This is a genomic window from Xanthomonas sp. NCPPB 901 (assembly GCF_056725085.1).
Genome location: NZ_CM161511.1, coordinates 2119238 through 2176652, shown reverse-complemented (window position 1 = coordinate 2176652; position 57415 = coordinate 2119238). Strand labels below are relative to the sequence as shown.

48 protein-coding genes and 1 other RNA gene (1 of these 49 only partly in view) are annotated in these 57415 nt (G+C 65.7%); 13 read left to right on the top strand and 36 right to left on the bottom strand.

Translation table 11 applies throughout. The features are described from left to right. Window positions 1-111: 111 nt before the first annotated feature. From AC1PME_RS08995 to hrcA, 6 genes are all read right to left on the bottom strand, one after another. Window positions 112-1224, bottom strand: a complete 1113-nt coding sequence (locus AC1PME_RS08995; RefSeq protein WP_481097912.1) for a prephenate dehydrogenase — start codon at window positions 1222-1224, stop codon at window positions 112-114. Next, entirely contained in the window at window positions 1221-2138 is a 918-nt protein-coding gene (gene pdxY, locus AC1PME_RS08990) for a pyridoxal kinase (RefSeq protein ID WP_307550008.1), read from the bottom strand. The genes AC1PME_RS08995 and pdxY overlap by 4 nt, the downstream gene beginning before the upstream one ends. A 384-nt stretch (window positions 2139-2522) precedes the next feature. After that, window positions 2523-3653, bottom strand: a complete 1131-nt coding sequence (gene dnaJ, locus AC1PME_RS08985; RefSeq protein WP_307550006.1) for a molecular chaperone DnaJ — start codon at window positions 3651-3653, stop codon at window positions 2523-2525. A gap of 150 nt (window positions 3654-3803) precedes the next feature. Further along, window positions 3804-5732 carry a molecular chaperone DnaK gene (gene dnaK, locus AC1PME_RS08980; RefSeq protein ID WP_254461236.1) on the bottom strand — a complete coding sequence of 643 codons (1929 nt, stop codon included), beginning with the start codon at window positions 5730-5732 and terminating at the stop codon, window positions 3804-3806. Window positions 5733-5878: 146 nt separating this feature from the next. Continuing rightward, window positions 5879-6400 carry a nucleotide exchange factor GrpE gene (grpE, locus tag AC1PME_RS08975; RefSeq protein WP_254461235.1) on the bottom strand — a complete coding sequence of 174 codons (522 nt, stop codon included), beginning with the start codon at window positions 6398-6400 and terminating at the stop codon, window positions 5879-5881. Window positions 6401-6569: 169 nt separating this feature from the next. Then, complete coding sequence (gene hrcA, locus AC1PME_RS08970) at window positions 6570-7628, bottom strand: heat-inducible transcriptional repressor HrcA (protein WP_481097911.1); 1059 nt, start codon at window positions 7626-7628, stop codon at window positions 6570-6572. 111 nt (window positions 7629-7739) lie between these two features. Here hrcA and recN point away from each other — a divergent pair, with 111 nt between their 5' ends. Then, entirely contained in the window at window positions 7740-9407 is a 1668-nt protein-coding gene (gene recN, locus AC1PME_RS08965) for a DNA repair protein RecN (protein ID WP_307550001.1), read from the top strand. Window positions 9408-9980: 573 nt separating this feature from the next. Here recN and fur read toward each other — a convergent pair. Beyond that, a complete protein-coding gene (gene fur, locus AC1PME_RS08960; protein ID WP_026143876.1) occupies window positions 9981-10403 on the bottom strand; it encodes a ferric iron uptake transcriptional regulator in 423 nt (140 codons plus the stop codon). Between the two features lie 103 nt (window positions 10404-10506). Between fur and AC1PME_RS08955 the strand changes: the two genes are divergently transcribed. Then, on the top strand, window positions 10507-10905 hold the full coding sequence (locus AC1PME_RS08955; protein WP_254461232.1) for an outer membrane protein assembly factor BamE: 399 nt from the start codon (window positions 10507-10509) through the stop codon (window positions 10903-10905). A 27-nt stretch (window positions 10906-10932) separates the two neighbouring features. On the opposite strand, the gene AC1PME_RS08950 is transcribed toward AC1PME_RS08955, so the two are convergent. Then, entirely contained in the window at window positions 10933-11187 is a 255-nt protein-coding gene (locus AC1PME_RS08950) for an RnfH family protein (protein ID WP_254461231.1), read from the bottom strand. A gap of 5 nt (window positions 11188-11192) precedes the next feature. After that, on the bottom strand, window positions 11193-11624 hold the full coding sequence (locus AC1PME_RS08945; protein WP_254461230.1) for a type II toxin-antitoxin system RatA family toxin: 432 nt from the start codon (window positions 11622-11624) through the stop codon (window positions 11193-11195). A gap of 59 nt (window positions 11625-11683) precedes the next feature. Here AC1PME_RS08945 and smpB point away from each other — a divergent pair, with 59 nt between their 5' ends. After that, entirely contained in the window at window positions 11684-12187 is a 504-nt protein-coding gene (smpB, locus tag AC1PME_RS08940; RefSeq protein WP_160970445.1) for an SsrA-binding protein SmpB, read from the top strand. Between the two features lie 702 nt (window positions 12188-12889). Here the strand turns inward: smpB and AC1PME_RS08935 are convergent. Next, window positions 12890-15133, bottom strand: a complete 2244-nt coding sequence (locus AC1PME_RS08935) for a S8 family peptidase (protein ID WP_481098092.1) — start codon at window positions 15131-15133, stop codon at window positions 12890-12892. A gap of 574 nt (window positions 15134-15707) precedes the next feature. On the opposite strand from AC1PME_RS08935, the gene ssrA reads away from it, so the two are divergent. Further along, window positions 15708-16059: a transfer-messenger RNA gene (gene ssrA / locus AC1PME_RS08930) on the top strand. A 317-nt stretch (window positions 16060-16376) separates the two neighbouring features. Then, window positions 16377-16568 carry a hypothetical protein gene (locus AC1PME_RS08925; protein ID WP_481097910.1) on the top strand — a complete coding sequence of 64 codons (192 nt, stop codon included), beginning with the start codon at window positions 16377-16379 and terminating at the stop codon, window positions 16566-16568. Between the two features lie 331 nt (window positions 16569-16899). Here the strand turns inward: AC1PME_RS08925 and AC1PME_RS08920 are convergent, their stop codons facing one another. From AC1PME_RS08920 to AC1PME_RS08910, 3 genes are read right to left on the bottom strand one after another with little or no spacing between them, the layout of a single operon-like run. Then, window positions 16900-18336, bottom strand: coding sequence for a hypothetical protein (locus AC1PME_RS08920; protein WP_481097909.1), 1437 nt, complete (start codon window positions 18334-18336; stop codon window positions 16900-16902). Window positions 18337-18382: 46 nt separating this feature from the next. Next, the gene (locus tag AC1PME_RS08915; protein WP_481097908.1) at window positions 18383-19687 is read right to left on the bottom strand and encodes a hypothetical protein; all 1305 of its coding nucleotides are present in this window, start codon (window positions 19685-19687) and stop codon (window positions 18383-18385) included. 52 nt (window positions 19688-19739) lie between these two features. Then, complete coding sequence (locus AC1PME_RS08910) at window positions 19740-20396, bottom strand: hypothetical protein (RefSeq protein WP_481097907.1); 657 nt, start codon at window positions 20394-20396, stop codon at window positions 19740-19742. Window positions 20397-20932: 536 nt separating this feature from the next. Here AC1PME_RS08910 and AC1PME_RS08905 point away from each other — a divergent pair. Next, window positions 20933-21673, top strand: a complete 741-nt coding sequence (locus AC1PME_RS08905; RefSeq protein WP_481097906.1) for a DNA/RNA non-specific endonuclease — start codon at window positions 20933-20935, stop codon at window positions 21671-21673. Window positions 21674-21779: 106 nt separating this feature from the next. Here AC1PME_RS08905 and AC1PME_RS08900 read toward each other — a convergent pair whose 3' ends face one another. The 6 genes from AC1PME_RS08900 to AC1PME_RS08875 all read right to left on the bottom strand — a co-directional run bounded on the left by AC1PME_RS08900 (window position 21780) and on the right by AC1PME_RS08875 (window position 29362). Next, window positions 21780-26129, bottom strand: a complete 4350-nt coding sequence (locus AC1PME_RS08900) for a hypothetical protein (RefSeq protein WP_481097905.1) — start codon at window positions 26127-26129, stop codon at window positions 21780-21782. 224 nt (window positions 26130-26353) lie between these two features. Further along, window positions 26354-26755 (bottom strand): H-NS family nucleoid-associated regulatory protein, encoded by a 402-nt coding sequence (locus AC1PME_RS08895; RefSeq protein WP_481097904.1) that lies wholly within the window; start codon window positions 26753-26755, stop codon window positions 26354-26356. 66 nt (window positions 26756-26821) lie between these two features. Next, window positions 26822-27262: an HIT family protein gene (locus AC1PME_RS08890; protein WP_481097903.1), complete on the bottom strand. Its 441-nt coding sequence runs from the start codon at window positions 27260-27262 to the stop codon at window positions 26822-26824. Further along, window positions 27262-28119 (bottom strand): macro domain-containing protein, encoded by an 858-nt coding sequence (locus AC1PME_RS08885; RefSeq protein WP_481097902.1) that lies wholly within the window; start codon window positions 28117-28119, stop codon window positions 27262-27264. Before AC1PME_RS08885 ends, AC1PME_RS08890 begins: the two co-directional genes overlap by 1 nt. A 14-nt stretch (window positions 28120-28133) precedes the next feature. Further along, entirely contained in the window at window positions 28134-28643 is a 510-nt protein-coding gene (locus AC1PME_RS08880) for a TIR domain-containing protein (protein ID WP_481097901.1), read from the bottom strand. A gap of 20 nt (window positions 28644-28663) precedes the next feature. Next, complete coding sequence (locus AC1PME_RS08875; RefSeq protein ID WP_481097900.1) at window positions 28664-29362, bottom strand: hypothetical protein; 699 nt, start codon at window positions 29360-29362, stop codon at window positions 28664-28666. A gap of 599 nt (window positions 29363-29961) precedes the next feature. Here AC1PME_RS08875 and AC1PME_RS08870 point away from each other — a divergent pair. Further along, entirely contained in the window at window positions 29962-30471 is a 510-nt protein-coding gene (locus AC1PME_RS08870; RefSeq protein ID WP_481097899.1) for an SHOCT domain-containing protein, read from the top strand. 211 nt (window positions 30472-30682) lie between these two features. On the opposite strand, the gene AC1PME_RS08865 is transcribed toward AC1PME_RS08870, so the two are convergent. Genes AC1PME_RS08865 through AC1PME_RS08855 form a run of 3 tightly spaced genes read right to left on the bottom strand, consistent with a single transcriptional unit; the run spans window position 30683 to window position 34402 of the window. Then, window positions 30683-31486 (bottom strand): SDR family NAD(P)-dependent oxidoreductase, encoded by an 804-nt coding sequence (locus tag AC1PME_RS08865; RefSeq protein WP_481097898.1) that lies wholly within the window; start codon window positions 31484-31486, stop codon window positions 30683-30685. Between the two features lie 37 nt (window positions 31487-31523). Beyond that, the gene (locus tag AC1PME_RS08860) at window positions 31524-33047 is read right to left on the bottom strand and encodes a GMC family oxidoreductase (RefSeq protein WP_481097897.1); all 1524 of its coding nucleotides are present in this window, start codon (window positions 33045-33047) and stop codon (window positions 31524-31526) included. Further along, window positions 33044-34402 carry an alpha/beta hydrolase gene (locus AC1PME_RS08855; RefSeq protein WP_481097896.1) on the bottom strand — a complete coding sequence of 453 codons (1359 nt, stop codon included), beginning with the start codon at window positions 34400-34402 and terminating at the stop codon, window positions 33044-33046. The genes AC1PME_RS08860 and AC1PME_RS08855 overlap by 4 nt, the downstream gene beginning before the upstream one ends. Before the next feature lie 222 nt (window positions 34403-34624). On the opposite strand from AC1PME_RS08855, the gene AC1PME_RS08850 reads away from it, so the two are divergent. The 4 genes from AC1PME_RS08850 to AC1PME_RS08835 all read left to right on the top strand — a co-directional run bounded on the left by AC1PME_RS08850 (window position 34625) and on the right by AC1PME_RS08835 (window position 39541). Then, window positions 34625-36478: a glycoside hydrolase family 15 protein gene (locus AC1PME_RS08850; RefSeq protein WP_481097895.1), complete on the top strand. Its 1854-nt coding sequence runs from the start codon at window positions 34625-34627 to the stop codon at window positions 36476-36478. Next, a complete protein-coding gene (locus tag AC1PME_RS08845) occupies window positions 36475-37368 on the top strand; it encodes an SDR family oxidoreductase (RefSeq protein ID WP_481097894.1) in 894 nt (297 codons plus the stop codon). Before AC1PME_RS08850 ends, AC1PME_RS08845 begins: the two co-directional genes overlap by 4 nt. Window positions 37369-37948: 580 nt before the next feature. Then, a complete protein-coding gene (locus AC1PME_RS08840) occupies window positions 37949-38122 on the top strand; it encodes a hypothetical protein (protein ID WP_254461222.1) in 174 nt (57 codons plus the stop codon). A 423-nt stretch (window positions 38123-38545) separates the two neighbouring features. Then, window positions 38546-39541, top strand: coding sequence for a GGDEF domain-containing protein (locus AC1PME_RS08835; RefSeq protein ID WP_307549984.1), 996 nt, complete (start codon window positions 38546-38548; stop codon window positions 39539-39541). A 181-nt stretch (window positions 39542-39722) separates the two neighbouring features. Here the strand turns inward: AC1PME_RS08835 and AC1PME_RS08830 are convergent, their stop codons facing one another. From AC1PME_RS08830 to AC1PME_RS08805, 6 genes are all read right to left on the bottom strand, one after another. Next, the gene (locus AC1PME_RS08830) at window positions 39723-41180 is read right to left on the bottom strand and encodes an efflux transporter outer membrane subunit (protein WP_481097893.1); all 1458 of its coding nucleotides are present in this window, start codon (window positions 41178-41180) and stop codon (window positions 39723-39725) included. Next, the gene (locus tag AC1PME_RS08825) at window positions 41174-41908 is read right to left on the bottom strand and encodes an SDR family oxidoreductase (protein ID WP_254461219.1); all 735 of its coding nucleotides are present in this window, start codon (window positions 41906-41908) and stop codon (window positions 41174-41176) included. The genes AC1PME_RS08830 and AC1PME_RS08825 overlap by 7 nt, the downstream gene beginning before the upstream one ends. A gap of 31 nt (window positions 41909-41939) precedes the next feature. Further along, a complete protein-coding gene (locus AC1PME_RS08820; protein WP_481097892.1) occupies window positions 41940-45110 on the bottom strand; it encodes an efflux RND transporter permease subunit in 3171 nt (1056 codons plus the stop codon). A 135-nt stretch (window positions 45111-45245) separates the two neighbouring features. Continuing rightward, complete coding sequence (locus AC1PME_RS08815) at window positions 45246-46436, bottom strand: efflux RND transporter periplasmic adaptor subunit (RefSeq protein ID WP_481098091.1); 1191 nt, start codon at window positions 46434-46436, stop codon at window positions 45246-45248. A gap of 11 nt (window positions 46437-46447) precedes the next feature. After that, window positions 46448-47221, bottom strand: a complete 774-nt coding sequence (locus AC1PME_RS08810; RefSeq protein ID WP_307549975.1) for an SDR family NAD(P)-dependent oxidoreductase — start codon at window positions 47219-47221, stop codon at window positions 46448-46450. Continuing rightward, a complete protein-coding gene (locus AC1PME_RS08805) occupies window positions 47218-47442 on the bottom strand; it encodes a hypothetical protein (protein WP_481097891.1) in 225 nt (74 codons plus the stop codon). Before AC1PME_RS08805 ends, AC1PME_RS08810 begins: the two co-directional genes overlap by 4 nt. A 125-nt stretch (window positions 47443-47567) precedes the next feature. Between AC1PME_RS08805 and AC1PME_RS08800 the strand changes: the two genes are divergently transcribed. Next, window positions 47568-48671, top strand: a complete 1104-nt coding sequence (locus AC1PME_RS08800; protein ID WP_481097890.1) for a LysR family transcriptional regulator — start codon at window positions 47568-47570, stop codon at window positions 48669-48671. A 96-nt stretch (window positions 48672-48767) separates the two neighbouring features. Here AC1PME_RS08800 and AC1PME_RS08795 read toward each other — a convergent pair whose 3' ends face one another. The 3 genes from AC1PME_RS08795 to AC1PME_RS08785 form a co-directional block, all read right to left on the bottom strand. Beyond that, window positions 48768-49472: a YiaD family glycine zipper/OmpA-like lipoprotein gene (locus tag AC1PME_RS08795; protein ID WP_307549970.1), complete on the bottom strand. Its 705-nt coding sequence runs from the start codon at window positions 49470-49472 to the stop codon at window positions 48768-48770. A 95-nt stretch (window positions 49473-49567) separates the two neighbouring features. Next, entirely contained in the window at window positions 49568-51022 is a 1455-nt protein-coding gene (locus AC1PME_RS08790) for a WS/DGAT/MGAT family O-acyltransferase (protein ID WP_481097889.1), read from the bottom strand. A gap of 95 nt (window positions 51023-51117) precedes the next feature. Further along, window positions 51118-52539: a cryptochrome/photolyase family protein gene (locus tag AC1PME_RS08785; RefSeq protein WP_481097888.1), complete on the bottom strand. Its 1422-nt coding sequence runs from the start codon at window positions 52537-52539 to the stop codon at window positions 51118-51120. A 499-nt stretch (window positions 52540-53038) separates the two neighbouring features. On the opposite strand from AC1PME_RS08785, the gene AC1PME_RS08780 reads away from it, so the two are divergent. After that, a complete protein-coding gene (locus AC1PME_RS08780) occupies window positions 53039-53548 on the top strand; it encodes a hypothetical protein (RefSeq protein WP_254461210.1) in 510 nt (169 codons plus the stop codon). An 82-nt stretch (window positions 53549-53630) separates the two neighbouring features. On the opposite strand, the gene AC1PME_RS08775 is transcribed toward AC1PME_RS08780, so the two are convergent. The 5 genes from AC1PME_RS08775 to AC1PME_RS08755 form a co-directional block, all read right to left on the bottom strand. Beyond that, window positions 53631-55049: a replicative DNA helicase gene (locus tag AC1PME_RS08775; RefSeq protein WP_254461209.1), complete on the bottom strand. Its 1419-nt coding sequence runs from the start codon at window positions 55047-55049 to the stop codon at window positions 53631-53633. A 247-nt stretch (window positions 55050-55296) separates the two neighbouring features. Further along, window positions 55297-55851 (bottom strand): NADPH-dependent FMN reductase, encoded by a 555-nt coding sequence (locus tag AC1PME_RS08770; protein WP_254461208.1) that lies wholly within the window; start codon window positions 55849-55851, stop codon window positions 55297-55299. Window positions 55852-55903: 52 nt separating this feature from the next. Beyond that, entirely contained in the window at window positions 55904-56581 is a 678-nt protein-coding gene (locus tag AC1PME_RS08765; protein ID WP_307549963.1) for a glutathione S-transferase family protein, read from the bottom strand. Between the two features lie 37 nt (window positions 56582-56618). Then, a complete protein-coding gene (locus AC1PME_RS08760; protein ID WP_254461206.1) occupies window positions 56619-57158 on the bottom strand; it encodes a GNAT family N-acetyltransferase in 540 nt (179 codons plus the stop codon). A gap of 48 nt (window positions 57159-57206) precedes the next feature. Next, a protein-coding gene (locus AC1PME_RS08755) for an acyl-CoA dehydrogenase family protein (RefSeq protein WP_430543953.1) crosses the window boundary here: on the bottom strand, window positions 57207-57415 show its final stretch. The gene runs 955 nt beyond the window's last position; only the last 209 of its 1164 coding nucleotides appear in the window; its start codon lies beyond the right edge, outside the window; its stop codon occupies window positions 57207-57209.

Here is a 57415-nt window from a genome sequence, read left to right as displayed (position 1 = left end):
GCGTTCCGACGGCGCAATGCGTCGGGACTGAAGTCCCTCCCACAGTACCCCAGCCAACCCGCCGCAAGTCCCTGTAGGCGCGGCTTCAGCCGCGACGGCGTTCTGCGCAATTCACTCCGCCAGCACGCGCCCAATCCCACTGGCATCGATCTCCGCCGCCGCCCTGCGCACGGCCCCGGCATCGCTGGCCGGATCGAAGCCGAGCCGGAAATGCAGCTCCCCCGCCTGGGTACGCGAGGAATGGATCGAGGCCAGGTTGACCCCGTGGCGCTCGAACACGTGCAACAGCGCGCGCAGCGAGCCGGCGCGGTCTTCAGGCAGGTACACGCTGAGCGCGGCCTGCTCGGTCAGATCGGCCAGCAGGTAACCGACGCGCTCGTAGCTGTAGTTGCCTTGCGCGATCGCCGCCTCGCCCAGCGCCTGCCGGTTGGCGTCGAGGAACTCGGCGCGGAACTGCGCGCGCGCCGCGTCGTCGCCGCGGCCGACCTGCGCGCGCAGCCGCGACAGTTGCGCGATCAAGCCGTCCAGCACGTCGCCGACATGCGGATTGCCGAACTGGATGTCCTCGTAGATGGCAGGATTCAGGGCCAGGATGCGCGCGATGATCGCGGTATCCAGCTCGAACGAGGCCGAGCGGTACGGCAGCAAGGCCTGCAACGGCCCCAGCGCCGGCGCATGCGCGCGCAGCACGCCCGCCTGGGCCAGGTGCGTGGCGTGGACCATCGCCTGCACCAACGCCATCACCCGGTCGTGGTGCTCGGGCGTGGTGCGCACGCACTCGCCTTCCAGCGCCGCGCACATCTGCTGCAGCCAGGGCTGCCACTGCGCCACGCGCGCCTCGCACACCACCAGCACGCGGCCCTTGAGCGTGGGCGACTTGGGCGGCGCGGTCATCGGGTGCAGCCCGGCCACTTCCGCCTGCGAGGCCAGCATCGCCGCCACCGGTCCGGCCTTGACCGAGGTGACGTCCAGCCACAGCTGGCCGCGCTCGCGGCCGGCGGCGCGCCGCACGTAGTCGCCGATCAACGTCGGGGTGTGGCGGATCGGAGCGGAGAAGATCAGCACCTGTGCCTGTTGCAGCAGCGCCTCCGGCGCCAGCGACTGCGGGTCGGCCGGATCGTGGCCGACCACCTCCAGCTGCATGCGCTCGCGGAAGAAACGGCCCAGCCAGCGCCCGTAGGCACCGGCGCTGCCGACGATGCCGACGACCGGGCGCAGGCTCACGCCAGGCGCTCGGCGACGAAGCGCAGCGGGGTGGCCAGCGCCGCCGGCGCCGCCGCCAGCACGTCCAGTTCCTCCACGTCCGCGGCCAGGGTCGCCTCCAGCGCCGCATGCACGCCGGCGATGGCGCGGCCGATCGCCGCCTCGAACGCCTCGCCGCGCAACAGGAACGCCACCAGCAGCGCCATCAGCACATCGCCGGTGCCGGCCACGTCCACCGGCAGCAACGGCGAACACCAGCGGTAGACCGCGTCGCGGCTCACCGCCAGCGTCACCAGTTGCCCGGCATCGCCGCCGACGCTGTGCGCGAGCACCCACTGCGGCCCGCGCGCCAGCAACACCCGCGCCGCGGCGATCGCCTCGTCCTGGGCCAGCGCCGGCATGCCGGTCAGGCGGCCGAGTTCGAACGCGTTCGGCGTCACCAGCCATGCATGCGGCAACAGGCGCTCGGCGAAGATCGCTTCCAGGCCCGGCTCCACGTAGGGACCGGTGTGCGTATCGCCGATCACCGGGTCCAGGCAGTAGCGCAGCGTCGGGCACTGCGGCAGCGTGGCGTCGAGCCAGTCGGCGAAGGCCGCGCCATTGCCGACGCTGCCGAAGTAGCCGGAGACCAGCATGCGCGCGCGTTGCGGCAGGCCGCGCTCGCTGGCGCCGAGCAGCAGGTCGGCGAACCAGTCCGACGGCAGCACCTTGCCGCGCAGCGTAGCGTAGAACGGCGCATTGCTCAGCAGCGTGGTCGGGATTTCGGCCACGCGCAGGCCCAGCGCGCGCAACGGCGGCACCGCCGCGCTGTTGCCGGCGTGGCCGTAGACGAGTTGCGACTGCACGGAAATGACATCGACCGGCGTCGGCCCGTCGGGCCGCTGGCGGCGGCCATGGATGAGATGACTGTCTGCGGAGGCGTCGGCTGCGTTCATCGCCGTAGTGTAGCGCCAGCGCAAGCACGCCCAGAGGCGCGCAGGCGCGGTGTTGCGCGGCTTTCAGCAATAACGACCGCATGCGCGCGTCGACAAGAACGCGTCGCGGCTGAAGCCGCTCCTACGTTGCTCCGTCTTCTCCGCCGATTGCGGCTCGGCTGGGCGATGTGGGATTGCAGGTGCGTGGGGTTCCACGCGCATCGCGCCTGCCGTCGTAGGAGCGGCTTCAGCCGCGACGCCTTACCGACAACGCGTCGGGGCTGAAGCCCCTCCCACAAAAAGCCTTGCGGCAACCGGCAACGCCCGGAAAATCCCGAATCCCGGCTTTCTCCAGCCGCAGGCTGGCCATCCCGAACCCCAAATCCCGAATCCCGACTCCCAGCCTTACGACGTCATCCGATCCCAGAACCCCTTCACCCCATCGATGAAAGTCGCCGACTTCGGCGAATGCTTGCGCGCGTCCTCGCCGGTGAAGGTGGATTCGAACTGCTCCAGCAGCTTGCGCTGGTCGGCGGTGAGGTTGATCGGCGTCTCCACCACCACCCGGCAGTACAGGTCGCCTTCGCTGCGGCTGCGCACCGAGCGCACGCCCTTGCCGCGCAGGCGGAACAGCTTGCCGGTCTGGGTCTCGGCGGGAATGCGGATCTCCGCCTCGCCGCCCAGGGTGGCCACGCGCACGGTGTCGCCCAGGGCCGCCTGCGAGATGCGGATCGGCACCTCGCAGTGCAGATCGTCGCCGTCGCGCTGGAAGATCGCATGCTCGCGCACCCGCACTTCCACGTACAGATCGCCCGGCGGGGTACCGGCCGGACCGGCCTCGCCCTCGCCCGACAGGCGGATGCGGTCGCCGTTGTCGACGCCGGCGGGAATCTTCACCGACAGCACCTTGGTCTCTTCCACGCGCCCGGCGCCGCGGCACACGCCGCACGGGTTCTGCACGATCTGGCCGCGACCGGCGCAATGCGGGCAGGTCTGCTGCATGGCGAAGATGCCGCGCTGGATGCGCACCTGGCCGCGCCCGTGGCAGGTGCCGCAGGTCTCGACCTTGCCGTCCTCCGAGCCGCTGCCGTGGCAGTGCTCGCACTCGCTCAGGGTCGGAATCTCGATGCGGCGCTCGGTGCCGGCCACCGCCTCCTCCAGGTCCAGCTCCAGCACGTAGCCGATGTCGGCGCCACGCCGCGGCGCACGCCCGCCACCGCCGGCCCCGCCGAAGATGTTGCCGAAGATGTCGCCGAAGATATCGCCCATGTCCGGGCCGCCGGGACCGCCGCCCATGCCGCCCATCCCGTGCTCGAACGCGGCGTGGCCGTGCGCGTCGTACATGCGCCGGCGGTTGCCGTCGGACAGCACCTCGTAGGCTTCCTTGCATTCCTTGAACGCGGCCTCGGCAGCTTGGTCGCCGGGATTGCGGTCCGGGTGGTACTTCATCGCGCAACGGCGATAGGCCTTCTTCAGCTCGTCGTCGCTGGCGGTGCGGGCCACACCCAGCACTTCGTAATAGTCGCGTTTGCTCATAGCTGGGAATAGGCGGTGGAGAATGGGGAATGGTTCAAAACGGGCATCCTTTGGCGATACGTCATAGCGGCGTTGAAACCGGGAACCTTAAACGGCGAAGGAGCGGAGCCTGAGCACCGCTCCTTCGAAAACCGATTCCCTACAGCTGGGTCACGCCTTCTTGTCGTCCTTGACCTCGGTGAACTCGGCGTCCACCACGTCGTCGGACGGGGCCGAGGCGTGCGCGCCGCCGCCGGCGTTGCCACCCGGCTGCTGCTCGCCGGCGGCCGCGGCCGCGTACAGCGACTGACCGGCCTCTTCCAGCGCCTTGGTCTTGGCCTCGATCTGGCCCTTGTCGTCGCCCTTCATCGCGGTTTCCAGATCCGCCAGCGCCGACTCGACCTTGCCGATCACGTCACCGCCGACCTTGCTGCCGTGCTCGGTGATCGCGCTGCGGGTGGCGTGGATCAGGCCGTCGGCCTGGTTGCGCGCCTGCACCAGCTCGTGGAACTTCTTGTCTTCCTCGCGGTTGGCTTCCGCGTCGGCGACCATCCGCTGGATCTCGTCGTCCGACAGGCCGGAACCGGCCTTGATCTCGACCTTCTGTTCCTTGTTGGTCTTCTTGTCCTTGGCCGACACGTGCAGGATGCCGTTGGCGTCGATGTCGAAGGACACCTCCACCTGCGGCAGGCCGCGCGGCGCCGGCTCGATGCCGGACAGGTCGAACTTGGCCAGCGACTTGTTGAAGCGGGCCTGCTCGCGCTCGCCCTGCAGCACGTGCACGGTCACCGCCGACTGGTTGTCCTCGGCGGTGGAGAACACCTGCGAGGCCTTGGTCGGGATGGTGGTGTTCTTCTCGATGATCTTGGTGAACACGCCGCCCAGGGTCTCGATGCCCAGGCTCAGCGGGGTCACGTCGAGCAGCAGCACGTCCTTGACGTCGCCGGCCAGCACGCCGCCCTGGATCGCGGCGCCCAGCGCCACGGCCTCGTCCGGGTTGACGTCCTTGCGCGGTTCCTTGCCGAAGAACTCGGCCACGGCCTGCTGCACCTTCGGCATGCGGGTCTGGCCACCGACCAGGATCACCTCGGTGATGTCGCTGGCGCGCAGGCCGGCGTCGTTCAGCGCGGTGCGGCACGGGTCGATGGTGCGCTTGACCAGGTCCTCCACCAGCGCCTCGAGCTTGGCCCGGGTCAGCTTGATGTTGAGGTGCTTCGGGCCCGACGCGTCGGCGGTGACGTATGGCAGGTTGACCTCGGTCTGCTGCGAGGACGACAGTTCGATCTTGGCGCGCTCGGCGGCGTCCTTCAGGCGCTGCAGCGCCAGCGGATCCTTGCGCAGGTCGATGCCCTGGTCCTTGTTGAACTCTTCGACGAGGTAGTCGATGACGCGCTTGTCGAAGTCTTCGCCGCCCAGGAAGGTGTCGCCGTTGGTGGCCAGCACTTCGAACTGCTTCTCGCCGTCGACGTTGGCGATCTCGATGATCGACACGTCGAAGGTGCCGCCGCCCAGGTCGTACACCGCGATCTTGCGGTCGCCGCCCTGGGCCTTGTCCAGGCCGTAGGCCAGCGCCGCGGCGGTCGGCTCGTTGATGATGCGCTTGACGTCCAGGCCGGCGATGCGGCCGGCGTCCTTGGTCGCCTGGCGCTGGCTGTCGTTGAAGTACGCCGGCACGGTGATGACCGCCTCGGTGACGGTCTCGCCCAGGAACGCCTCGGCGGTCTTCTTCATCTTCTCCAGCACCTGCGCGGAGATTTCCTGCGGCGCCAGCTTGCGGCCGTCGGCGGTGGCCACCCAGGCGTCGCCGTTGTCGTGCTGGACAATGCCGTACGGCACCAGGCCGATGTCCTTCTGCACTTCGGCGTCGGTGAACTTGCGGCCGATCAGGCGCTTGACCGCGTAGAAGGTGTTCTTGGGGTTGGTGACGGCCTGGCGCTTGGCCGAGGCGCCCACCAGCACTTCGCCGTCCTTGGTGTAGGCGACGATCGAAGGCGTGGTGCGGTCACCCTCGGAATTCTCGATGACGCGCGCCTTGCCGCCGTCCATGATCGCCACGCACGAGTTGGTGGTGCCCAGGTCGATGCCGATGATCTTGCCCATTGCGATGACTCCTGAAAGGTCGTGTTTCCGGCCAGTGCCGGGATCTGATTCGGATATAGGGATGGCCGCAGGTCATTCAAGCCATCGCCGCAAATTAGCGTTCCACTCATGCCGCGCCGGGTTCAGGCGCGGGCGGGCGGCCCCGCTCAGTCGTGCTTGGCGACCACGACCAGCGCCGGGCGCAGCAGGCGCTCGTTGAGCAGGTAGCCCTTCTGGAACACCTGGATCACGTGGCCCGGGGCGACGCCCTCGGCCTCGGCCTGGCTGATCGCCTGGTGGTGGTCCGGGTTGAACAGCTGCCCGGTCGGGTCCAGCAGGGTCAGGCCGTTGTCGGCGGCGACCTTCAGCAACTGCTTGTAGGTCAGCTCCAGGCCGTCGCGCAGCGGGCTGGGCTCGCTGCCGGCCGCGGCCAGCCCCGCGTCCAGACTGTCGAACACCGGCAACAGGTCGCCGAGCAGGCGCTCGTTGGCGAACTTGCGCGCCTGCTCCACGTCGCGGGCGATGCGCTTGCGCTGGTTCTCCAGGTCGGCCCGCTCGCGCAGGACGTCGGCCTTGACCAGCGCCAGCTCGCTGCGCAGCGTCTCCACTTCCGCCTGCAGCGGATCGGTCGAGGGCTGCTGCGCCTCGGTGAGGTGTTCGGAATCGAATTCGGGGTGCTCTTGCGTCATGTCCGTGTCCCTGGCGGGGTGCGTCCCGCCTTACCCGACCACCTATGTGGGCGTCCGGGGCGGATTCAAGACGCCTGAGTGCCGGGAATGGGGAATCGGGAATGGGGAATGGCGAGCCGCGGCTGGATCGCGGGCTGGCGGATGGCACCGTGGCGCGTCACGAAGCGTGTCAGCGGTCGCTGGGCGGGGCCGGGTCCAGGCAGGCGCCGAGGACGTCGGCGGCGGTCTGCACCAGGGGGATGACGCGGTCGTAGTCCATGCGCTTGGGGCCGATCACCCCGAGCACGCCCAGCACCTGGCCGCCGGCCATGTACGGGGCGGTCACCAGCGACACGCTCTTCAGCGGCACCATGCCGGTCTCCTCGCCGATGAAGATGCGCACGCCCGGGGCGCGGATGGTGCGCTCGAGCAGTTGCAGGATCTCGCGCTTGCTGGCGAAGACCTCGAACAGTTCGCGCAGCCGCTCCAGGTCCGACAGGTCCTGCACGCCCATCAGCTTGGTCTGCCCGGCCAGCACCACGTCGTCGCCGGCCGGGGCCAGCGCCTGCTCGGCCAGCTCGACGCTGTGCGCCAGCAGTTGCTCCATCTCGTCGCGCGCATGGCGCAGGTCGCGCAGCAGGCTGGCGCGGATGTCGGCCAGCGCCCGCCCGGCGAAATGGCGGTTCAGATAGTTGGCCACCCGCTCCAGCTCGGCCGGTTCGTAGGCCTTGCGCGGCTCGATGACCCGGTTCTGCACCTCGTTGTCGGCGAACACCAGGATCGCCAGCACCCGCCGCGCGTCCAGCGGCACGAAGTCGATGTGCCGGAACGCGAACTGCTCGCGCTTGGGCGCGCTGACCACGCCGACGAAGTGGGTCATGGCCGACAGCAGTTCCGAGGCGCTGCCCAGCAGCGCCTGGGTGCCGGCGGCATTGGCCATTTCCGCGCGCAGCCGCGCCACCTCGCCCTCGGCCGGCGGGCGCATCTGCACCAGGCTGTCGACGAACACGCGGTAGCCGGTGGCGGTGGGCACGCGCCCGGCCGAGGTGTGCGGCGAGCTGAGCAGCCCGGCGTCCTCCAGGTCGGCCAGGATGTTGCGGATCGTCGCCGGGCTCACGTCCAGCCCGGCATGGCGGGCCAGGGTCTGCGAGCCGACCGGCTCGCCGTCGCGGATGTAGCGCGAGATCAGCGTGCGCAGCAGTTGCCGGGAACGCGGATCGAGGGCGGAATGGACCGGAGAAGCACGCATGGAATCACCCCGTGAGACTGGTCCTTAGATAATGTCTGCACGCCGGCTTGGCAAGTCATTGGCCCACCTACCCGCGCATGCTAGCGTTGCGCGGCCCCGGATGCAGACCCCATGCTCAGACACCTCTCGATCAAGGATTTCGCCGTCGTACGCGGCACCGAACTGGAATTCGGCCCAGGCATGACCGTGGTGTCCGGCGAAACCGGCGCCGGCAAGTCGCTGATGGTGGACGCGCTCGGCTTCCTGTCCGGGCTGCGCGCCGACAGCGGCGTGGTCCGCCACGGCGCCGACCGCGCCGAACTGTCGGCCGAGTTCGCGCTGCCCGACAGCGCCCCGGCGCGCGCCTGGCTGCGCGAGAACGAACTCGACGACGAGGACCACTGCCAGCTGCGCCGGGTGATCCGCGCCGACGGCGGCTCCCGCGCCTGGATCAACGGGCGCCCGGTGACCCTGTCGCAACTGGCCGAGCTGGCCGGCCACCTGGTCGAGATCCATGGCCAGCACGAACACCAGGCCCTGCTCTCGCGCGGCAGCCAGCTCGGCCTGCTCGACGCCTACGCCCGCAACGAGGCCGAACGCGCCGCGGTGCGCGCCGCCGCCGCCCGCTGGCAGGGCCTGCTGAGCGAGCGCGAGACCCTGCTGGCGCAGGGCGACGTCAGCGACCGCATCGGCTTCCTGCAGCACCAACTGGCCGAACTGCAGCGCGAGGATCTGGATCCGGCGGCGATCGCCGCCCTGGACGCCAACCACCGCCGCCAGGCCCACGCCGCCGCGCTGATCGGCGCCTGCGAGGGTGCGGCGCAACGACTCAACGGCGACGAGACGCCGGCCGTGCTGGACCTGTTGCAGCAGACCCGCCACGAACTCGGCAAGGTCGGCGAGTACGACCCGCGCCTGGCCGAGGTGCAGGCGCTGATCGACAGCGCCGGCATCCAGTTGGAGGAAGCGCTGGCGCTGATTGACCGGGTCCGCGACGACCTGGATGCCGACCCCGCGCAGTTCGATGAGATGGAACGCAAACTCGGCCGCCTGCACGACCTGGCGCGCAAGCACCGGATCGGGGTGGACGCACTGGCCGGGCACCGCGACGCGCTGCTGGCCGAAGTGGAGAGCCTGCGCGGCGCCGGCGAACGGCTCGACGTGCTCGACGCCGAGATCGCCCAGGCCACTCAGGCCTGGCGCGACGCCGCGGCCGCGCTGACCGCCACCCGCGAGCGCGGCGCGCAGGCGCTGTCGCGCGACACCACCGCCCTGATCGGCGAACTGGGCATGGGCGGCGGCCGCTTCCTGATCCAGCTCGAGCCGCACGAGAGCGAACGGCCGGACCCGGCCGGCGCCGAGCGGGTCGAGTTCCTGGTCGCCGCCAACGCCGGGCAGCCGCCGCGCGCCCTGCGCAAGGTCGCCTCCGGCGGCGAACTGTCGCGCATCTCGCTGGCGATCGAGGTCGCCGCGCTGGGCCTGGACGCGGTGCCGACCATGGTCTTCGACGAAGTGGACTCGGGCATCGGCGGCGCCGTCGCCGACATCGTCGGCAAGAAACTGCGCGCGCTCGGCGAGCAGCGCCAGGTGCTGTGCGTGACCCACCTGCCGCAGGTCGCAGCGCAGGGCCATGCCCACTACCGGGTCAGCAAGGCACCGGTCGAAGGCATGACCCAGAGCTCGGTGGAACTGCTGGCGCCGCGCCAGCGCGAGGAAGAACTGGCACGGATGCTGGGCGGGGTCGAGGTCAGCAAGGAAGCCCGCGCGGCGGCCAAGCGGCTGCTGCTCAGCGCCGGGTGAGACACGGGGGGCCGACGGCGCCGCTAGGCGCCGGCTGGCGCCCTGCCCCTAGCGCCGGCCTGGAGACGCTGCACCGGCTAGTCAGACATCTCTCTCCGGCCTGGCTGCGACGGAGGTGATCGGCATGCGAGGTCGCGGCTGAAGCCGCTCCTACGGCTTGCGCCAGGGGCACACCCAGCGGGCACCTTGTGGGAGGGACTTCAGTCCCGACGCTTTTCCCCGACCAGCGGGTTGACCGGCACGGCGCATCGCGACTGAAGGGCACCTCTCATCGCCTGCTTCCGCCGCAATGAAGCGGGATGCCGAGTGCCCCGTAGCGATTAGAGCGGCCTCAGCCGCGAGCCGACAGTCCGCCAAGTCCGCTCAGACCCCAAGGCCACGCATGCGCGCCGCTGCCGAGCCGGTATCGCCGCGGCATGAGGTCGGCGTTGTGCACCAAGCCATCCGTCGAGCGGCACCAAAGCCCCTCTCCCCCCCGGGAGAGGGGTTGGGGTGAGGGTCCGTCGGCGAAGCCCCAGCACATCTCCCGCGCCGGTGGCGCACCGGCTGGCCGGGCGCACCCGGCCGCCAGGACTACCCCTTCTTGCCGCTCGGGCGCTTGCTGCGCACGTACAGCACCAGGGAATGCTCTTCCAGTTCGTAGCCGTGATCGGCGGCGATCTTGCGCTGCAATTCCTCGATTTCCGCGCTTTCGAACTCGATGATCTTGCCGGTGTCCACGTCCACCATGTGGTCGTGGTGGCCGCCGCGGTCCAGTTCGTACACCGCCTGGCCGCCCTCGAAGTTGTGCTTGAGCACCAGCCCGGCCGCCTCGAACTGGGTCAGCACCCGGTACACCGTGGCCAGGCCGATCTCGTCGCCGTGGTCCAGCAGCTGCCGGTAGATCTCCTCGGCGGTCATGTGGTGCCGCGCCGATTTCTGCTCCAGCAGCTCGAGGATGCGCATCCGGGGGTGCGTGACCTTCAGGCCGACTTTGCGCAGATCGTGGGATTCCATGGCGTCTCCGTTCATAGCTGGTTTATCGCCAGCTGCCTGGGAATGGGTCGCGGCGGTCGCCGGGAGTGTATCATCGACGCGATTTCATTCAGCCCTGTCCCCGATGCGCAATCTCCTGCTGGTCGCCGCTGTTGCCCTGTCCACCGCTGGCTGCGGCATCATTTACAAGCAGCCCATCTACCAGGGCAATCTGATCGAGCCATCGGCCGTGGAGCAGCTCAAGGTCGGGCAGAGCAAGCAGCAGGTCAACGCGCTGCTGGGCACCCCCTCGATTCCGGACCCGTTCCACGCGCAGCGCTGGGACTACACCTCCACCGAGCGTCTGGACCGCCTGGGCCATACCGAGATCAAGAACTTCGTGGTGTTCTTCGACAACGACCTGGTGACCCGCTGGGAAGGCGATTACTTCCCGGACCAGGACGAAGAGCTGGCCAAGAACAGCGTGCGCCAGTTCGGCCGCAACCTGGCCAAGGACAAGAAGAAGCAGCGCCGCGGCGAATGAGCCGACGGCCCCGCCCCGCCCCGCCGCTCAGCGCGGCTTGGCGCGGCGTCGCCTGGCGTCCTTGGGATCGATCAGCAACGGCCTGAGCAGTTCCACCCGGTCGCCGTCCTGCAGCAGCCGCGTCGGCGCGGCGACTTCGCCGTAGACCGCGCACGGCATGCCCGGCGTCGCCCCGGGCAACGCGGCGGCGGCCAGCGCATCGGCGACCGTCGCCCCCTCTGGCAGTTCCAGCCGGCGGGACACGAAATGCTCCGGCCAGGCCAGCACCACTTCGACCTGCATCGCGGCTAGCCCGGTTCCTGGTCGGCCACGCGCACGAAGTCGTTGACCATGCGATCGGCCAGGCTCTGGAAGCCCAGCGCCAGCGCCGGCCCCAGCAGGCGCGAGGCGGGTTCGAAGTCGAGCATCAGGCTGACCTTGCTGGCGTGATCGTTGAAGCCCTGGAAGGTCCACTGCCCCTGCAGGCGCTTGAACGGGCCGTCGCGCAGTTGCATATCGATGCGATCCGGGCGCTGCAGGCTGTTTTCGGTGGTGAACCAGGTGCGGAACGAACCCAGCCCCAGGTCCAGCCGCGCCACCAGGAAGCGGTCGCTCTGCTCGAGGATATGGGCCGCATCGCACCAGGCGAACCGGCGCGGATAGGCGGCGACGTCGTTGACCAGATCGAACATGCGTGTTGCGGCGTGTTCGACCAGGGCGCTGCGGCGGATGATAGGCATTCGGGACGGGAAGTGGGACCAAGACGTTCGGGAGGCCCCGAATCGGAGACAATAGCAAGATGAGCAAGAAACCCGTCAAGGATAAAGCAAACGGCGCGGCGGCCAACAAGACCATCGCCCTGAACAAGCGCGCGCGCCACGAGTACCACCTGGAGGACCGCTACGAGGCGGGCCTGGCCCTGCAGGGCTGGGAGGTGAAGTCGATCCGCGCCGGCCGCGCCAACATCGGCGAGAGCTACGCCTTCGTGCGCCAGGGCGAGCTGTTCCTGTTCGGTGCGCAGATCACCCCGTTGATCCAGGCCTCCACTCATGTGGTCGCCGACGACCGGCGCACGCGCAAGCTGCTGCTGCACCGGAACGAGATCGACAAGCTGATCGGCCGCGTCGAACGCGACGGCTACACCCTCGTGCCCACCGCGATGTACTGGAGCAAGAACAAGATCAAGCTCGAGATCGCACTGGCCAAGGGCAAGCAGGATCACGACAAGCGCAACGCGGCCAAGGACCGCGACTGGGCCCGCGACAAGCAGCGGATCATGCGCCGGCACAACAAGAATGCCTGAGGAGCGGGGATTGGGGAGTCGGGAGTGGGGATTCGCAACGGCGGCTGCCCCACCCGCCCAGTCTCTCCCGTAGGAGCGGCTTCAGCCGCGACCGAGGACGACCGAGAGTTGAGGTTTGGGATTGGTCGGTCGCAACAGCAGCTTCCCTGCCCGCCCAGCCTCTCCAGTAGGAGCGGCTTCAGCCGCGACCCAAGGCTGCCGAGAGTTGAAGCTTGGGATTGCTCAATCACAACGGCAACTTCCCTGCTCGCTCGGTCTTTCCCGAAGGCGCGGCTTCAGCCGCGACCGAGGACTGGGGATTAGAGACTGGACGCGCAACGGCAGTTCCCAGACGCACCAGCTCAGCCGCAAGCTCGGGACTCACCCGTCGCAGGCGCGCCGATGCCCGTGTGGGAGCGGCTTCAGCCGCGACGCGCTGAAGTGGGAATCTCGCCGCGATGCGGACGCGCCGGTTGCAGAAGGCGCGCCAGCCCGTTTCAAGCCATCACCCCGCCACGCTGGCATTCAGCCATGGCGACGAAAGCAGATTCCCGCATGAAAAACGATTGTGGCCTGGGAACCGCTGTTGCGAATCCCCACGCCTAAATCCTCAATCCGCGCCTCACCGCGTCGCGGCTGAAGCCGCTCCTACAGGACCGGCAAAACGGGCCGAGGCGCCGCCGTTGCGAATCCCCAATCCCAAATCCCCACTCCCAGCCCCACTCACGTTCCACCCAGCATCCGCATCAAGCTCGGCAACCCGCTACCCTGCATGTAGCGATCGCGCTGCAGATCCAGGCACTGCGCCAGCACCAGTTGCTTGACCCGGTCCGGTGCGCCGATGAACTCGCGGCGCACCGACAGGAACGCGGCGATCAGCCCGGACACATGCGCCGCGGCCATGCTGGTGCCGCTCATCTCCACCATCCAGGTACCCGGATCCTCGAGCACATAGCCGTGGTGCGCCGACAGGATCTTTTCGCCCGGTGCGACCAGATCGGGCTTGTAGCGGCCATCGGCGGTCGGGCCGCGCGAGGAGAAATACGAAATGCCGTAGCTGTGCGGGCTGCTCTTGTGCACCGAGCCCACCGCCAACGATTCCTCCAGGTTGGCCGGGTCGCCGATGCTCAGGTCCAGGTTCAGCGGGTAGGCCTCGCCATCGCCCTGCATCAGCCAGGCCAGGCCGTCGTTGCCGGCCGCGATCACCACCACCACGCCCTGCCGCCAGAGCCGGCGCAGTTCGTTGCACAGCGGAGTGAAGCCGCAACCATAGCTCTCGGCGTCGAAGTAGCCGCCCAGGCTCAGGTTGACCCCGTGCACCACCAGTTCGCCGGCACGCTCGTTGAGCTCGGCCACCTGCTGCACGCCCTTGATGATCCACGAGTCGCGGCCGTTGCCGTCGTCGTCCAGCACCTTCAGCCCGTAGAGCCGCGCCAGCGGCGCCATGCCGGCGAACTGCAGCGGCGCGGCGGCCGGCAGGCCCGGCAGCGGCGCCTGGCATTGCCCGGCGATGATGCCGGCCACGTGGGTGCCGTGGCCGTTGCCGTCGAGCGCGTCGAAACCGGCCTCGCCCGGGCGCAGCGCGCGCGGGCGCCCGCGCTGGGTGCAATCCCATTGCGCCAGCACCGTCGCCGGCTGTCCGGACGCGTGGAAATGCGGATGCGCCGCGGCGATGCCGCTGTCCAGCACCGCCCAGCCGATGCCGGCGCCGAGCGCGCGATAGGCCACCTGCGCCGCGTCCACCTGGATCGTGCTGCGCGACTGGTAGATCAGCGCGCGCTTGCCCGCATCGCGCCACAGGCGCTTCAGGTTGAGGTCGCGATAGCGCTCGCGCAGGCTCTCGATCTCGAACCGGGTCAACCGCGCCGACACGTAACGCTGCAGGGTGTCCTCCAGTTCGATCTGCGCATCCAGCGCCTCGCCGTGCAAGCCGGTGGAGGCCTCGGTGAGCGCGCGCAACGCGGCGATCAGCGCGTGCTTGCGCTGCGCCGGATCGCCGGCATCGGACAACCGCTCCAGCTCGATCAGCACTTCGTGCCGATAGTCCGGCGCGCGCGCCTCCAACTGGTCGGACAGGTCCTTGATCAGTACCGGATGCGCGATCGGCTGATCGAAGCCGACTCCCACCGCGCGCCGCACCTCGGCACGCACGTCGGGGATGGACAGGTAGCCGGCGGCGGAATGCGGGTTGTGCTGCCAATCCGGATTGATCTTCGCCCCGGCGATGTTGTGGAAGCGCCCGTCGGCATCGGCGATGTCGTCGCCGAGATCGGCGTCCAGGGCCACCGGGTCGCGCCGCTCGGCGACATTGACCCAGCGCGCCACGCAGGCCGGAAACGGCAACTTCGGCGTGCCGGTCCATTCCTTGAACATGCTGCGCACCACCGGCAGCCCCAGCGGCGAGCCGAGCGTGAGCAGCAGCGACACCTCGCAGTCCTGGGGCTGCAGCTCGCGCAGCACGTCGTAGGCGATCAGCGAGCCCTGGCTGTGCGCGATCACCACGAACGGACCGCCACCGGCGCGGATGCGCTGCAGCAGGCTCTCGCGCATCTGCGTGCGTCGCGCCGGCACGAAGAAGAAGTCGTGCACGTCCTGCAGCAGCGCCGCGGAGATCAACTTGAGCAGCGCGCGGTTGAGCACGTCGACCACGCCTTGCGCATGCACGTCGGCGCTCGCCGCAGGCGGTGCCGCCGCCTCCACTTCGTCCAGCAGTTGCTGCAGCCGCGCACGCTCGGCGTCGCTGGTGGCCAGCGTGTCGGCGAGCTGGCGCAGATCGGCCAGTTGCGGGGCCAGGCCGAGCGCGCTGAGCACGCGCTGCTCGGCCTGGTTCAACACCGGGCCGCGGTCCTGATCCTGGCAGTCGCCCGGCTCCGGCGACGGATAGCGTTCGCGATTGACCCAGTAGGCCATGCGCGTGCGTTCGCCCATCGCGCGACCGAACAGCGCGCGGTCCCACTGGCAGCGCAACACCTCGGCCGGCGGCTTGTTGCCGATGCCATGGATGTAGACGACCGTGCGTGCCCGCCCTTGCGCCAGCGAGCCTGCGCCGGTGGCCTTGGGCCGCAGCGCGGTGTCGGCCGGCGGCGTGGCGGGAGGCGCCGCCGCGGCGCGCCGGCCGGTGCGGGGAGCCGCGGCGTTGGACCTGGGCGGCGCAGCGGCTGGTGCCGATGCAGGCGCCGTTGTCGACGCACCTGCCGATACCGTCGCGGCCTTCTGCGCCGTTTTGGCGCCGGCGCCGCCGCTTGCGGCCGTCCTGGCCGCCGCCGTCGGCTTGCCGTCGGATGTCGACTGCGCCTTGGCCGAGGCCTTTGCGCGGGCCGGGGTGGAGGACGTGACGGGCGTCTTGGACACGCGTCCGCTGCTGCGGCCACGCGACTGTCTGCTTGCCATTGCGCTGCTCCATGCTGGGGGTTGCCTGGGGGACCGCGCCGCGGCAGGGCCGGCGCCGCAGTGAAGCCAGCTTAAGCGCGGCCTGTCGCAAGACTTGTGACTGCCCTCCCCGATCCCTACACTGTGCAGGTCAGCGTTTGACGTTGTCCCCGGGGGTGCACTGGTTTCGACGGGGGTTGCAAAATCGCTTGGCGCATGCCGAGGGGGCAGCTTTCCTCGTAAATCCAGCCGCAAACTTATAGTTGCCAACGACGACAACTACGCACTGGCCGCTTAAGGCCTAGCCCCGAAATCGCTTGTGTCCGTGCTCGCGACGTAGGGTCATTATCACGGAATCGCCGGTGGTGGCTGCCTGTCAGCCATTGGCTAAATCAAGCAGGCTGGTCCCGGGATGCGCTTCGCACATCGTGCTGTCCCGGGGCGAGATCCAACGATGAGCTAAGCATGTAGTGCCGGGGATGGAGTGCCTTCGGACGGCGGTTCGATTCCGCCCACCTCCACCATATGATCGCGGAAAAGCAGTAAACGCTTGATTCTGCGAAGGTTTGGCCCGGGGTTTGATGATCGATTTGAGCCTGGTCTAGGTATCAAACGAGGTATCAAACCCCGTGCCGAAGCCTTACTTTCTGCGCCGCCCTGCTGGGCTCTATGTGCGCTTCATGTGCGCTTCTTCGTTCCTACTGATCTTCGAGCACTCGTTGGCTCGCGCTACTTGGTGCGCCCCGTTTGTCTACCGATGGGCGATGTTGCCTGTCTGGCTGCTTCGCGTGCGGCTGTGGCACTCTCCCAAGCATTCGATCGGATGCGGCAGGACGCGAGCATGAAGGACGACTTGCTGAGCCAAGCGCTGGCCACGTTAAGAGGAAACGAAGCTCGGCCCTACACCATCAAGGTCGGCGCCATGGAGCTGTCCGCCAATGGGGCCGAAGATCATGCGTTGCTACTGGACACACTGAAACACCTTGCGCCTTCCCGTCTGGGCTCATGCGGGAACGCAGCCCCGCTGCTGTGAGAGCACTCGGCCGTAAAGCAGCAGCCTGTTGCTCAGAAGCGGCTAGGAAGAAACAGCATCCACGGCGTAGTTTCTCGTTCATCGGCCTGACAAGGCTAAGTGCGCTTCCCACAAGATCCGGCGCGTAGTTGCCGATCAGGAGTGTCGCGGCTCTCGCATCGTCGTGAGCGGCTGTCAGAAGCGCCGCCGCGATACGATGTGCAAGTGTTGCAGGACCGGCCAGTTGCAATTCGCCTCTGATCTCTGCTGCACGGATCAACGCACGGTTGGCATCGATCGACCGCTGATGGCTTCTATTCAAGGCATCAATCTCCTTTATCTCCCCATGCGACTACAGCTTAGATTGGTCACCGTTGGACGCCAGGTCTGAAGTGATTTCTTCTGCAACAGCAGTCATGCTCCTAAATGCCTTTGGGTCGGCATCGCTGCCCTGATAGTGATGAAGCCTGATCAATGCTTCCCTGAGCACCTCTGCTGCTAATTGCGTGGCAAGGTGGCGATCACGCTGGAACTCCATCATGCGATCGTGGTGATTGCCATGCAGGATTTGCGACCGGCACTCGTCATAGATGCGCTTGACCAAAGCTCTGAGGGTAAGTTGAACTGCCCCATTCGTCACCAGGGCGTGTTCTTGACGTCCTGTAATATGCATAACGAGACTCAGGATGCCACCAAACCTTCCTCCACAGGCCAGCACATCCAGCGATGTTCCAAGCTTGGCAACCGCAATAGCGTCGCTTCGCTCCCGCTGCGCTTCTGCATACCAGTCCATGGCTGTCGCCCAACGACTGGCCAACTGGGGATGAGGATGTTTGCTGGGGTCAACTAGGCAGTCCAGAACCATAGCGATTGCATCCAACTCCCCTTTTACCCGCTCAAAGTGAGATTTAATTTCCTCAGGAGGGAACTTAGTCAAGCGCTGGCTGGATATGCGGCGGGGCGACCAAAGGAAGCCATCGGTTTCAATGATGTCTTGAACTTCTGATGGTGGTAGCCGTTCGCATTGAAGCGCTTGTTGGTAGAACGCACCTTGTTGCCCGATCAGCAGGGAAGACGCATCCAGCGCCGTTTTGCAGGCGATCTCTGCGCGCTGGCGCGAAAAGTCTGTGTCCAAGCCACTAATCGTGACTGCCAGCACGGCGGGTGAGGAGCGAATAACGGGAAGGACCAGTCGGGCCAATCCCTCCTTAGGCTCATCGGCCTTTCCGTCAAGCACCGCGCGAACAAGACTCTTCCACTGCGCGTTATCCACCGCGTTGCCGGGGAATTGCTCCTTGGCCCAGTCTGCAAATTCGACGCCTTCAAGCCATCGATCCCAAGTCATAAAAGAGACCGGTCCGATGGACCACTCTCCAAGTGATTCAACACCCAGTGTCCAGGCAGGAAGGTAGTGGCGCTTAGACTGAGTGCGATCATTGAGCTGCCGTAGAAGCTCATCGCGCAGCAAGAGAAGCGGTTTATCGGTGACAAAGGCTTGCGTTGCGTGGAGTTCGGTGACTGTTTGGCGAAGCATCAGCCCCAGACTATTTTCATCAATCTGGTGTCCAAGGGGACCAGGCTCCACATGCAGCTGAGCCGTTAGACGATGCATCAGCAAGACAGCCTGTTGCGTGAAGTGCCGCTGCTCACCCGACTTCGCGGTGGAAAAGTTGGGAAAACCAAAACCTCTCCAAAATTCGTCGCTTGAAATCACCTCAGGCCGATGCGTGTAATCCAACTCATCGATAAGCTGCCGAAGCAAATCATCAGGCCCCACTGCACTGGTCATCGCTATATCCCCCCCTGACACCTGCGAAGGCACGTTCAATGTAAGATCAGGCGGAGGTGAAGCCTACAAACCTTTCCACCTGCGCTCTTACGTCTTCGTCGTTGATGCCTGGGCGATGCTCGATCACATTGACGTAGCATTTCCGCATGACCTTATGCATCCGAGACTTCCTCGCCAAATATTCTTCGTCTACATAACCCATCGTTTCCACCACCATCTCACGACCTCTTGAATTAATGACAAAATCAGGACGATAGGAAGTCTTAGATCTAGGCTCAGTCAGATCCACATACGGCTTGATGATTGAGTAAGGGTTTTCGCGTTTTTTCATTTCCCCTTGGCGCTCCGCAATCAGAGCAAGCGTTTGACGCTCTAAGTCGGAGTCAACAAGGAGCAAGCCACCGAAATCGTAAGCTGGGTGAACATATGCTTGGACGATCTCAGCCGTCTGCTTTCCTGCTACTTTCGCGACAAGGCCAATAGCAACATAGGGGCCAATTGTCCCCGGACCAGGCAATCGAACACGACCATTCACTTTCCAGCTTTTTGGCGGCGAATTTCGATCACGGGGATCGATCAAATACATGGCGCCGCTCGCGTCACGCTGACGGTCACAAAGTCCAATCACAAATCCATGCGGCGACAACGACCTTGGCCAATTCGATGCTTTTTCGACCTTCTTAGCAATCTGTTCAAGACGGTATAAATTCTGACCAATGAAATCGCTTGCTGGAATTTTCTGCTCTCCATCCATCCAAAAACCTTTCGCAGCTTCCATCAGCTTGGATGCATCGCGCCCCATAGAGCGGGAGCTGGCCACGACACGATTTAGGCCTGCACGCTCCAATAGCGTAAAAAGAACACGAGCCAGTTTCGGCGTCGATGTTGATTTTGAGCTTCCCGTTGAACTTTTGTGATTTTCTCCACTTACAGTAGGTCCGTCGGTTGATTTAAGCACACCGAGCGCACCGACTGCTACGCGCTCGGCAAGGCTATGTCCGAGATTTGCGCCAGGAAGCCGGTAGAAGCCGCATGCCTCATCATGCAACCCGCGCGCGTTGTTTATCACCAATGTCAGAGGTCGGAGCGTTGAGTTCTTCCGAGCAACGAATAACACCGGTGAATGCTCGGGGTCGTTGCTTTTGCAGCTGCAAAGAAGCCAACAACCGGACTTAATCAGCTCATCAAGAACGGTATGAGCACGGGAACCGACCTTGGCGGACTTTCCCAGATCTGCAAATGCTTGGGTAAGCACATCAACGTCGCTTTGACTGAGCTTTCCCAAAGGATTGGGTTTTGCACCTGGCAAGAAATGCCCGACTCTGGTAAGCGTGATAGTCTTGGTCTGCATGCACGCACTGTGGCAGTTGCGTCATGAAGCAGTCAAGCAGTGCTTTGCGGGCTTACAGGCGACGTATTCCTATCACATCGGCGCCACCTTGAGTCTTGTTGCGCAATGTCTTTGCTTCGGCTACTGCTTTGGCAAGATTTACCAAGTAGGCCTCCTGTTCGATGTGCATCCTCAGGTTCGCCATAAATGCTCTGGGTTGTAAGGACGAAATTTCTGTCCGAATGAGTGCTTTTTCCTTCCATGAGGCGGGATCGGGCATTGGGAGGATATGGCGCGCGGAAGGCCTTGGCTCATGCCAAGGCCAGCCCGAAAGACGGATAGGGCCACCCAGGTAATCGGCGTGCGCTGCAATCCAAGGCCATCGTTGTGGTTGACGTTTTAAAGGATTAAATCCGCAGGTAGTCAGCCATGCTTCAACATCAGCTTGCAAAGCAGCATCGCCATCCAAATAAGCACGGGCAAAATGACGAGCTGCACATGTGTGCCATTCAATCCGCAGCCACCTGAGCCACCACTGCTCCCAGACCTCGCTGAGCGACGAAACGGAGGTGCCTGCATTGGGATACCAATACAGCTGTCCTGAGGTATGTGTCATCCACCAGCGTTCCCCTAGCGGCTGCTCGTCGCCGTCGGCACGCGATAGAAGAAGATCTGCTCTTCTAAAATACGCGGCGCTTGCTACATCATCGGCGATGATCGAACCACTCATTGGTTGATCGCTGGCATATGTTCTTTCACCTGAGCACACTAGTTTTAATCAATCAAATGTCAAGCCGCGATGCGCGCTTAAACACCGAGTTGAGCAACTCGAACATCTTGAATCTCGTCTTCTTGCCGCCCGGAAATGACGACCACACACAACCGATCAGCAAAGCCTCAACAGCAATCACAGCAACGCTAGCGAGGCAAAGGACCCGCAACGAAGTCTCTGCCTCAAACTTTGTCTAAGTCCACCGATGCATGGCGACTTGATGTCTTCATGTTGACAATTTTCATCTTCGCGAGCTAGTTCACATCTTAGTCAATCGGCAGTTGACCCGCTTAGCGTGCTGTTAGATACATGTCTCAACCGCGTGCCACTCCGTGGCAAAGGGGCACGGTTGCGTCGCTCCCACCACACCGGCACCGAGCCGGTTTCGGCTGTCTGCTCCACCTCCGTCAACTCGCGCGTTGCTCAACAGGCACGGCCCTTGTCCGTGCGTGCTGGGTTCATGCGCCCTGCCCAACCACATGGAGAAGTGCACTATGCGATTCCGGATCTTCCTTGCCGTCTTCCTGCTCACCACTGCCAGCGCTGCGGCGCAGGCTCAGGTCGTCACGCTCAACAAAGGCGGCTTCATCTTGACCTACGATTGCACCGAGCACACCGCTACACGATACGAATACTCGCTCAACGCCGACACCGGGTCTGCCGCGCGTCCGTCCGACTTCAAGCTCGATACGACGCTTCCGAGCGGCTGTGGCGGCCAGACCTCGACCAAGTCGTATGCGAGCGTGCGCTCGGGCTACGATCGCGGCCACCTGGTCACGTCGAACCACATGGACTACAACTCGACTTACATTGTTCGCGCCAACTTGATGTCGAACATCGTGCCGCAGGTGTCCGGTTTCAACCAGGGCATCTGGGTGCAGGCGGAGAACGTCGCCGAGTGCTACCGCGATATCAAGCCGGTGAAGGTCTACGGCGGCGTGGTCTTCGGCGACACGTCGAACGACTACTTCCTGTCGAGTCATGGCATCCGCACCCCGGAATACTTCTGGAAGACCATCATCACCACCGATCCGAGCACGGGCGCTGAGAAGGCGATCAGCTGGATCATCCCGAACCAAACTGGTCTGGGCAGCCTGGACGACTACATCGTGTCGATCGCTGATCTGGAAGAACTCATCGGCGCGGGCAATGTCGGCATCACTGCGTCGTCTGCGGTCAAGAACATGCTGCCGACGTCGACCTGGAAGCTACCGAGTAACTGCGATCTGAGCTGAGCTTAAAGGTGAGCCCAAGGTTCAAGCGAGCCTTGGGCTTGCCGCTAGTGGCGTCATAGGCGGTTGCCTAGCTGTTACGATCCTCATTGAAGCGGCAGAAGACTTCCTACAGCTTCCGCCTTTTTGCTGGCTGCTTGCTAGCCTTCTTAATCGCCTTGGCCTTGGCGGCAAACTTCGGGGCACTCAGGTCAAGGCCACGCACGGTAAGAAATGCATCGCTACCAAGCGTCGCCGCCAGCTGCTGTGCTTCGCCGTCGAGGCGTCTAATCACCTCATCGAAGCAGACCTCTCCGCCAGTGACCGGATCATCCCAAGTCTTATCGCCCTTCCACGAGATTACCAAGGCACCCACGCGTCGCTGCTCTGGCAGCAGATACTTCTCCATAAGCTGCTCGCGAAGCGCCTTCTGGAAATCGACAATGCTGTAGCCGTTCTCTCCGACTTTTAGCTCGATAACAGCTTGGATTGATGGGTCGGACTTCGACACCAGCCGGATGTCGGTCTCCTTCTCATCGCCTGTCACGCCCTCTTGTGTAACGATGTAACTTTCACCAGCAAGGCGCTCAAACTCCGCTGATAAGGCACGCCTCAATAGACGTTCTTTTTCGTAGAGAGCCCAGCCCTCGCGATGCGATGAGTCTCGGAAAAGATTGTCTTCGATCTCATCTAGGCGTCCGGTCAGCACATGGGCCATCTGCTGACGCGTTCTGGGGGAGATCTCAAGCTTCGTTTCCAGTTCCCTGACCTCGCGCTCAGTCAGCACCTCTGCGTCGAGTTCTTCCGCAAGTTTTTCTCGGCGGAGCGCGATGATTCGGTCACGATAGTGCGCGACCTCAGGGTCGCCTGATAAGCTCAGTTTCGCTCGCGAAGCGTCCTCTCCCTTCATCTCCATTAGGGCGTTGAACAAGCCTGATCGTGCATACTCCGCATTCTCGCGGTTGCCGACTGATCGCACGCCTTCGACTGGGTCGTCGTCCTTTCTGCGCACATGGCGGTGTGCTAGCCGTAGCAGTCGAAGAATGAGGTCGGGCCGTTCACCCATAGAGCCGGTGCCAAGGCTCGCGTGGTGTCCGAAGAGCGCGCCAACCCACTTGACGACTTTCGATTCCTTTGCGGGCGTGACTGGTTTAGAGAGCTGCTCTAAGGTGTCAACGAACGCTTCGGCATCCAGGCGACCCAAGATTGGCAACCAAAGGTCGATGTTCTTGGGATCAGGCCTTCCAGTCGTCGCAGCGATCGCCGCGCTCCGAAGAAGCGCGGCGTCTTCTGGCGACCCATGGACGAGCAGGAAGTCGGCAGCGTTTCCGATGTTGCGCCGCTGGATATCAGTTAGACGCTGCTTTGAAACGGCCCTGCGCACCCAAGCTCGAACCCGAGGCAAGAGAAGATGCGCCACCGAGTCCGCGCTACGCCGCACGTATTGCAGAAGCATGCTGTGCGGGTCAGCATTCCTCCCTAGCTCTTCTGACAATTCACGCCCGATTACAGCGTCTACGGCAACGGGATGTCGGATCGCTAGCTGCTCTAGCCAGGGGGGAAGACTATTGAGTTCCAGAAGCGCGTAGCGACAGGCTAGCTCAGCTTCCTCAGCGCTTAGCTTGGCTGCCCAAGCAGGATCTTCCGCCTCGGCATAAACTCCTGCCAAACCCATACCCCAACTAACTAGCGTCGTGTTCTTGTGTTCCTCATCACGCTCAGATCGAAGCGTAGGCTTCTCACGGCGCCAAGCCGCAGCAAATGCCTTCTGGAAGCGGCATGCAAGCTCCTTGCTCAACATCCTTTCGATGAAACCGCGATTCCATCCCGCTTGCGAGCGTGCGCTGCGGTCGTTTTTCATGACTTGCCAGAAGTCCCATAACGTGTTCTCGACGCGGGCATCTGAAAAAGCTACGTCAGGTCTTTCGCGAAGTTCACGATGGAAATGCTGCCAGCTCGCAGCCCCTTCCGCATGCTTCCTGCGACGGGCTTCCTCGCTTTCAGCGGCCGTTCTCTCCCACTCAGAGAGTTCGCCGCGCTTGAGGTAGGCGCTTTGGAAGGCTTCAATCCTTGCCTCCAAGTCGTGCGCGTCGGCAGCTGTTGCGCTTAGTTGAGCGATCCAACTGTCAGGATCGGACTTATGCGGCGTCCACTCGATTGCAACTTCCAATGCAAGTGCGCGATCCCAAGACTTTTTTTGAGTATCTGCAATCGCCGCCAATACCCACGGCTCGTCGCGCTGCAAAACGGGTTGGTAGCCGCCCTCCCATCGCAAGTGATGGAGCCGAGGCTGCGTGCTTCGCTCACTTTTTGGGTGGTATTTACGCGCGATGACGTCTTGTGCCCAGAACACGCCAGAGCGAACCGAGTTGGGCGCTTCACTCAGAGCTACACGTAGGTCCTTGACTTCGTCCCTAGTTTCATAGCTATTGACCGTAAGCAAGAGCGAGAGGGCAATGCCCTTGATCAACCCCGCATCACACCGATGATCGCTTAGGCGCCGCAAGCAAACTGCCAGCAGCGCCGGGACCAGATCCTGGCGCCTTGATTGCAAGCGATAGAGCGACTTGTCCCAAGTCAGTCCCGCATTGACCAGAATAGATATTTGCTTCTGCATCAATAGAAGCGTATCGGCATCGAAGTGAGAGCGCTCCACGACAATGGTGAAGTAGGTGATTGATCCCGAGTAAGTTCGGCTTTTCGAGCCTTGCCTGCCGAAGATCTGCATGAGTTGCTCGACAGACATTCTGCTCGGAAAGAACTCAATCACCACGCGATCGACGAGAGCAGGTGGCCAGCCAGGCGCGCCGGCGGCGACCTCATCGAGCAGTGAAAAAATTCGCGGATCATCGAGCCGGGATAGTGCTAAGAGGGCACTGATGCGGCTACCCATCTCGGCTTCGGCATCCACCGCAGCTTCGTGGGCTAGATCCGCGTTCTCCTCCATATGTCCCCAGCCAATCAGCCCTAGCAAGGTGTCTCGAACCTCTGGATTTTCGATGCCGCTCTTCCAGAGGCCCGCCACATCTGCCGTGAGATCTTTCAACGCGAAGCGCTCGACTTGAAGGCTAGGCACGGCCTGGCCGCGCCACCCGCCTTTGCCGAAGCGATTGACATAGCCTTCCAGTGCGGCGCGGCGAAGCGGCACATCGAGCGACTCAGGGTCGCCTGCGTGGAGAAGCAGTTCGGGTTCGTGCTCGATGACCTCTTCACGTATGAAGGCGTCATGCGGAGCTAGCCACGCCACCACAGGGCGCATTGCTGGCTTTACGATGCGCTCACCCTCATGCGTGCGTGCGAAGAGCAGTTGCGCAACCTCACGATTTGGAAGCCCTCTATTTCTAAGTTGGCGAAGTCGCTCGGCCGCCAAGAACTCAATGGACGATCGGTGGTAAAAGCGCACGCGACCATAGTTGGCAAACCCAAAAAGCCCACGCTCGAGCAGGGTATCGAGGTGGTCGCCCCTCCAATCCGGAAGCACTTGTGCGGGATCAAGAGCGCCGTCCGCCGAGGCTCGGTCTCCCCCTTGTCCATGCCAGATATTGAACTTGCGTCCTAAGAGGGCAGTGAGCGCCAGGCGTGCAGCACCTTCGCGCGCCTTGATGGGCTCCAATGAAACGCGCTCATGGCGCGTGTTGTTCGGACGCAGCCTGATCTCAATCGCCGTATCCACCTGATCGCGGTGCGAACGGATGTAGCCGTTCTCTTTCCAGTCACCGCACAACTCAAGGAAGTCCAGCGGCCTGCGCGCGAAGTCGTGTGCGTTTCGCGAACTGATTGCCTTAAATAACCCATCTAGATCAGTGATACCAGCGGTCTTGGCCATTGCCCGCATTTGCTCTTCGCTGAGCGGTGCGAGAGCGACATTCCTCCACGCCGGGGCCTTATCTTCCTGTTTTTCTTGCATTTTTTCGCGCATCGCAATACTCGCGAAGGCGGCCTCTGGATCCATCTGCACTTCGACCACCGGAACCGGGAGATGCTTGGCAATGATCTCGCGATCAAGCGGAATAGGCCGAGTGGTAATCACGATCGTGGCTCTCCCCAGATGCCCCGCAAGTGATCTAGCGACGGACTTGATTGCGCGCTCAAAGCTTGAAAGCGTCAACTTCAACTCATCGATCGAGTCAAAAAAGAAGATCGCGCGCTCTGTCTGGGCCAACTTCCAACTATCAAAACGAGTTTGTTCCTCAGGGGAGAATCCGTCTTCGATTGAAAGCGAAGCAAGCGCGGACAACTCCACAAAGAATGCAGTGCGTCCCTCGCCCCACAGAGACTCCGCTATTTTCTTGCACTCAAACGTTTTGCCCATTCCGGCCTCGGAAACGATCAACACCCGATCGGATTCCAACAGATTTTCCCAATCGATCTTGCGTCCCCCCGGAAAGTTGGCCAGAAACTCGGCGGTCTCTATGCTTTCAACCTTCTCATCCGGCAGATCAAAGAAAGAGCGAACGACAGCGGTGTCGGTAATTGCCATATGATTACGAGTTCCTTCGTCGTATCGTTTTCAAGCGGCGCGCGGGCATGCCGTCTCAGCTTGCTGGTGGTGGGCTCTGAGCAAAGATAGAACTTGGGGATGGGAAAGGCCACCAGCCGCATACTGTGTCAACGGGGGGCAGTGAACTAGCAAGAAAAAATGCCTGGTCGGCCACAAAAAAGCCCCGGTCAACTCGGGGCTTTGTCTACTACCTGCTGAGAAGATTAGCCGGGATATTTTGGAAACTTCTCATCCGGGTGATTCTTTTTCCATTCTTGATAAGCCGATGTTCCTTCCCAAGCCTTGAACGCCAAGGGCGTGCGACCGCGACCAGACCAGGTCTCTTGCGTGTGCGGCAGCCAATACTTCGGAGCAACCTCCTTCTTGGTGCCAGCAGCCTTCTTCGGGCGACCTGGGCCGCTAGAACCACCAACCTGAGCCGCGATGTCGGCTTTTTGCTTGGCGGTGAAGTGCTGGCCGAACCGGCTCAGCAGATCAGAGACTTGAAGAAAAGCATTGGACGCTTCTTGTTCAAGGAGTGTTGCTTCCTGTTCTTCGAGCTTTTTCAGCTCTTCGGCGAGTTTTTCTTTTGCGGAAGCGATGGTATCAAGAGTGAGCTTAGACATTAGTAGGTCTCAACGGGATGCACGCAAATTATGCCATATTAAAAGCTCTGTAAGGCAATCAGCGAGCTATCCCGAATAACTTTTTAAGAACGCCGCAATTTTTTCAGTTTCCCTTAGAGGCAATTCTTCCACGTCTCCCCATAGAGTTCCGCCGTCATCCATAGTTCCAGCAACATGGAAGTGCACATGACCTATGGTCTGGCGAGCATCGATTCCGTTGTTCTGCCAAACAGCTATTCCAGGGCGTCCATAAGCCGCATCGATCAATCGTGCCGCTTCTCTCACCGCAAGAATCAACGCTTTTGCGTGTTCATCATCAAGATCTATGATTGTCGGGCAATGCTTTACCGGGATGACAAGCAAATGGGGTTTCCCCCGCTGCTCCCTTGTCACAAGTGTCGCGGTCAGTTCATTTCGGCATAGTATGGTGTAGGGTCGCTCTCCCCGCAGATACGCACAAAAAGCACAACTTTCGTTCTTTGGAAGCTCGATGTTACTGCTTGTCATCACGAGCTTCTCAATGATGAAAGAAAGGCCTGTAATTCAAGGCGATCGAGCTTTTTAAACACGGCTGGTGGAACAACGACTGTCAACTGATCAGACACTTTACTTTTGCGGGACGCGAACATAAAAGAAAGAATAATTAGCCTTATCGAATCTTGTGCGGGAAGAATACTGGAAATTCTTGACGGGCCACCTCCCCACGGGGTGATTGAAATAGGCTGACAGTTCCCTGTCGCAACCACCTCACTCCAGAGGTCAAACAGGCTCTTCGTTAACCCTTCTATTTGGGAGCTGGCGGAGTTATTTACGTCCATTTCGGAGTAAGCAGAAAAGAATAATTTTCTAGCCTTACTTTTTACTACTGCGACAGTCCCTATTTCGTATCGCACTGTTTTGCCTGGCTTGATCAGTGGCTCGATCGGCGCTTTGCCTTTAAGTGCATTGTCCAAATCAATGTCGAGCCGCTCGTAATCAGATCCGTAAAAATGGTCAATTGCCTGACCTAATAGGGTCTTCTTTTCGATTATCTCAGGCGTCTTGGTGTCGAATGTATTACATATACCAATAACCAGATGATCTTCGTCCTGCTTAAAAATATCCCCTTTCTTTATCTTAATCTTGGTTTCAGGTGAGGAATATTCACACTCAATTGGTCTGGGCCAAGTCACTACAAAAGCGATAACAACGGAAGCAATCACTGCCAAGGCGAAGCCCACTCCTCCGAGGACATGTGAATGCTGTGGAAAAAAAAGGAGCCATATCCTAATTGAGGCGACAATTGTTCCAAGCACGGCAAAACACTTTACAAAGTAGTGGCGCCAGAAACGCCACGTTTTCATGTCCTGCATCAACTCACGCATTGGGATGCTACCTGTTAGAGCCCGAGATTTTCATAGACGCTGGCCAAGTAATAATGAGGCCCTTCACCCCGCTTGGTGGCGTAGTTCGGCGCATAGTCGTCGAGCGCAAACTTGATGATTTTTGGCTGAAATGACACAGACATTGTGTAGTATTTGGCATCCAAGAATGGATCAGGAATAAAATTCCTGTCGATCTTGCGATCGCCATCTAAATTAGCGACAACAACTGGAAGATCAAATTCTTTAATTACCTCAACTTCATGTGCCAAAAAAGAAGAGCCGTCACCCCCCTTTTTCTTTGCATGAGCACTCCCCAGTAAGACAATTTGCTTTGCGTTCTTCAAGCGCTCACGCAAATTTCGTTTGATCGTCTCAGGTTTACTTGTATCGCGGGAGACGAAAAGATCATGGGCATCGTAAAAGTTAAAGTCAATCTTATCGTTGTCCCGCCATGCTTCCATGAGACGATAAAGCTTGATGTCCTCACTGGCAAAAGCGACATAAGTTTTATTTCTATAACTCATAACGAAAATTCCTTTTCGGTTTATTTGACGGGAAAACGCCCTGGGATCAGCTCATAAAGAACATCCAGAGAACTTGGGTCAATCGACGGTTCATACTTTACCGCCCAAGCCTGTAGCTGACTTTCGCTGACTTTAGAGAGGTGATTGACATCAAGCTCATGAATCAAGGGAACTGCCCCAACTGACTCGTTGGATACCGAATCCATCGCCAAGCTGCGTCGATTTTTTCGAGCATCGGATAGCTCCCTCTTTTGGATTATTTTTGATATTGCAATCTCAGCGTAAATCCAAGGGGATGCTGTTTGCGACTTGTTGTTAATCGTTTTTCCTGGCGTCAAAGATTCAGGGGTAGTAAGAAAGAACAGGCATTCGCACTTATCTATCATTTCACCTATCGCCATAGCGAGCATCATATGCACATGGCTTGTTGAGAGGTTTCTCTTCTGATAGTCGTAAATATCTCCACTCTCTTGCAAGCAATACTTATTGTCTATCTTTCTGAGAAGTGCGTCTGCGCTATTCCAAACTACTGAGTCAATAAAGGCAGTCAGTCCGAATTTTTCTTGTAACCAACCGGCCAAACGGAATGCTTTGTCTTCATCGTTATGGGAGTGGGATATGAAGACGTCGGCTTTTACCGTTGGAAACCATACCTTACTCAGAGAACTAGCGTCGAGTTTTCCATCCTCGTCGAGGTAGGAATCTAACGTGTTACTCACTACAAAACTTTGTTGCTCTCGAATCACTCGACCCCGCGCAGCATAAGGGCTTCCGAAAGACTCGGATAAATCTCCTATCTGAAAACCTCGATGCATTTCTCTCCCCTGTTACAGCTCGGCTGCTATTACTTGTAAAAAATCCTCCCTGAGATGGATCGTAGCTGAATAGACTAGAAGCCGTTGTAGGAAAACTCTGATATCTACTGGGTCGGTCGATTTGTCTACATTCTTAACAACTCGCGGATGCTCCATTCTCATGGCATCTTGAGATATCATCTGAGGTATCAAAGCAGGCGGTTTCGTTGGACCCAGAATTCTTTAGGGTCAATGGCTTGCGTCAGGGCGTACTCAGGCTCCGCCCACCTCCACCATCCAAACGTCCAAGGACGTGCAAACAAGGCTGGAATCCCGATCGTATCGAGGTTTCCGGCTTTTTTTGTGCCCGATGCTGGCCGGCAACACGCGGAACGGCACCACCAGAAGCGTCACGCTCGCCACTAGGATCAACCAATTGTGCGGTCGCATGCCATGATGAGAAGGATGCCAACGGCCCCGCATCATCTCAAGTAAGCCTTGCGATCGCTCGCTGAGGAACGGCCATGAAACGCATTCTTTTCGTTTCCATCCTATGGATGGCGCTGCTCGACACCGCACAGGCCGGCGAACCAGAGTTTGCGCAGGTGTCACCAGGCGTGTGGATGGTGACGGTCAAGAACCATGCCGGCATCTTCGCCAGCGCTGCGACGACCAAGCGCAAAGCACTTCTCGCCGCCAACGCGTTCGCCGCCACCAAGGGCATGCAGGCGGTACCGGTGGCAATGGAAGCGGTGGACGCAGGCGGACCGGGCCAGTGGCCCTACGTCGAGTATCAGTTCCGTCTAGTCCCGCTAGGTTCCGATGAGACCGTCGGGTTGCAGCCGCGAGCCGACATGCAAATCGAGGTGAACGCGAGCGCGACATCGCCGGCCGCAACCAGTGATGCTCCGCGCGCACTCGGCGCGCAACCCGATCTATACGCCGAACTGCTGAAGCTCGACGATCTACGGAAGAAAGGCCTGCTCACCGATGCCGAGTTCCAGGCGCAGAAGGCCAAGCTGCTGTCGCGCTAGCCGCGTCGATAGCAGCACTCACGCAGTGTTCCTTCTACACGTTACGGAAGACTGCCACGTTGCCAGCGAACGAAACGCGCCCCACCCCATCGCGCACGCCGGCGCGGAACTGACAGCCGCCGGGACAGCAGCCGAAAACAATTCCAGCTTCCACCATCGGCTCCTGCGAAACACGGAGGAGCACGCCCTTCGTCCCGAGACTAGTTCCGACTCAACCCGCGATGGTCTGCACCGACCCCGAATCGACCCGGATGCCGGCGCCATTGATGAAACTGGCGCGCTCGGAGCAGAGAAACGCGACCGCCGCCGCCACCTCTTCCGGCCGGCCACGCCGCTTGAGGACCATGCCGGGGCGCTCCTCGTCCAGGAACGACGACACCGCTTCATCGAAGGTCGTTCCCTTCTCCTTCGCACGCTTGTGCATCATCGCGTCGGTCATCGGGGTATGGATGAACGCGGGCGACACCGTATTGACCAGCACGTTGTCGCCGCCGTAGGCCTTGGCCAGGCCCTTGGCGAGGCTCAGGATCCCCGCCTTCGACGCGCAATAGGCCAGCTCGTCCACGTAGGGTTGCACGGCGTCCTCGGACGCGAACAGCACGATCCGTCCCCATCGGTTGCGGCGCATCGCGGGAATCGCCTCGCGGCACATCCGCACCGCGCCCATCAGGTTGATGTCCAACGTCTCGAGCCACCCGGCATCGCTCACGTCCAGAAAGTCGCCGGTCGCGCCGGTGACGCCGGCCGCGTTGACATAGATATCCGGATCGCCCAGTTGCGCCCGGACCTGCGCCCAGATCTGCGCGACATCGTTCGCACGCCTCACATCGCCCGCCACGGCGATGACCTCGCCCAGGCCCGACAGTTCGGACAGCGCCTCCTCGAGCGTGCCATCGGCGCGGTCGGTGATGGCCACGCGGACGCCGGCCTGCAGCAGTTGCCGTGCGGTTTCCTTGCCCATGCCCGAGTCGGCGCCGCTGATCAGGGCAATGCGATGGTTGATGCCTAGGTCCATGTCGATGTCCTCGTTGTAGTGAAGGGGAAGCAACCGCCTATTGCGCGAGAAACCGCTCCGCGGTACGCAGGCCGAGCGCCATCTGCGTCAAGCCGGGATTGGCCGCCAACGCACTGGGAAACACGGAGTTGTCGCAGACGTAGAGGTTGCCGATGTCGAACGAACGGCCATCCGGATCGACCACGGCCTGCGCGGGATCGCGGCCCATCCGGCAGGTGCCAAGCGTGTGCGCCGAACGCGCGGCGGCGAAGATGTCCTGGGCGCCGGCCGCCTCCCAGATCGCGCGCAGCGTGCGTGTGGCGTGGGCATCGAGCGCCTGTTCGTTGGGGCCGTAGCTGAAGTCGATGCGCGCCTTGCGCAGGCCGAAGGCGTCGCGCTCGTCGGCGAGCGTCAGGCGATTGGCGTCCTGCGGCAGGCATTCGCCATTGATGCCGATGCCGGCCAGGCGGTTGTAGCGCGTCATGGTCCGCACCAGCGCGGCGCCCCAGCGTCCGGCGCCGCGCGCCAGGGTGTTGGCGAGCGTCACCGGCTGCACGCCCAGGCTCTGGATCAGATAGCCCCCGGCAAACCCGGCATGCGCGGGGCGCAGCATGTCCTCGCTCATCAGCGACGAGGGGTAGCCGCGGTTCATGCGCATGTCCATGTCGAACGCGCCCCAGACCTGGGTGGCGACATGCGCCATGAAATTGCGCCCGACCTGGCCGCTGGAGTTGGCCAGTCCCAGGTTCAGCAGCAAGCGCGGGGTTTCCACACCACCAGCGCACAGGAACAAGGCCGAGCAACGCTGGCGCAGTTCGCGCTCGCCCTGCCGGTAGACGACGCCGCTGACTGCGCCACGGCCGTCGCGCTCGATCCCGACCACCCGGCAATCGGTGCGCAGGTCGGCGCCATGCGCTCGTGCCAACGGCAACCAAGTCGTATCCACACTGACCTTGGCGCCGTTGCTGCAGCCCTGATGACACGCACCGCAATTGTTGCAGGCGACCCGCATGCCCCAATGCGGCTGTTCGTGCGTGCGGGTGACCAATGCCGCCGGTGCATCGGCGGCGGTGATGCCGAGGGCACGGCAGCCGCGCGCCATCGCCTCGGCAGGCGCGTTGCGCTGGGCGGGCGGGAAGGCATAGCAGCGCTCGCCATCCCATGGATAGACCGCCGGCCCGGACACGCCGATGAAGCGTTCGACACGCTGCAGATAGGACAGCAGCTCCTGATGCGGGATCGGCCAGTCTTCGCCCTGGCCGGTCTGCGTTCGCAGCTGCAGATCGCGCGGGTCCGGGCGCGGGCAGAAGGCGCCCCAATGCAGCGTCGAACCGCCGAGCCCCGCACCGGAATTGTTCGGGCCGAATGCCGTCGGCGTGCGCCCGCCGCTGAGGCGCTCGTCCATCCAGTAGATGTCCGTCGCCAGCTCGTCCGCGCGGTGCGCGTCCGGGCCGAACGCCGCGCCGGCTTCCAGCACCACCAACGAGACGCCGGCCTGCGCCAGCCGCGCGGCCAGCGGACCGCCGCCGGCGCCACTGCCGACCACGACCGCATCCGCTACAGCAGCCGAGGCGACGGTCATGGATCAGCCTTGGGCAAAAGCTGCCACGCCTCGCGCCGATCGGCGGCGGTTTCCTGGTAACCGGGGCTGCCCGCGCCCAATCCGCCCACGGCGAAGCCGTCGTAGCCCAATGCGGCCATGGTGACGGGAAGGCTTGTCCAGATCCGCACGGTCTCGGCGCGCAGGTCTTCGAACCAGGCGGCAAGTTGTGCCGCGCTCCATCCGCAATCGGCACAATCGCCCGCCTCGCGCACGAAAATGGCATGCAGCCAACGATCCTGCTCCTGTGCGGACAAGGCGGCGAACCCGCCCGACAGTGCGTCCAGCGCATCGAGCCCCAGCGGCCAGGCGAGACGATCGGGGGGCAGGTCGGCAAAGCGCCATCCGTCGCCCACCCCGGTGGCGAGATCGACGTCGATGCGGCGTGCGATGTCCCTGGCGTCGCCGGCACCGTCCAGCACGCGTTCGACCACCGCGGCCAGCGTGCTCGACTGGCGCGCGCTCAATACCCCTTTCGCCGCGCTGGACGGCCCTGCGTGGCGATGCAGCAGCGTCTTGCGCATCTGCGGCGCGACACGCTCGGCGTTGAGCAACGCCACGAAGTCGTCGGGCAGCCGGCGTGCTGCGGTGCCGTCGACATGCGCGGCGATCAACGCCGCGAGCGCCTGCGGCTGTTCGTAGGGGATCAGGTGCGCGGCCTGCGCCACCACCGCGAGGCGCGCGTCGCGGTAATGCGGCAGGTTCCAGCGCCGCTGCGCCGCTTCGTCGAGATCGCCATCCTCGCTGCCCGCGACGATCAGGGCGGGCACTTCGATGCAGCCGGCTTGCGCCGCGCAATCCTTGCGGCTGCCATGCGTGAGCCAGGCGTTCCATGCGCGCGCGCTGCTGCGCAGCACATCGTCGACGGCGCCGTCGCGCGGCGGCGTCGGCAACGCCGTCGCGCAGTTGTCGTCGACGAACTGCTCGGCCTGCTGCCGCGTGGGACCGGCGGCGGCGAACCAGGACAGCATGGTCTGCCGCCGGGATTCGTCCATCGGCTCGGGCGCGGGCGGCGATGCGGCCACCAGGACGACCCCGGCCAGGCCGGCGAGTCCGGCCATGCCGTCGCGTGCGCGCGCCGCGGCCAGGGTGGCGATCTTCCCGCCCATGCTGTGGCCCACGACATACCAGCAGTCGGGCCTGTCCCGCGCGACCTCGCCCGTGAACCAATCGACCAGCGCCGCCACATCGGGACGGCGCAACGCCGGCGCATTGCCGAAGCCCGGAATGTCCAGTGCGATGCAGTCGAAGCGCGCGTCCAGAAACTCGATCACCGCAGACCACTCGCGCCCGCTCGAGCCGAGGGCGTGCAGGAAGTACAGGACCGGTTTTCCCATGGCGCACCTCGATGACGGTCACGCACGATGGAACAGCCCTCGTCCACGCCACGTGCAGGCCTGCGCGGGCGCGTGCCGTCTTCACCGCGCGTCGGCAGGCCGGCCACTACCGTCGGCCTGCCCTTGCTTATTGCGCTTTCTTCATGCCGCATCGACACGCCATGCCGGAATCGACGACGTACCAGCACCGCGCCAACGCGTGTTGGTGCGGAGCCTGAGCGCGTGCCCGCGACCGCCCGTCGGCGTCGTTCGACCCATACCGCTGAGCGCACCGATGGCGCATTGCCGATCGAGCAGTATGGCGCGCTTGGCGAAGGACGCTCGGTCGCGTTGACCGGGGCGGACGGCTCCATCGATTGGTGGTGCGCGCCCAACATGGACAGCGCGCCGTTGTTCGACCGGCTGCTGGATGCGGAGGAAGGCGGTTACTTCGTTCTCGCCCCGGACCAGCCGTTCCGCAGCGAGCGGCACTATCGGCAAGACAGCAATGTCCTGGTCACCACGTTCACCACCGCATCCGGACGGGCGACGCTGACCGAGTCGCTCAACAGCGGGCATGCGGGACGACTGCCCTGGTGCGAGCTTGCGCGGCGCATCGAGTGCCAGCGCGGAACAATGCGCTTCCGGCTGGAGCTGAAATTCAGCTTGCGGGCCAAGAACGCCAGCCCCTACTGTTCCGCGATCGGCCCGCACACCGTGTTCCATGTCGACCGCCTGCTCGGCGTCATGATCCATGACGACCGGCTGACCTGCGCGTGGTCGGACCACGGCGTTCGCGGCCATATCACCGTCGCGCAGGGGCAACGCGCGACGGTCGGCCTGGTCGTCGGCGAGGACGAGCCGCTGGTCGCCCCCACCATCGAGGAGATCGACAACCGCATCGACCTGACCGACAAGGAATGGCGGGCATGGTCGAAGAACGTGACGTTCTCCGGCGAGGGCCGGGACTTTTTCCTGCGCAGCGCGCTCGCGCTCAAGCTGCTGCTGTATTCGCCCTCCGGCGCCATCGCCGCGGCCGCGACGACGTCGCTGCCGGAACGGATCGGGGGAGACAAGAACTTCGACTATCGCTACGCCTGGGTCCGCGATGCCGGCTACACCATCCAGGCGTTTCTCGCCGCGGGCCTGGAAGCGGAATCGAAGGCCGCGTTCACCTGGCTGATCCGGCAACTGCGGCAGCACGGCCCGAAAGTCGTGTTCACCCTGGACGGCGGAGTGGTTCCCGACGTCACCGAACTGGAGGCCGCCGGCTATCGCAACACCCTGCCGGTGGTGAAAGGCAATCTCGCCGGCGCGCAGCACCAGCACGGCATCTACGGCGACATCTTCGAGACCGCCTATTGCTTCGTGAGCCGCGGCAACATCCTGGACGCGTCCAGTGCCGAACTGCTGTCGCGCCTGGCCGACCAATGCGCCGATCGCTGGCGCAAGGCCGACTCGGGGATCTGGGAACTGCCCGAGCTGCAGCACTACACCATGTCGAAGGTCAGCTGCTGGCAGGCGCTGGCCAGGGCCGTGGAGTTGGCCGATCAGGGCCAACTGCCGACGACCTGTCGCGATCGCTGGGAACGCGAGCGCGACAGGATCAAGGACTGGATCGAAACCCACTGCTGGTCGGACGCGCAACATGCATTCGTGATGTATCCGGGAAGCGATAGGCTGGATGCGTCGGTGGCGCTCGCCGCGCGCTTCCGCTTCGACGGCAAGGATCGCCTGCTGTCCACCCTCGACGCGATCGACCGCGCGTTGGGGGCCGGCGTGTTCCATTACCGCTACTCCGGCATGGCGCAGGAAGAAGGGTGTTTCGTGGCGTGCTCCTACTGGATCGCCGAAGCCTATGCCCGCCTGGGACACAAAGCCAAAGCCAGGAAACGGCTGATCCAGCTCAACGCCGCGCTGGATCGCTGCGACGGCCTGTTGAGCGAGATGGTCGATCCGCATTCCGGCGGTTTCCTGGGCAACTTCCCGCAAGGACTGAGCCATCTCGCCCAGATCATGGCGATGTCGACCATCGAGAACACGCAAACCAATCCGGTGAAACTCCGCCCACACGCCAAGAAGAGGAAGACGCGATGAACGATCGACTGAAGATGCAGGACCCACGCGAACAATACCCCAAGCCGCCGTTCCCGCCGCAGCCGCAGCCGGTTCCGGGGAAGGCGTCGGACATGGACCCGGTTCCCGACCATGGCGAGACCAGCTACCGCGGCTCGGGCAAGCTGACAGGCCGCCGGGCGCTGGTGACCGGCGGCGACAGCGGCATCGGTCGCGCCGCGGCGATCGCGTTCGCCCGCGAGGGCGCCGACGTGGCCATCTCCTTCCTTGCCGAAGAGGCGTCGGACGCGCAGGAGGTCATCGCCCTCATCGAGGCCGAAGGACGCAAGGCGATCAGCCTTCCCGGCGACATCACCGATCGGCACTGGTGCACGGCGTTGGTCGAGAAGGCCGTTGCCGGCCTGGGCGGCCTGGACATCCTGGTGATCAATGCGGGGCGGCAGCAGTATCGGGAAGAGATCGGCGAAGTCAGCGACGAGGATTTCGACAAGACGCTGAAGACCAATCTCTATGCCATGCACTGGATCTGCCGCGCCGCGGTGCCGCACCTGCCGGCGGGCGCCGCGGTGATCACCACCGCGTCCATCCAGGCGTACGACCCGTCGGCGATCCTGCTCGACTACGCGACCACCAAGGCCGGTATCGTCGCCTACACCAAGGCGCTGGCGGCGCAGTTGAGCGAAAAGGGCATCAGGGCGAACGTGGTGGCACCGGGTCCCTTCTGGACCGCGCTGCAGTCCTCTGGCGGCCAACCGATGGAGGCGGTCACCCAGTTCGGATCGAAGACGCACTTCAAGCGCCCCGGCCAGCCGGTCGAAATCGCCCCGCTGTATGTGCTCCTCGCCAGCCAGGAAGGCAGCTACCTGACCGGCGAGGTGTTCGGCGCGACGGGTGGCACCGGCGTCGCCTAGCGCGGCGCGTTGCAGGCACACGGTCGACGCGGTTGCGCGCCCATGCGCGCAATCGCGTTTCCAGTCGCCGGGCCACTTGGCCTTGTGCCGCTGAAAGCGCGGACGCCAGCGGAGCTTTCGTTGCGACCGCGTCCATCCACCAGCGCGCGGGCTGCGGATGGTGCGCGGCAGGCGCAGACACCGCGCGTCACGGCGTACGCTCCGAGCGCAGCGCAATGAACGCCATCGCGCTGCGCCTGCATCGCTACCAAAGACACGAAAACGCATCGCCAGACCGGTGTGCCTGGCGATGCGCAAGGAAGTGGTCCAGCCGCGGATGCTTGCATCCTTGAAGCAGCCCCGAGCGTTGCCTTCGGCCGCACAGCTGGTACGCGTAGGATGCGGCGGCGTCCGTTACGGCGGCGTCCTTGAGGCGTTGCGGAATGATGTCGACGCGACCGCGCCGCGGAACGCGCCGGACGCACGCCCCGCTCGGCGTCCGGCGCTCCGCCTGCCGGAGGCCACCTTCATGGCGCGCCGACGCCCCCGTCACCGCTGGCCTGTAGGGTGGAATGCCCTGACCGCTCCGAGACTGCCCGCCATGCCCTTGACCCAGGAACAACTGCGCATCCTGCAGGACATCCACGCCACCACGCCGGTCAGCGAAGCGGAGGCGGCCTGGGCGGTGCGCGAGAACTATGCGGCGCAAGGCGAGGACGGCGATCTCGCGCTGAACCAGAAGGGCTTGAAGGCCATCGACGGCGACGCGGCGTAGTCGTCCTCGCCGGCGTGTCGGGTTCGCCATGCCCTGCCGGCGCGATGCCAGCGCACCACGTCGCGGCGATCCCGTCATCGCATCGACGCGCACGGCGCCAGCTGGAGGCCAGCACCACGTCCGCTGCGCCGCCGTACGCGGCGGCTCGAGCCACCCCGACCCGGGCACGCCCGTCGTGTGGCGCAACCGACCTCTTCGCAACCTCCGTCCCGGCGTCAATGCGATGCCGTCGCGACGCACAGCGTGTCGACAATCGCGCGACGTCCTGTTCAGCAGCGGAATGAAAACCACAAAAACAGGTCGGGCACGGAACTTGCCTCTGCGTGCGCAGCATCCTTCCGCCTCTGCTGACGTCACCATGTCCGTCGCCCGCCCCAGCTCGCCCATCCACCTTGCCCATGCACTGATCCGGGGTCCTTCTCCGTGAGCGGCGCGGGATTGACCCTGCGCCGGCACTTCCGACTCGGCATCATCAAGGTCCTGGGTCCGTCCACGGCGGCGGTGCTGCTGCTGTTCGCCGCCTACCAGATGGCGATCGGCGCGCCATTGAACGCGCTGGCCGGTGCCGCGCTGGCCGGATTGGCCGCGCTGGCGACCTGGCTGGCGCTGCACCGCGGCGACGGCCGCATGGATCCGCTGCTGTCGCTGAGCTGGTTGCTGGGCAGCGCCCTGGCCTGCCATGCGCTGCGCCATGCCGCGGTGCCGTGGCTGTACCTGGTGATGATGAGCAACTTCTTCGTGGTGACGCGCCATGTCGCGTTGGCCTGCAACGCCACCCTGATTGCGGTCCTGCTGGTGGTCACGCCGAGCGGACTGGGCGCCGAACACCTCTTCTCGATGCTGGCGGTGTCGTTGCTGATCACCGGGCTGGGCTACATGCTGGCGTTGCGGGTGGAAGGCGATCGCGTGCAACTGGAGCAACTAGCGTCGCACGACCCGCTGACCGGGTTGCCGAACCGCCGCATGCTCGAGCGCAGCCTCTCGCAACGGCTGGCCGACCCGCGCCGCGCCAACCGCCGGCATGGGCTGATCGTGCTCGACATCGATCATTTCAAGGAGGTCAACGACCTCTACGGCCATGCCGAGGGCGATCGGGTGCTGGCCGAGCTGGCGGCGCTGCTGCGCGCGCAGGTCCGCGCGCCGGACGAGGTGTTCCGGTTCGGCGGCGAAGAGTTCGTGGTGGTGGCGCGGCTGCAGTCCACAACCGAACTGTCCGCCTTCGCCAGGCGCCTGCACGACGCCGCACGCGCCGCGCTGCGCGGTCCCAACGGCACGATCACCGTCTCGCTGGGCGCGGCCATGCTCTGCGACGAGGTGCAGTGGCACGACTGGTTCTCGCGCGCCGACGCCGCGCTGTACCAGGCCAAGAACAACGGACGCGACCGCTACGTGATCGCCGAGGACGTCGCGCAGGACTGAGCGGCCGGCACCCGCGGGCAGGAGCGGCTTCCGCCGCGGCGGGCTACACCAGAAACGCCCATCGCGGCGGAAGCCGCTCCTAAAGGCAACCCTGCATCCGGCCCGATGGTGAGACGAGATGGGCCGCCAGGCATCGCGGTGCGTGCAGTCGGCCCGCACCGCGGACTTCGCAGCCTCCCGCTCAGCGCGCCTGCACCGCGGACGCCGCCACCGCGGTGGTCGCCACGTCCCTGCCCGCCTCCGTGCCCGCATCCTGGCCCCAGCCGCCGAGCGCCTTGTACACCCGCACCACGCCGATGTTCACCGCGGCCTCCGCGTCGGCCAGGTCGGCGTTGGCGGTGAGTTGCGTGCGCTGCGCATCGAGCAGGGTCAGGAAATCCTCCGACCCTTCGCGATAGCGGATCTGCGCCAGCGCCTCGGCGCGCTGCGCGGCCTGCGCCTGCTCGGCCACGATCGCCAGCCTGGCCTGTTCGTGGGCATAGGCGGTCAGCGCGTTCTCTGTGTCCTCCAGCGCACCGAGCACGGCCTTCTCGTAGTCGGCGGCGGCGCCGTCGGCCTGCGCCTCGCTGGCGCGCAGGCGCGCGCGCACGCTGCCCAGGTCGAACGCCGCCCACTGGATCGATGGGGTCAGCGACCAGGCCTTGCTGCGGCCGTGCAGCAAGGCGCCGGCGTCGCCGGACAGGAAGCCGACGAACCCGGACAGGCTGATCCGCGGAAACAGATCGGCGGTGGCCACGCCGACGCGCGCGGTCGCCGCCGCCAGCCGGCGTTCGGCGATGCGCACGTCCGGACGCCGGCGCAGCAACTGCGTGGTGTCGCCCAGCGGCAAGGCCCGCGCATAGGCCGGGGTCGGCTGCGGCGCCAGCAGCGCGTCCAGCGTGCCCGGCGGCTTGCCCAGCAGCACCGCCAGCCGGTGCCGCGCCTGCGCGGCGTCGACTTCCAGCAGCGGGATGTCGGCCTCGATCGCCTTCAACCGCGCGCGGCTGCTCTGCACGTCCAGTTCGCTGCCGGCACCCAGCCGCCAGCGGGTCTCGGTGAGGCGCTGGGTGTCGTGCAGGTTGTCCAGTGTGGTGCGCGCCAGCGCGATGCGCTTCTGCGTGCCGCGCAGGGCGAAGTAATTGCGCGCCACCTCCGCGGCGACGGTGACCTGGGCGTCGGCCAGGCCGGCCTGCTCGGCCTCCAGATTCGCGCGCGCGGCTTCGCTGGCGCGGCGCTGGCGCCCGAACAGATCCAGTTCCCAGCCGGCATCGAAGCCCAGCCGATAGCTCTCGGTAAGCACGCGTGCACCGCCGGCGTCGGCATCCGGCGCCTTGCCGCGGCTGTAGTCGCCATCGGCGGTGACGTGCGGCGCCTGGTCCAGGCGCTGCTCGGCGAAGACCGCGCGCGCCTCGTGCACGCGCGCCAGGGCGATGCGCAGGTCCAGGTTGGCGACCAGGCTGTCGTGCACCAGCTGTTCCAGCACCGGATCGTCGAACTGCGCCCACCAGGATGCGACCGGCGAGTCGGTCGCGAACACCGGCGACGCCGCGCCCTGCAGCGTCACCGGCGGCTGCGCCGGCGCGTGGTAGTCGGGGCCGACGCTGGCGCAGGCGCTGAGCAGCGCCAACGCCAGCGCGCCGAGTGCGGGACGGATCACCATGGCAGCACCTGTCCGACATGGGTGTAGCTGCCGGTGGGACCGTCCGCGTCGAGCAGCGCCATCATCACGCTGCTGCGGGCGCCGTCGGCCACGTCCAGCTCGCCCTCGCCCCCATTCATGTCGGTCTTCACGTAGCCGGGGTGGATGGTGTTGACCTTGATCGGGGTGTCGCGCAGCTCGTGGGCCAACTGGATGGTCCAGGCATTCACCGCGCTCTTGGACACGTTGTAGGCCGGCACCTTGAAGTCGTAGATCGGCGAACCGGGCTGGCTGTGCAGCGTGAGCGAGCCGAGCAGGCTGGAGACGTTGACGATGCGCGCGGCCGGCGCTTCGCGCAGCAGCGGCAGGAACGCCTGGGTGACCGCGATCAGGCCGAACAGGTTGGTGTCGAAGGTCTCGCGCCAGGTGTCCAGGCGCTGCTGCGACACGCTCAGGCGCAGGTCGTCGCGCAGGATGCCGGCGTTGTTGACCAGGATGTCCAGCCGCCCGTGGCGCGCGCGCACCGCCTCCACCGCGGCGGCAATGCTGGCGGCGTCGGTGACGTCCAGGGTCAGCGGCTCGACCGGCAGGCCCTCGCCCTGCAGTTCCAGGGCCGCGGCGCTGGCGCGGGTGGCGTCGCGCCCGGCCAGCAGGGTGTGCACGCCGGCTTCGGCCAGCTGCCGCACGGTATGCAGGCCGATGCCGCGGGTGGCGCCGGTGACCAGGGCGATCTTGTGTGCTGCGTTCATTGCGAAATTCCTGAGAAGGATGGGAAAAGGATCAGCCGTGCGCCGGCGCGTCGGCGTGGGCCGGCGCATGCGAGACCAGCGGCCGCCCGGCCAGCTTGCGCAGGGCGACATAGAACACGGGAGTGAGGAACAGGCCGAACAGGGTCACGCCGAGCATGCCGGCGAACACGGTGATGCCGGTGGCCGAGCGCACTTCCGCGCCCGCGCCATGCGAGAACACCAGCGGCACGGTGCCGGCGATGAAGGCGATGGAAGTCATCACGATCGGGCGCAGGCGCAGGCGGCAGGCCTGCAGCGCCGATTCGACGATGCCCTTGCCCTGCAGTTCCAGTTCGCGGGCGAACTCGACGATCAGGATCGCGTTCTTGCACGCCAGGCCCATCAGCACCACCAGGCCGACCTGCACGAACACGTTGTTGTCGCCGCCGCTCAGCCACACCCCGAACAGCGCCGACAGCAGCGTCATCGGCACGATCAGGATCACCGCCAGCGGCAGCGTCCAGCTCTCGTACAGCGCGGCCAGCACCAGGAACGCCAGCAGCACCGCCAGCGGGAACACCACCAGCGCGGCGTTGCCCTGGGTGGCCTGCTGGTAGCTCAGGTCGGTCCATTCGATGTCCATGCCGTTGGGCAGCACCTGCTTGGCGATCTGGGTGATCTTGGCCATCGCCTCGGCCGAGGACAGCGATCGCGCGTCCGCTTCGCCGGCCAGGTCGGCGGCCGGATAGCCGTTGTAGCGCAGCACCGGGTCCGGGCCGTAGGTCTGCTTGATCGTCACCATCGAGCCGATCGGCACCATTTCGCCCTGGGCGTTGCGGGTGCGCAGCCGGGCGATGTCCTCCACGCTCTCGCGGAACGGCGCATCGGCCTGGGCGATCACCTGCCAGGTGCGGCCGAACTGGTTGAAGTCGTTGACGTAGGTCGAGCCCAGGTAGGTCTGCAAGGTGTCGAACAGGTCGGTCAGGGCCACGCCCTGGGCCTTGGCCTTGACCCGGTCGACCTCGGCATCCAGCTGCGGCACGTTGGCCTGGTAGGTGCCGATCGGGAAGCTCATGCCCGGGGTCTGCGCCACCGCGCCCTGCATGGCGCTGACCGCGTTCTGCAACGCGCCGTAGCCGAGGTTGGCGCGGTCCTCGATGAACAGCTGGTAGCCGTTGCCGTTGCCCAGGCCGAGGATCGGCGGCGGCATGAAGGCGAACGACATGCCCTCGCCCAGCTGCGAGATGCGCTGGTTGATCTCGGCATTGATCTCCAGCGCGCTGCGGTGGCGCTGCGCGAACGGCTTCAGCGGCAGGAACACCACGCCAGTGTTGGGCGTGTTGGTGAACTGCAGCGCGTTCAGGCCCGGGAACGAGATCGCATGGGCCACGCCGTCGGTCTGCATGGCGATGGTGGCGACCTTGCGCAGCATCGCGTCGGTGCGCTCGATCGAGGCGCCTTCCGGCAGCTTGACGCCGGCGATCAGGTACATCTTGTCCTGGGTCGGGATGAAGCCGCCCGGCACCGCCTTGAACATCAGCCCGGTGACCAGCAGCAGCGCCACGTACACCGCGAACACCGCGCCGCGGCGGCCGAGGATGCGCGACACCGCGCCCTGGTAGCGGTCGGAACTGCGGTGGAAGAAGCGGTTGAACGGACGGAACAGCCAGCCGCCGAACAGCCGTTCCATGCCGCGCGACAGACGGTCCTTGGGCGCGTCGTGGCCTTGCAGCAGGCGCGCGGCCAGCGCCGGCGACAGGGTCAGCGAGTTGATCGCCGAGATCACCGTGGAGATGGCGATGGTCACCGCGAACTGCTTGTAGAACTGCCCGGTCACCCCGGACAGGAACGCCATCGGCACGAACACCGCGCACAGCACCAGCGCGATCGCGATGATCGGCCCGGACACCTCGCGCATCGCCTGGTGCGCCGCCGCCAGCGGGCTCAGCCCCTCCTCGATGTTGCGCTCCACGTTCTCCACCACCACGATCGCATCGTCGACCACGATGCCGATCGCCAGCACCAGCCCGAACAGGGTCAGCGTGTTGATCGAGAAGCCCAGCAGGTACAGCGCGGCGAAGGTGCCGACCACCGACACCGGCACCGCGATCAGCGGAATGATCGAGGCGCGCCAGGTCTGCAGGAACAGGATCACCACCAGCACCACCAGCAGCACCGCCTCCAGCAGGGTGTGCACCACCGCGCTGATCGAGTCGCGCACGAAGATGGTGGTGTCGTACACCGCCTCGTACTTCACGTCGTCCGGGAACTGCTTGGTCAGCTCGTCCATCTTGGCGATGACCTGGTCGCGGATCTGCAGCGCGTTGGCGCCGGGCGCCTGGAAGATGCCGATGCCGACCGCGTTCTTGCCGTCCAGCTGCGCGCGCAGGGTGTAGTCGCCGGCGCCCAGCTGCAGGCGGGCGACGTCGGACAGGCGCACGGTCTGGCCGTCGGCGCCGACCTTGAGCACGATGTCGCCGAATTCCTGCTCGGTGCGCAGGCGACCCTGGGCGTTGATCAGGGTCAGGAACTTGCTTTCGGGCATCGGCTCGGCGCCGAGCTGGCCGGCGGAGACCTGCACGTTCTGCTCGCGCATCGCCGCGACCACGTCGCTGGCGGTGAGCCCGCGCGCGGCCACCCGCTCCGGGTCCAGCCAGGCGCGCATCGCGTAGTCGCCACCGCCGAACACCTGCGCATCGCCCACGCCCTGGATCCGCGCCAGCGCGTCCTTGACGTGCAGGCGCGCGTAGTTGCGCAGGTACAGGGTGTCGTACTTGCCCTTGGGCGAGGTCAGGTGCACCACCATCAGGAAGGTCGGCGACTGCTTCTGCGTGGTCACGCCCTGCCGGCGCACGTCCTCGGGCAGGCGCGCCTGCGCCTGCGCCACGCGGTTCTGCACCTTGACCGCGGCATCGTCCGGATCGGTGCCCGGGCGGAAGGTCGCGGTCATCTGCAGCACGCCGTCGGAGCCGGCGACCGACTTGATGTACATCATGTTCTCCACGCCGTTGATCGCTTCCTCCAGCGGCGTGGCGACGGTCTCGGCGATGACCTTGGGGTTGGCGCCCGGATACACCGTGCGCACCACCACCGAGGGCGGCACCACGTCCGGGTATTCGCCGATGGGCAGCAGCGGGATGGCGATCAGGCCCGCGGCGAAGATGACGATCGACAGCACGGCGGCGAAGATCGGCCGGTCGATGAAGAATCTGGAAAAGTCCATGGGTGGTGGTCCTGGAAACGGATGGAACGGGAGGCCGGGCACGGACGCAGGCATGCCGGTGGCGGCGCCGGGCCAGCGCTGGCCCGGCGGGCACGGCCGGCGGTGGCCGGCCGGTGCTGCGTCGACGCCCGCGACTCAGTCGAGGGCGACGGCCTGGCGCGGTGCGGCTGGGGACGTGGTCTGCGCGATCGGCTTGGCCTGCACCGGCATGCCGGGCATGAACACCTTCTGCACGCCGTCGACGATGACCTTGTCGCCGGCGGACAGCCCGCTCTGCACGATGCGCAGGCCTTCGGCGCTGCGGCCGAGCTGCACGTCGCGCCGCTGCGCCTTGCCGTCCTTGTCGACCACGTAGACGTACTTGCGGTCCTGGTCGGTGAGCACCGCGCGGTCGTCGATCAGCACCGCGTCGAAGCGGCCGCTGCCGAGCAGCCGCACCCGCGCGAACAGGCCGGGAGTGAAGCGGCGATCAGCGTTGTCCAGCAGCGCGCGCACGTGGATGGTGCCGGTGCTGCGCACCAGTTGGTTGTCGAGGAAATCGACCTTGCCGGCATGCGGATAGCCGTCCTCGCCGACCAGGCCGACCTGCACCGGCAGGCCGCCATCGCGGTCGCTCGGGCGCTGGCCGTCGCGCGCCATCTGCGCATAGCGCAGGAAGGTGCCTTCGTCGGCATCGAAGTACACGTGCACCTTGTCCAGCGACACCAGCGTGGTCAGCACGCTGGCGCTGTCGCCGGCGCTGACCAGGTTGCCGGCGGTGACCATCGCGCGACCGGCGCGGCCGTCGATCGGCGCGCGCACCTGGGTCCATTCCAGGTTCAGGCGCGCGGTGTCCACCGCCGCCTGCGCGGCCAGCACGTCGGCCTGCGCCTGCTCGGCGGCGGCACGCCGCTGCTCCCAGCTCTCGGTGGAGATGGCCTGCTGCTCGGACAGGGTCTTGGCCCGCGCGGCCTCGCTGGCGCTGAGCTTGGCCTGGGTGCGCGCGCGCGCCAGCTCGGCCTCGGCACGCGCCAGTTCGGCGCGGTAGCTGCGCGCATCGATGGTGAACATCACCTGGCCTTTCTTCACTTCCTGGCCTTCGACGTAGGCGACCTTGTCGATGTAGCCGGACACGCGCGGGCGCAGGTCGACGTGCTCGACCGCCTCGACACGGCCGCTGAACTCGTCCCACTGGCTGATCTGCTTCTGCAGCGCGGGCGCCACGCCCACGCTCGGTGGCGGCGGCGCACCCTGTTCGTTGGCGTGGCTGCCGCAGGCGGCGAGCGTGGCGACCAGCAGCGCCACCGCCAGCGGGCGCAGGGCGCTCGGCAGCAGGCGCGACGGCATCGGAATCGGATTCATGGAGAGACCTCGTGGGGGGAGAAGGAAAACGGCAACGCGGTCAGCAGGGCGTTGCGCGGCTGGGCGAAGTGGCGGCGGTCGATCTCGACCAGGGCGCGGTCCGGCCGCGCCGGATCGGCGAGCAGGTGGACCACGGCGCGGCCGACGCCGAGGGTGGTGAACCACTCCGGGCAATCGTCGATGGCGGCGTCGCTGCGGCACACCGGCTCGGACAGCGACAGCAGATGCACGTGCACGCCCAGCGGCTTGGCTTCTTCGTGCAGCACCTGGGCGAGCATGCGGATCGCCGCCGCCGCCACCGAGCTGTCGCCATGGCCGGACCAGGCGCGCAGCGCGCACGGGCTGCCCAGCAGCACGTAGCGGCCGCCGCGCGGATGTTCGGCCAGCAGCGGCAGCAGGTGCCGGGCCGCGGCCAGGTGCGGCAGCAGGTCCGCATCCAGGCGCTTGCGCAGCGCGCTCAGCGGCCGCTCCAGCAGGCGCCCCGGCCGCAGCGGACTGCCCAGGCACACCACCACCGCCGCCAGCGGCCGCGGCCGCTGCGCGACCTCGGCCGCCAATGCCGCAGCGGCCGCGTCGGTGCCGACCGAACCGCACAGCACGTCCAGGCCGGGTTCGTCGCGGTGGCGCTCGCGCAAGGCGGCCAGGCGAGCGCGGTCGCGCGCCACCGCCAGCACCGGGCTGCCGGCCTCCAGCAGCGCCTGCACCACGCCCTGCCCGACCGTGCCGCTGCCGCCGAGGACCAGGACCTCGGGGGCCAACGTCCCGCTCACGGGACTTTTCCTCCCACCGACGGGACAATCGCGATGCGACCCAGCCGATCGCTGCCCGACGCGCTCAGGCGCAGGCTGCCGCCGCCCTGCCGCCGCGGCGGCGGCGTGAACTCGCGAAACGCTTTCGGGTAAAGGGATTGCGCCGCCGCGACCGGCGCGGAACGGCGCCGCGGCTGGCGATCGGGGCAGGCGAAAAACTGGATCAGGTGGCGCATCGACATGGCAAAGACCGTCGGGGATGGCGAATGCGAACAAATTAGGCGCCAAAGCCGCACTTGATTAGTCCGAATTAAGGGGAATAATCGTCCCGCTATCGGTCCAATCGTCTCTCCCTCAAGGAACCGCCATGAGCCACGATCTGAACGACACCCTGATCTTCGTCAAGGTGGTCGAGCAAGGCAGCTTCATCGCCGCGGCCAATGCCCTCCGCCTGCCCAAGACCACCGTCAGCCGCAAGGTGCAGGACCTGGAGGCGCGGCTGGGCGCGCGCCTGCTGCACCGGACCACGCGCCGGCTCGGGCTGACCGAGGCCGGCGCGGTCTACCACGAGCATTGCCAGCGCATCGCCCGCGAACTGGAGGAGGCCGAGAGCGCGGTCGGCCAGCTGCAGGCCGGCCCGCGCGGCTGGCTGCGCTTCAGCGTGCCCTACTCGGCCGGCATCTCCTGGGTCGCGCCGATCCTGGGCGAATTCCACCGCCAGCACCCGGAAGTGCGGCTGGAAATGATCATGACCAGCGACAAGGTCGACCCGATCGCCGAAGGCGTGGATGTGGCCCTGCACATGGGCACGCTGCCGGATTCGACCATGGTCGCGCGCAAGCTCGCCACCTTCCGCACCCAGGTCTTCGCCAGCCCCTACTACATCGAGCGCCACGGCGAACCGCTGCATCCGGACGACCTGCAGCACCACCGCACGCTGGCGCTGAGCAACGGCCGCAACGGCGGCAACCGGTTGTGCTGGCCGCTGCGCAACGGCAAGCAGAGCGGCGAGTTCCTGGTCCAGCCGATCCTGCTGGCCAACGATTCGGCGGCGCTGATCGGCGGCCTGGTCTGCGGCGAAGGCCTGGTGCTGGCCAGCGACGCGACGATCAAGCCGCTGATCGAGGCCGGCAAGGCGCGGCGCGTGCTCGGCGGCTGGGTCGGGCCGGACCTGGACTTCAACGCGGTGTTCCCGGGCGGGCGCATGCTCTCGCCGAAGGTGCGCGCCTTCGTCGACTTCCTGGTCGACAAGCTCAACTTCGACGTCAGCTACATGATGGCGCAGTGTCCGGCCAAGCTGGCCACGCAGCAGGCCGAGGATGGCGCCGAGTTCACTCTGTGCAGCGGCGTGGCGATGAACACGCAGTCGCTGGGCAGCGTGCCGCGCATCGCCGCCGCGCCCGTCCCCGCGCCTGCGGACGCGGCGCTGGAGACCGAAGCCGAGGACGAGGAGGACGCGGCGCTGGTCTGAACCGCGCCGCGCACGCCGCCGCGCAGCGCATCGGCACGGCGGAAACGCGAACGGGCCGCAGTGCGGCCCGTTCGTTGTCGCTATCGCCGCAACCGATCAGCCGGCGGAGGCGCGCAGCGGCACCAGGCGGATCTCCACGCGGCGGTTCTGCGCGCGGCCGGCCTCGGTGCTGTTGTCGGCGATCGGATACTTCTTGCCCGCGCCCAGGGTCTGGATGCGCTCGGGCTGCACGCCCTGCGCGGTCAGGTACGCGGCCACCGAGGAGGCGCGCTGTTCGGACAGGCGCTGGTTGACCGCATCGCTGCCGATGTTGTCGGTGTGCCCGACCACTTCGATCATGGTCTGGTTGTATTCCTTCAGGGTGCTGGCCACGCCGTTGAGCGCCGAATAGAACTGCGGCTTGAGCGTCGACTGGTTGAAGTCGAAAGTGATGCCATCGGGCAGGTTGAGGGTGATGTTGTCGCCGTCGCGGCGCACATCGATGCCGGTGTTGGCGGTGCGCTCGCGCAGTGCGCGCTCCTGCCGATCCTGGTAGTTGCCGATCGCCGCGCCGCTGAGCGCACCGATGCCGGCGCCGATCATCGCGTGCTGGCGGCGCTCGGTGGCGCTGCTGCCGCTGAGCAGGCCGGCGGCCACGCCGATCGCGGTGCCGATCAGCGCGCCGCGGCCGGTGCGGTTCTGCTGCTCGGTGGGGTTGCCGTATTGGTCGCGCTGCACGTAGGAGCCGCCGGTGGCGCAGGCGGACAGCACCAGCGCACTGGCCAGGGCCACGGATATTCCGCGAAGGGCGGTCGTTTTCATGGTGTTCTCTCCCGAACCTGGATTGACGTGGCCGCAGCATAAACAGCGCCACGCGAGGCGCGGATGAACGCCGCCAGGCGCGCGATGCGTCCGGTTCAGGAAGACGGCAGCAGGCCCTCGGCCTCGGCCGCGCGCAGCGGCTGCTCCCAGTCGCTCATCAGCGCCAGGTACAGCAGCTTCTCGAATTCGGCGCCGACCCGCCGCATCACCGCGTCCGGGTCGGGAATCAGCCGCGCATCGCCGATCAGGCCGAAGTGCACGCGGTGGTTGTAGCTCATGATCGACACGCCGACGCCGATCGAACCGGTCTGCGGCACCCAGAACATCATCTCGCGCACGCGGCTGCCGGCCAGGTACAGCGGCTGCTGCGGCCCCGGCACGTTGGTCGCCACGGTGGTGGCCTTGCGGCTGAACAGGTCCAGCGCCGCCGACTGCAGCGCCGCCGGCGCCATGCCCACCGCGGCCAGCAGGCCGAACACCACCATCGCCTGGCGCGACTGCTTGAGCTGCCGCATCGACTCGGCCACGCGCTGCAGGCGCCGCACCGGATTGGCCTCGCCCACCGGCAGCTCCAGGAACACCAGGCCGAAGTGGTTGCCGAGCTTGCGCGCGTGCTCCAGTGGCCGCAGGTTGACCGGCACGGTGGCGCGCAGGGTCACCCCGTCCAGGCGCTCACCGCGCTCGAGCATGTAGTCGCGCAAGGCGCCGGCCATGGTCGCCATCAGCACATCGTTGACCGTGCAGTCGCAGGCGCGGCCGACCGCCTTGACCTCGTCCAGGTCCAGCGGCTCGGCCCAGGCCACGCGCTTGCTGACGCCGAGGCGGCCGCGCAGCAGCGTCGGCGGATCGTCGGCCAGCAGCAAGGCATTGACCAGTTCGCGGCCGATCAGCCCGCCTTCGCGCGCCAGCATCGTCGGCAGGTTCGGGTCCTGCGCCATCGCCCGGCCCTTGTCGAGCATGCGCCCGCCGAGCTTGAGGTAGCGGTCCACCGCGCCGACCCGGCGCACCACCTCCTTGCCGTCGTCCTTCAGCCAGGCCTGGCCGAGCTGCGCCGACGGTTCCGGCGTGCGCTGGGTATCGGTCAGCGACAGCAGCACCTGCACCAGCGCGATGCCGTCGGCGTAGCTGTGGTGGATCCGCGCCACCAGCGCCGAGCCGCCTTCGTAGCGTTCGATCAGGTGGAACTGCCACAGCGGCTTGGTCTTGTCCAAGGGCGTGGACGCCATCTGCCCGGCGAAGCGCTCCAGCGCCTTCTTCTGCCCGCGCCCGGGCAAGGCCGACAGGCGCACGTGCCAGTCCAGGTCGAAATCGTCGTCGCGCTGCCAGTACGCGCCGGTGGCGGTCTCCACCGGCTTCTGCAGGAACCGCGGAAAGGCCAGGAAGCGTTTGCGCACCAGGTGCTTGAGCGCCGGCAAGGTCAGCGGCTCATCGAACATCAGCACGCCGGTGATCATCATCGGATTGGTCGGCCGGTCCATCCGCAACCAGGCGGTGTCCACGCGCGACATCGGTTCGCGCGGCGGCTTGCGGCGAGCTGAGCTGGTGGCCATGCGGGCTCCTGTCCGAGCCCGGAGTGAATCATGGCCCCGCGAAGGGCGTCAATCGCGCCGGCGTCCATGCTGCGCTGCGCAATACGGCACGACGCTCAGCCGGCGGCGGTCTCGCGGTAGGCGGCCAGCGCCGCATCGCGGCCGGCGGCCAGGTCCACGATCGGCTGCCGCGGATAGTGCGGCGCGGCGCGGGCCAGCCGCTGCGGCGCCTGCCACGGGGCGAAGCGCTCGGCCACCGGCAGCGCCGCCAGTTCCGGCACCCAACGCGCGATGTACGCGCCCTGCGGATCGAACTTCTGCGCCTGGGTCACCGGGTTGAACACGCGGAAATACGGCGCGGCATCGGCGCCGGTACCGGCCACCCACTGCCAGCCCAGCGTGTTGTTGGCCAAGTCGGCATCGACCAGGGTGTCCCAGAACCAGCGCGCACCCTCGGACCAATGCATGCGCAGGTGCTTGCACAGGTAGCTGGCGACGATCATGCGCACGCGGTTGTGCATCCAGCCGGTGTGCCACAGCTCGCGCAGGCCGGCATCGACGATCGGCACGCCGGTGCGGCCGCGCTGCCAGGCGTGCAGTCGCGCCGCATCGGGCTTAGCCCAGCGAAAGCGCTCGAAGCGCGGATTGAGATTGCGCTCGGGCGTGTCCGGGAAATGGTGCAGCAGGTGATGGGCGAAATCGCGCCAGCCGAGCTGGCTGATGTAGCCGTCGATCGCCGCGGCGGTGGCGGCGCGGCGCTGCTGTTCCAGCGTCGCGACGATGCGCCACGGCGCGATCTCGCCGAAGTGCAGATGCGGCGACAGCCGCGAGGTGCCGACCTGGTCCGGGCGGTCGCGACCGGCGAGGTAGTCGCGCAACGCGCCATCGACGAATACCTCCAGCGCCTCGTGCGCCCCCGCCTCGCCCGGCTGCCACGCCTCCCAGAAACCGCGGTCCCAGTCCAGCGCCGGGGCCAGGCCGAGCCGCTCCAGCGGCAGGCTTTGCAGGTCCGCGGGCGGCGGCGGCAGGGTCTTCGGCGCAGGCTGCAGCGCCGGCACCTGCCAGTGGCTCAGCGCGCTGCGCCAGAACGGGGTGAAGACCTTGTACGGGCCACCCTGCTGGGTCGCCAGTTGCCAGGGTTCGAACAGCAGCGCGCTGTTGTGGCTGTGCACCTCCAGGCCCTGCTCGCGCAGGTCGCGTTTGAGCCGCGCATCGCGCGGCTGCGTGGCCGGCTCGTAGCGGCGGTTCCAGTACACCGCCTGCGCGCCGCAGTCCTCGATCACTTGGCGCAAGGCGGTCTCGGCCGGGCCCTGGCGCAGGACCAGGCGCGAGCCGCGTTCGCGCAGCTGCGCATCCAGCGCCGCCAGCGAGCGCTGCAGCCAGCTGCGCGAGGCCGCGCCCGCGGCCCACGCGCCCTCGTCCTCCGGGCTGTGCAGGTACACCGGCACCGGCGTATGCCCGGCGTCCAGGGCGGCCTGCAGGGCGGGTTGATCGTGCAGGCGCAGGTCGCGCCGGAACCAGACGATGGCGTAGCTCATGCGCGAACGGGACGCAGCGAAGGACGCGCCATGATACGGATCGGGTGCAGCGGCCAAGTGAGCATGCGGCGACGTGTACCGCACGCGCTTGGCGATGCCGGTTGGTGTGCGGCGGGTACCGCCCTGGCCCGATTTCGTAGACATCGCCGCGCGCCGCGCACGTGCGCCTCGCCGCCCCTGCTATAACGCCGGGGCGGGCGCCGTCATGTCGAAGCGGCGCCGCGACCGCTGCTGTTGGATGACGTTCCGGGGAAGGACGTCATCCGTGCTTTCGCTGCACCGCGCACGACACGGCCACCGCCGTCTCGCGCGCACGGGGACATCCGCCATCGCCGCTGCGACCTCACCGCCACCACGGCCGGCGGCGCGGCTGCGTGCGCCCCGAACCGCCCGCGTACGGACCTGCACCGGCAGGGCCGCGACGCGCTGCGGGCAGTGCACGGCGCAGCGCGCTCATGCCCATCGCCGACATCCGCAAGACCTTCAGGAGAGCAAGACCATGGATAAGCGCATCGCAAAAGCCCTCGTCACCCTGGCACTGAGCCTCGCCGCCCCGCTGGCGATGGCCTGCACCACCGAACCGGGCGAATTCCAGAACGAAGTCAGCGCCGATAACGGCATCGAATGTGGCGGCGGCGGTGGCGGCGGCAGCACGCCGGTCTACACGCTGCAGGGCGTGATCCAGAACCAGGGCTACGAGTCCGACAACCGCCCCGCCGGCGGCAAGCGTCTGAAGATCCGCGCCTACTCGCGCTTCGCCAACGCCAACAACGATCGGGTCGACGCCCGCTACATCAACGTGCGCTGCAACGCCTACGACCAGGTCGGCAACGGCTACACCACCGACTACGACGAGGAAGGCAACGGCGCGCTGGTCGACGTGCACTTCACGTCCAACTTCGTCTATGGGATCTACCGCAAGATCACCGTGGTGTGCACCCACCACGCCGAGTACGGCGCCAACACCTACGACGCCACCAGCAACGCCGAGATCGAGATTCCCTACTGATCGTCGCGCCATGCGGACGGTGCCCGGAACACTCCGGGCGCCACACGTGTCACCGCCGTTGCCCGCGGATGCGGGCGGCGGCTTACTCGAACGCGCCCACCGAATCGTGCGCGAGGTTGTCGAAGCGGGTGTATTCGCCGAAGAACTTGAGCTTGCACGAGCCGGTCGGGCCGCCGCGGTGCTTGCCGATGATGATCTCGGCCAGGCCCTTGTCCGGCGAATTTTCCTTGTTGTAGTAGTCGTCGCGGTAGATGAACACGATCATGTCCGCGTCCTGCTCGATCGCGCCGGATTCGCGCAGGTCGGCCATCACCGGACGCTTGTCGGTGCGCGTTTCCAGCGAGCGGTTGAGCTGCGACAGCGCGATCACCGGCACTCCCAGTTCCTTGGCCAGGCCCTTGAGCGAGCGCGAGATCTCCGAGATCTCGGTGGCGCGGTTCTCGCTGTTGCCGGGCACCGACATCAGCTGCAGGTAGTCGATCACGATCAGGCCCAGGTCGTGTTCGCGCTTGAGCCGGCGCGCCTTGGAGCGCAGCACTTCCGGCGACACGCCCGGCGTGTCGTCGATGAAGATCTTGGTCTCCTTGAGCATCTTGATCGCGCCGGTGACCCGCGCCCAGTCCTCGTCCTCGAGCTGGCCGGTACGCAAGCGCTGCGCGTTGATGCGGCCGTTGGAGGAGATCAGGCGCATCGCCAGCTGCGAGGCGGACATTTCCATCGAGAACACCGCCACCGCCTTCTTCGACTTGATCGCCGCGTACTCGGCGATGTTCAGCGCGAAGGTGGTCTTGCCCATCGCCGGACGCGCGGCAAGGATGATCAGGTCGGTCGGTTGCAGGCCGGCGGTCATCGCGTCGAAATCGTTGTAGCCGGTCGGCAGGCCGGTGATGTTGCCGCCGTTCTCGAAACGGTTGCGCAGCTCCTCGAACGCGTCCTTCAACGCGCCGGGCATCGCCACGAAGTCGCTGCGCCCGCGCGCGCCGGCCTCGGCGATCTGGAACACGGCCTTTTCCGCCGATGCCAGCAGTTCCGCGCTCTCGCGGCCTTCGGGCTGGAAGCCGTCGTTGACGATGGTGGTGCCGACCTCGATCAACTGCCGCAGCACCGCCTTGTCGCGGACGATCTCGGCGTAGGCGGCGATGTTGGCGGCCGAAGGCGTGGTGCTGGCCAGCTCGATCAGGTAGGCGCCGTCGCCGACCATCTCCAGCTTGCCCTGCGATTCGAACCACTCGCCCAGGGTCACCGCGTCGAACGGGCGCCCCTTCTCGGCCAGCTCGCGGATCGCGCGGTAGATCAACTGGTGATCGCGCCGGTAGAAGTCCTTGTCGGTGAGCTGGTCGTTGACCCGGTCGTAGGCCTCCGGCGCCAGCATCAGGCCGCCGAGCACGGCCTGTTCGGCCTCGATCGAGTGCGGCGGCACCCGCAGTTGGTCGAGACGCGGCTCGCTGCGTTCGTTGCGCTCGCTTTTGCGATCGCCACGGTAGCCGGGACGGGCGGACATAGGCTGGGTCTTCTCTGTGGGGCGCGGGGCGCCGGGCGCGGCCTCACCGCGGCCCGGGTGCCGATTTTAGTCGCCGCGCTCGGCCGGGGCTAGGGCGCGGCGCCTGCACGGGCCGCGGTGCGCAGCGCGGCGGCTCGCCCGCGCTGGGGACAAGTCTGGGGACAAGCGGTTGAAAACCTCGCCCATGCCCTGCCGCACAAGGCCCCCGGCCCGATCCGCGCGCCACCGACGGCGCGCGTGGCGCGGCTCAGGCCTGCAATTCGTCGACCCAGGCAATGAACTTGTCGACGAAGCCGGCGAGGAACTTGCGCGTGCGCTCGTCGTCGATGGCGCCGTCCTCGGCGATCAGGCCTTCCTTGAACTGCAGAAAGATCTCCGGCTGCCCGAGCACCGGCATGTCCAGGTAGGCCAGCACGTTGCGCAGGTGCTGCTGGGCCAGGGCGCTGCCGATGGCGCCCGGCGAGGTCCCGCAGACCGCCGCCGGCTTGCCGGCGAAGGCGCTCTCGCCGTACGGCCGCGAGCCCAGGTCGATGGCGTTTTTGAGCACGCCGGGGATGGAGCGGTTGTATTCCGGGGTGACGAACAACACCGCATCGGCGCTGCTGACCTGGGTCTTCAGGCGCCGGCCCTGCTCCGGGTAGTCGTGGTCGTGATCCTGGTTGTACAGCGGCAGGTCGCCGATCTCGATGTACTCGAAGCGCGCACGCTCGCCGGCGAGTCGCTCCAGCGCGCGTGCCAGGCGCCGGTTGAACGACTCCTTGCGCAGGCTGCCGACGAAAACGGCAATGCGGTACTGGCTCATGGCGTTGCTCCTAACCGAATGGACCTGCAGGCTAGCTGCCGGTGCGCGGCCATCAGGTGAACGCCGCTGGCGGCGCGGCCAGCGCCAGCCGCGCGCGCACCTGCTCCGGCAGCGGCGGCAGCGCCACGAAACCCGGCGTCGCGCGCACCCGCTGCAACCAGTCGCACAGCGCCGGATAGCGCGCCAGCGCGATGCCGGCATCGCCGGCGCAGTGGGTGTAGGCGAACAACGCGATATCGGCGATGCCGTAGGCCGGGCCGGTGAACCAGGCCTGCGCCTGCAGGTGCTGCTCCATCACCGCCAGCGCCCTCATCGCCCCCTCGCGCAGGCGCGGCAGTTCGGCGCGGCGCGGCGAGTCGGCCGGCGTCCAGCCGCAGACGAAGCGCGCCACCGCCACGTAGGGTTCGTGGCTGTATTGCTCGAAGAACAGCCAGCTCAGCGCCTGCGCGCGCTGCCAGGGATCGGCGGGCAGATAGCCGGTGCCCTCGGCCAGCCAGCACAGGATGGCGTTGGATTCGGCCAGCACGCGCCCGTCCTCGCGTTCCAGCAGCGGCACCTTGCCGTTGGGGTTCTTGGCCAGGAACGCCGGGGTGCGGGTCTGGCCGTTGGCGCTGTCGATCTCCACCCAGCGGTAGGCGCAGCCGAGCTGATCCAGCAACAGCCGCACCTTGTAGCAATTGCCGGACAGCGCCATGCCGTACACGGTCAACGGGAAACGTTCGGATGTCACGCATCGCTCCTGTGTGGAATTCTGTCCCCGCCGCGGCTCAACGCCGCGCCTGCCAGTGCGCCCGCGACTGGCCCCAGACCTCGATCGGCTCCTGCGCCAGCGGCTCCGGCAATTGCCCCGGGCGCAGATACCGCGAACCGAGCTTGCCCGCCACCGCCTTGGAGTTGGCGTTGTCCGGGGCGATGACGTGGATCACCTCGCTCCAGCCCAGGTGCGCGAATGCCCAGTCGATCGACGCCGCGGCCGCCTCCGGCGCATAGCCGTGGCCCCAGTACGCGCGCGCGATGCCCCAGCCGACCTCGGTGCCCGGCCAGCCGTGCGGCTGCCAGGGACCGACCCGGCCGATCCACTGCCCGCTGCGCTTCTCGATCACCGAGAACATCGCAAAGCCCTGCAACTGCCAGCTGCCGACCATCGCCGCCAGGCCGCGCCAGGCCACCGACGGCACCTGCACGCCGCCGAGGTGGTGCATGGTCTGCGCATCGGCGGCGAAGGCGCAAAACGCCGCAAAATCCTCGGCACAGGGCGGGCGCAACAGCAGCCGCTCGGTCTCCACGCGCACATCGAAAACACTCATCGTCGGTCCTCCTGCAGAACGCGCCCGGATCCGCGCGCGGGCCATGGGTCAAAACGCATTGATGCCGGTCAGCTCGCGCCCGACCACCAACTGGTGCACGGTCTCGGTGCCTTCGTAGGTGATCACCGATTCCAGGTTCAGGGCATGGCGGATCGCGCCGTAGTCGGTGGTGATGCCGGCGCCGCCGAGCAGGTCGCGGCACTCGCGGGCGATGTCCAGCGCCATGCGCACGTTGTTCCACTTGGCCAGCGACACCT

What these genes read in the sequence shown, in the direction of transcription:
- pdxY (WP_307550008.1), bottom strand. Translation starts at nt 2,138, where the DNA reads ATGAACGCAGCCGACGCCTCCGCAGACAGTCATCTCATCCATGGCCGC.
- dnaJ (WP_307550006.1), bottom strand. Translation starts at nt 3,653, where the DNA reads ATGAGCAAACGCGACTATTACGAAGTGCTGGGTGTGGCCCGCACCGCC.
- dnaK (WP_254461236.1), bottom strand. Translation starts at nt 5,732, where the DNA reads ATGGGCAAGATCATCGGCATCGACCTGGGCACCACCAACTCGTGCGTG.
- grpE (WP_254461235.1), bottom strand. Translation starts at nt 6,400, where the DNA reads ATGACGCAAGAGCACCCCGAATTCGATTCCGAACACCTCACCGAGGCG.
- hrcA (WP_481097911.1), bottom strand. Translation starts at nt 7,628, where the DNA reads ATGCGTGCTTCTCCGGTCCATTCCGCCCTCGATCCGCGTTCCCGGCAA.
- recN (WP_307550001.1), top strand. Translation starts at nt 7,740, where the DNA reads ATGCTCAGACACCTCTCGATCAAGGATTTCGCCGTCGTACGCGGCACC.
- fur (WP_026143876.1), bottom strand. Translation starts at nt 10,403, where the DNA reads ATGGAATCCCACGATCTGCGCAAAGTCGGCCTGAAGGTCACGCACCCC.
- AC1PME_RS08955 (WP_254461232.1), top strand. Translation starts at nt 10,507, where the DNA reads ATGCGCAATCTCCTGCTGGTCGCCGCTGTTGCCCTGTCCACCGCTGGC.
- AC1PME_RS08950 (WP_254461231.1), bottom strand. Translation starts at nt 11,187, where the DNA reads ATGCAGGTCGAAGTGGTGCTGGCCTGGCCGGAGCATTTCGTGTCCCGC.
- AC1PME_RS08945 (WP_254461230.1), bottom strand. Translation starts at nt 11,624, where the DNA reads ATGCCTATCATCCGCCGCAGCGCCCTGGTCGAACACGCCGCAACACGC.
- smpB (WP_160970445.1), top strand. Translation starts at nt 11,684, where the DNA reads ATGAGCAAGAAACCCGTCAAGGATAAAGCAAACGGCGCGGCGGCCAAC.
- AC1PME_RS08925 (WP_481097910.1), top strand. Translation starts at nt 16,377, where the DNA reads ATGAAGGACGACTTGCTGAGCCAAGCGCTGGCCACGTTAAGAGGAAAC.
- AC1PME_RS08920 (WP_481097909.1), bottom strand. Translation starts at nt 18,336, where the DNA reads ATGACCAGTGCAGTGGGGCCTGATGATTTGCTTCGGCAGCTTATCGAT.
- AC1PME_RS08915 (WP_481097908.1), bottom strand. Translation starts at nt 19,687, where the DNA reads ATGCAGACCAAGACTATCACGCTTACCAGAGTCGGGCATTTCTTGCCA.
- AC1PME_RS08910 (WP_481097907.1), bottom strand. Translation starts at nt 20,396, where the DNA reads ATGAGTGGTTCGATCATCGCCGATGATGTAGCAAGCGCCGCGTATTTT.
- AC1PME_RS08905 (WP_481097906.1), top strand. Translation starts at nt 20,933, where the DNA reads ATGCGATTCCGGATCTTCCTTGCCGTCTTCCTGCTCACCACTGCCAGC.
- AC1PME_RS08900 (WP_481097905.1), bottom strand. Translation starts at nt 26,129, where the DNA reads ATGGCAATTACCGACACCGCTGTCGTTCGCTCTTTCTTTGATCTGCCG.
- AC1PME_RS08895 (WP_481097904.1), bottom strand. Translation starts at nt 26,755, where the DNA reads ATGTCTAAGCTCACTCTTGATACCATCGCTTCCGCAAAAGAAAAACTC.
- AC1PME_RS08890 (WP_481097903.1), bottom strand. Translation starts at nt 27,262, where the DNA reads ATGACAAGCAGTAACATCGAGCTTCCAAAGAACGAAAGTTGTGCTTTT.
- AC1PME_RS08885 (WP_481097902.1), bottom strand. Translation starts at nt 28,119, where the DNA reads ATGCGTGAGTTGATGCAGGACATGAAAACGTGGCGTTTCTGGCGCCAC.
- AC1PME_RS08880 (WP_481097901.1), bottom strand. Translation starts at nt 28,643, where the DNA reads ATGAGTTATAGAAATAAAACTTATGTCGCTTTTGCCAGTGAGGACATC.
- AC1PME_RS08870 (WP_481097899.1), top strand. Translation starts at nt 29,962, where the DNA reads ATGAAACGCATTCTTTTCGTTTCCATCCTATGGATGGCGCTGCTCGAC.
- AC1PME_RS08865 (WP_481097898.1), bottom strand. Translation starts at nt 31,486, where the DNA reads ATGGACCTAGGCATCAACCATCGCATTGCCCTGATCAGCGGCGCCGAC.
- AC1PME_RS08860 (WP_481097897.1), bottom strand. Translation starts at nt 33,047, where the DNA reads ATGACCGTCGCCTCGGCTGCTGTAGCGGATGCGGTCGTGGTCGGCAGT.
- AC1PME_RS08855 (WP_481097896.1), bottom strand. Translation starts at nt 34,402, where the DNA reads ATGGGAAAACCGGTCCTGTACTTCCTGCACGCCCTCGGCTCGAGCGGG.
- AC1PME_RS08845 (WP_481097894.1), top strand. Translation starts at nt 36,475, where the DNA reads ATGAACGATCGACTGAAGATGCAGGACCCACGCGAACAATACCCCAAG.
- AC1PME_RS08840 (WP_254461222.1), top strand. Translation starts at nt 37,949, where the DNA reads ATGCCCTTGACCCAGGAACAACTGCGCATCCTGCAGGACATCCACGCC.
- AC1PME_RS08830 (WP_481097893.1), bottom strand. Translation starts at nt 41,180, where the DNA reads ATGGTGATCCGTCCCGCACTCGGCGCGCTGGCGTTGGCGCTGCTCAGC.
- AC1PME_RS08825 (WP_254461219.1), bottom strand. Translation starts at nt 41,908, where the DNA reads ATGAACGCAGCACACAAGATCGCCCTGGTCACCGGCGCCACCCGCGGC.
- AC1PME_RS08820 (WP_481097892.1), bottom strand. Translation starts at nt 45,110, where the DNA reads ATGGACTTTTCCAGATTCTTCATCGACCGGCCGATCTTCGCCGCCGTG.
- AC1PME_RS08815 (WP_481098091.1), bottom strand. Translation starts at nt 46,436, where the DNA reads ATGCCGTCGCGCCTGCTGCCGAGCGCCCTGCGCCCGCTGGCGGTGGCG.
- AC1PME_RS08805 (WP_481097891.1), bottom strand. Translation starts at nt 47,442, where the DNA reads ATGTCGATGCGCCACCTGATCCAGTTTTTCGCCTGCCCCGATCGCCAG.
- AC1PME_RS08800 (WP_481097890.1), top strand. Translation starts at nt 47,568, where the DNA reads ATGAGCCACGATCTGAACGACACCCTGATCTTCGTCAAGGTGGTCGAG.
- AC1PME_RS08795 (WP_307549970.1), bottom strand. Translation starts at nt 49,472, where the DNA reads ATGAAAACGACCGCCCTTCGCGGAATATCCGTGGCCCTGGCCAGTGCG.
- AC1PME_RS08790 (WP_481097889.1), bottom strand. Translation starts at nt 51,022, where the DNA reads ATGGCCACCAGCTCAGCTCGCCGCAAGCCGCCGCGCGAACCGATGTCG.
- AC1PME_RS08785 (WP_481097888.1), bottom strand. Translation starts at nt 52,539, where the DNA reads ATGAGCTACGCCATCGTCTGGTTCCGGCGCGACCTGCGCCTGCACGAT.
- AC1PME_RS08780 (WP_254461210.1), top strand. Translation starts at nt 53,039, where the DNA reads ATGGATAAGCGCATCGCAAAAGCCCTCGTCACCCTGGCACTGAGCCTC.
- AC1PME_RS08775 (WP_254461209.1), bottom strand. Translation starts at nt 55,049, where the DNA reads ATGTCCGCCCGTCCCGGCTACCGTGGCGATCGCAAAAGCGAGCGCAAC.
- AC1PME_RS08770 (WP_254461208.1), bottom strand. Translation starts at nt 55,851, where the DNA reads ATGAGCCAGTACCGCATTGCCGTTTTCGTCGGCAGCCTGCGCAAGGAG.
- AC1PME_RS08760 (WP_254461206.1), bottom strand. Translation starts at nt 57,158, where the DNA reads ATGAGTGTTTTCGATGTGCGCGTGGAGACCGAGCGGCTGCTGTTGCGC.